Source organism: Pseudomonas migulae NBRC 103157, from assembly GCF_002091715.1.
Lineage (GTDB): Bacteria > Pseudomonadota > Gammaproteobacteria > Pseudomonadales > Pseudomonadaceae > Aquipseudomonas > Aquipseudomonas migulae_A.
In genome coordinates this window covers 55933-112825 of record NZ_BDAG01000013.1, presented here as the reverse complement: position 1 = coordinate 112825, position 56893 = coordinate 55933, and the positions used below count along the sequence as shown (strand labels likewise).

General features: G+C 59.4%; 52 protein-coding genes and 1 other RNA gene (2 of these 53 running past the window's edge). 17 read left to right on the top strand and 36 right to left on the bottom strand.

Going from position 1 to position 56893, the window contains the following annotated elements:
• The 8 genes from PMI01S_RS12660 to PMI01S_RS12625 form a co-directional block, all read right to left on the bottom strand.
• A protein-coding gene (locus PMI01S_RS12660) for an ABC transporter permease subunit (protein ID WP_084320360.1) crosses the window boundary here: on the bottom strand, positions 1–242 show its start. Its footprint begins 652 nt before the window's first position; the window shows 242 of its 894 coding nt (coding positions 1–242); its start codon is at positions 240–242; its stop codon lies off the left edge, out of view.
• Entirely contained in the window at positions 239–1120 is an 882-nt protein-coding gene (locus tag PMI01S_RS12655) for an ABC transporter permease subunit (protein WP_174602664.1), read from the bottom strand. The genes PMI01S_RS12660 and PMI01S_RS12655 overlap by 4 nt, the downstream gene beginning before the upstream one ends.
• Before the next feature lie 35 nt (positions 1121–1155).
• Positions 1156–2298 carry an ABC transporter ATP-binding protein gene (locus tag PMI01S_RS12650; RefSeq protein ID WP_084320357.1) on the bottom strand — a complete coding sequence of 381 codons (1143 nt, stop codon included), beginning with the start codon at positions 2296–2298 and terminating at the stop codon, positions 1156–1158.
• A gap of 73 nt (positions 2299–2371) precedes the next feature.
• Complete coding sequence (locus PMI01S_RS12645) at positions 2372–3469, bottom strand: polyamine ABC transporter substrate-binding protein (RefSeq protein ID WP_084320356.1); 1098 nt, start codon at positions 3467–3469, stop codon at positions 2372–2374.
• Between the two features lie 236 nt (positions 3470–3705).
• Positions 3706–4818 carry a polyamine ABC transporter substrate-binding protein gene (locus tag PMI01S_RS12640; protein ID WP_084320354.1) on the bottom strand — a complete coding sequence of 371 codons (1113 nt, stop codon included), beginning with the start codon at positions 4816–4818 and terminating at the stop codon, positions 3706–3708.
• 169 nt (positions 4819–4987) lie between these two features.
• On the bottom strand, positions 4988–6352 hold the full coding sequence (locus PMI01S_RS12635) for an aspartate aminotransferase family protein (protein WP_084320353.1): 1365 nt from the start codon (positions 6350–6352) through the stop codon (positions 4988–4990).
• 58 nt (positions 6353–6410) lie between these two features.
• Positions 6411–7769 carry a glutamine synthetase family protein gene (locus PMI01S_RS12630; protein WP_084320351.1) on the bottom strand — a complete coding sequence of 453 codons (1359 nt, stop codon included), beginning with the start codon at positions 7767–7769 and terminating at the stop codon, positions 6411–6413.
• 37 nt (positions 7770–7806) lie between these two features.
• Complete coding sequence (locus PMI01S_RS12625; RefSeq protein ID WP_084320349.1) at positions 7807–8187, bottom strand: gamma-glutamyl-gamma-aminobutyrate hydrolase family protein; 381 nt, start codon at positions 8185–8187, stop codon at positions 7807–7809.
• A 278-nt stretch (positions 8188–8465) separates the two neighbouring features.
• On the opposite strand from PMI01S_RS12625, the gene PMI01S_RS12620 reads away from it, so the two are divergent.
• The gene (locus tag PMI01S_RS12620; protein ID WP_017341358.1) at positions 8466–9842 is read left to right on the top strand and encodes a glutamine synthetase family protein; all 1377 of its coding nucleotides are present in this window, start codon (positions 8466–8468) and stop codon (positions 9840–9842) included.
• A gap of 138 nt (positions 9843–9980) precedes the next feature.
• Positions 9981–10619 (top strand): TetR/AcrR family transcriptional regulator, encoded by a 639-nt coding sequence (locus PMI01S_RS12615; protein ID WP_084320347.1) that lies wholly within the window; start codon positions 9981–9983, stop codon positions 10617–10619.
• A gap of 202 nt (positions 10620–10821) precedes the next feature.
• On the opposite strand, the gene PMI01S_RS12610 is transcribed toward PMI01S_RS12615, so the two are convergent.
• From PMI01S_RS12610 to PMI01S_RS12570, 9 genes are all read right to left on the bottom strand, one after another.
• Positions 10822–11037, bottom strand: a complete 216-nt coding sequence (locus tag PMI01S_RS12610) for a TOBE domain-containing protein (protein ID WP_003229256.1) — start codon at positions 11035–11037, stop codon at positions 10822–10824.
• Positions 11038–11070: 33 nt separating this feature from the next.
• The gene (ssuB, locus tag PMI01S_RS12605; protein ID WP_084320345.1) at positions 11071–11877 is read right to left on the bottom strand and encodes an aliphatic sulfonates ABC transporter ATP-binding protein; all 807 of its coding nucleotides are present in this window, start codon (positions 11875–11877) and stop codon (positions 11071–11073) included.
• Entirely contained in the window at positions 11874–12656 is a 783-nt protein-coding gene (ssuC, locus tag PMI01S_RS12600; RefSeq protein ID WP_084320344.1) for an aliphatic sulfonate ABC transporter permease SsuC, read from the bottom strand. The genes ssuB and ssuC overlap by 4 nt, the downstream gene beginning before the upstream one ends.
• A gap of 8 nt (positions 12657–12664) precedes the next feature.
• Complete coding sequence (ssuD, locus tag PMI01S_RS12595) at positions 12665–13813, bottom strand: FMNH2-dependent alkanesulfonate monooxygenase (RefSeq protein ID WP_084320343.1); 1149 nt, start codon at positions 13811–13813, stop codon at positions 12665–12667.
• Positions 13814–13838: 25 nt separating this feature from the next.
• Positions 13839–14804, bottom strand: a complete 966-nt coding sequence (locus PMI01S_RS12590; RefSeq protein ID WP_084320341.1) for a sulfonate ABC transporter substrate-binding protein — start codon at positions 14802–14804, stop codon at positions 13839–13841.
• A gap of 90 nt (positions 14805–14894) precedes the next feature.
• Positions 14895–15488 carry an NADPH-dependent FMN reductase gene (ssuE, locus tag PMI01S_RS12585; protein ID WP_084320340.1) on the bottom strand — a complete coding sequence of 198 codons (594 nt, stop codon included), beginning with the start codon at positions 15486–15488 and terminating at the stop codon, positions 14895–14897.
• A gap of 541 nt (positions 15489–16029) precedes the next feature.
• Positions 16030–16668, bottom strand: coding sequence for a peroxiredoxin (locus PMI01S_RS12580; protein ID WP_084320339.1), 639 nt, complete (start codon positions 16666–16668; stop codon positions 16030–16032).
• Between the two features lie 291 nt (positions 16669–16959).
• Positions 16960–18339, bottom strand: a complete 1380-nt coding sequence (locus PMI01S_RS12575; RefSeq protein ID WP_084320338.1) for an OprD family porin — start codon at positions 18337–18339, stop codon at positions 16960–16962.
• A gap of 373 nt (positions 18340–18712) precedes the next feature.
• Positions 18713–20053: an OprD family porin gene (locus PMI01S_RS12570; protein WP_084320337.1), complete on the bottom strand. Its 1341-nt coding sequence runs from the start codon at positions 20051–20053 to the stop codon at positions 18713–18715.
• A 335-nt stretch (positions 20054–20388) separates the two neighbouring features.
• Between PMI01S_RS12570 and tauA the strand changes: the two genes are divergently transcribed.
• Positions 20389–21378 (top strand): taurine ABC transporter substrate-binding protein, encoded by a 990-nt coding sequence (tauA, locus tag PMI01S_RS12565; protein WP_084320336.1) that lies wholly within the window; start codon positions 20389–20391, stop codon positions 21376–21378.
• A 101-nt stretch (positions 21379–21479) separates the two neighbouring features.
• Here tauA and argA read toward each other — a convergent pair whose 3' ends face one another.
• Entirely contained in the window at positions 21480–22778 is a 1299-nt protein-coding gene (gene argA, locus PMI01S_RS12560; protein ID WP_084320335.1) for an amino-acid N-acetyltransferase, read from the bottom strand.
• 237 nt (positions 22779–23015) lie between these two features.
• The gene (gene argE, locus PMI01S_RS12555; RefSeq protein WP_084320334.1) at positions 23016–24170 is read right to left on the bottom strand and encodes an acetylornithine deacetylase; all 1155 of its coding nucleotides are present in this window, start codon (positions 24168–24170) and stop codon (positions 23016–23018) included.
• Between the two features lie 317 nt (positions 24171–24487).
• Here argE and PMI01S_RS12550 point away from each other — a divergent pair, with 317 nt between their 5' ends.
• Entirely contained in the window at positions 24488–25855 is a 1368-nt protein-coding gene (locus tag PMI01S_RS12550) for a CYTH domain-containing protein (RefSeq protein WP_084320333.1), read from the top strand.
• A 125-nt stretch (positions 25856–25980) separates the two neighbouring features.
• On the opposite strand, the gene PMI01S_RS12545 is transcribed toward PMI01S_RS12550, so the two are convergent.
• Complete coding sequence (locus PMI01S_RS12545; protein ID WP_008024235.1) at positions 25981–26445, bottom strand: Lrp/AsnC family transcriptional regulator; 465 nt, start codon at positions 26443–26445, stop codon at positions 25981–25983.
• A 126-nt stretch (positions 26446–26571) separates the two neighbouring features.
• Here PMI01S_RS12545 and PMI01S_RS12540 point away from each other — a divergent pair, with 126 nt between their 5' ends.
• The 3 genes from PMI01S_RS12540 (at position 26572) to PMI01S_RS12525 (ending at position 29564) form a co-directional block, all read left to right on the top strand.
• Positions 26572–26910, top strand: coding sequence for an ACT-like domain-containing protein (locus PMI01S_RS12540; RefSeq protein WP_084320332.1), 339 nt, complete (start codon positions 26572–26574; stop codon positions 26908–26910).
• 90 nt (positions 26911–27000) lie between these two features.
• On the top strand, positions 27001–28785 hold the full coding sequence (gene tfpB, locus PMI01S_RS12535; RefSeq protein WP_084320331.1) for a type IV pilus assembly ATPase TfpB: 1785 nt from the start codon (positions 27001–27003) through the stop codon (positions 28783–28785).
• 461 nt (positions 28786–29246) lie between these two features.
• Positions 29247–29564, top strand: a complete 318-nt coding sequence (locus PMI01S_RS12525) for a DUF2388 domain-containing protein (RefSeq protein ID WP_017341376.1) — start codon at positions 29247–29249, stop codon at positions 29562–29564.
• 184 nt (positions 29565–29748) lie between these two features.
• On the opposite strand, the gene gcvP is transcribed toward PMI01S_RS12525, so the two are convergent.
• The 10 genes from gcvP to PMI01S_RS12475 form a co-directional block, all read right to left on the bottom strand.
• Complete coding sequence (gene gcvP / locus PMI01S_RS12520; RefSeq protein WP_084320329.1) at positions 29749–32622, bottom strand: aminomethyl-transferring glycine dehydrogenase; 2874 nt, start codon at positions 32620–32622, stop codon at positions 29749–29751.
• 226 nt (positions 32623–32848) lie between these two features.
• Positions 32849–33232 (bottom strand): glycine cleavage system protein GcvH, encoded by a 384-nt coding sequence (gcvH, locus tag PMI01S_RS12515; RefSeq protein WP_084320327.1) that lies wholly within the window; start codon positions 33230–33232, stop codon positions 32849–32851.
• A gap of 50 nt (positions 33233–33282) precedes the next feature.
• Positions 33283–34365, bottom strand: coding sequence for a glycine cleavage system aminomethyltransferase GcvT (gene gcvT / locus PMI01S_RS12510; RefSeq protein ID WP_084320326.1), 1083 nt, complete (start codon positions 34363–34365; stop codon positions 33283–33285).
• 156 nt (positions 34366–34521) lie between these two features.
• Positions 34522–36138 carry an ABC transporter permease gene (locus PMI01S_RS12505; protein WP_084320324.1) on the bottom strand — a complete coding sequence of 539 codons (1617 nt, stop codon included), beginning with the start codon at positions 36136–36138 and terminating at the stop codon, positions 34522–34524.
• 141 nt (positions 36139–36279) lie between these two features.
• Complete coding sequence (locus PMI01S_RS12500; protein WP_084320322.1) at positions 36280–37284, bottom strand: extracellular solute-binding protein; 1005 nt, start codon at positions 37282–37284, stop codon at positions 36280–36282.
• Between the two features lie 249 nt (positions 37285–37533).
• Positions 37534–38751 carry a 2-octaprenyl-3-methyl-6-methoxy-1,4-benzoquinol hydroxylase gene (locus PMI01S_RS12495; protein ID WP_167362974.1) on the bottom strand — a complete coding sequence of 406 codons (1218 nt, stop codon included), beginning with the start codon at positions 38749–38751 and terminating at the stop codon, positions 37534–37536.
• A 9-nt stretch (positions 38752–38760) separates the two neighbouring features.
• Positions 38761–39246 (bottom strand): DUF4442 domain-containing protein, encoded by a 486-nt coding sequence (locus PMI01S_RS12490; protein ID WP_084320318.1) that lies wholly within the window; start codon positions 39244–39246, stop codon positions 38761–38763.
• A complete protein-coding gene (gene ubiH, locus PMI01S_RS12485; protein ID WP_084320316.1) occupies positions 39239–40426 on the bottom strand; it encodes a 2-octaprenyl-6-methoxyphenyl hydroxylase in 1188 nt (395 codons plus the stop codon). Before ubiH ends, PMI01S_RS12490 begins: the two co-directional genes overlap by 8 nt.
• Complete coding sequence (gene pepP, locus PMI01S_RS12480) at positions 40423–41757, bottom strand: Xaa-Pro aminopeptidase (protein ID WP_084320315.1); 1335 nt, start codon at positions 41755–41757, stop codon at positions 40423–40425. The genes ubiH and pepP overlap by 4 nt, the downstream gene beginning before the upstream one ends.
• A 27-nt stretch (positions 41758–41784) precedes the next feature.
• Complete coding sequence (locus PMI01S_RS12475) at positions 41785–42345, bottom strand: YecA/YgfB family protein (RefSeq protein WP_084320313.1); 561 nt, start codon at positions 42343–42345, stop codon at positions 41785–41787.
• 197 nt (positions 42346–42542) lie between these two features.
• Between PMI01S_RS12475 and PMI01S_RS12470 the strand changes: the two genes are divergently transcribed.
• The 4 genes from PMI01S_RS12470 (at position 42543) to PMI01S_RS12455 (ending at position 43967) form a co-directional block, all read left to right on the top strand.
• Positions 42543–42752, top strand: a complete 210-nt coding sequence (locus tag PMI01S_RS12470; protein ID WP_003213954.1) for a TIGR02449 family protein — start codon at positions 42543–42545, stop codon at positions 42750–42752.
• Entirely contained in the window at positions 42749–43066 is a 318-nt protein-coding gene (locus PMI01S_RS12465) for a cell division protein ZapA (protein ID WP_017341388.1), read from the top strand. The genes PMI01S_RS12470 and PMI01S_RS12465 overlap by 4 nt, the downstream gene beginning before the upstream one ends.
• Positions 43067–43096: 30 nt before the next feature.
• Positions 43097–43275: non-coding RNA, 6S RNA (ssrS, locus tag PMI01S_RS12460), on the top strand.
• 86 nt (positions 43276–43361) lie between these two features.
• Positions 43362–43967 carry a 5-formyltetrahydrofolate cyclo-ligase gene (locus PMI01S_RS12455; protein WP_084320311.1) on the top strand — a complete coding sequence of 202 codons (606 nt, stop codon included), beginning with the start codon at positions 43362–43364 and terminating at the stop codon, positions 43965–43967.
• Between the two features lie 34 nt (positions 43968–44001).
• Here PMI01S_RS12455 and PMI01S_RS31060 read toward each other — a convergent pair whose 3' ends face one another.
• Positions 44002–44154 carry a hypothetical protein gene (locus tag PMI01S_RS31060; protein ID WP_090473954.1) on the bottom strand — a complete coding sequence of 51 codons (153 nt, stop codon included), beginning with the start codon at positions 44152–44154 and terminating at the stop codon, positions 44002–44004.
• Positions 44155–44355: 201 nt separating this feature from the next.
• On the opposite strand from PMI01S_RS31060, the gene PMI01S_RS12450 reads away from it, so the two are divergent.
• The 4 genes from PMI01S_RS12450 (at position 44356) to PMI01S_RS12435 (ending at position 49747) form a co-directional block, all read left to right on the top strand.
• On the top strand, positions 44356–44805 hold the full coding sequence (locus tag PMI01S_RS12450; RefSeq protein WP_084320309.1) for an EVE domain-containing protein: 450 nt from the start codon (positions 44356–44358) through the stop codon (positions 44803–44805).
• A gap of 129 nt (positions 44806–44934) precedes the next feature.
• The gene (locus tag PMI01S_RS12445; protein WP_084320307.1) at positions 44935–45900 is read left to right on the top strand and encodes an HlyD family secretion protein; all 966 of its coding nucleotides are present in this window, start codon (positions 44935–44937) and stop codon (positions 45898–45900) included.
• The gene (gene rbbA / locus PMI01S_RS12440) at positions 45897–48629 is read left to right on the top strand and encodes a ribosome-associated ATPase/putative transporter RbbA (RefSeq protein WP_084320305.1); all 2733 of its coding nucleotides are present in this window, start codon (positions 45897–45899) and stop codon (positions 48627–48629) included. Before PMI01S_RS12445 ends, rbbA begins: the two co-directional genes overlap by 4 nt.
• Positions 48629–49747: an ABC transporter permease gene (locus PMI01S_RS12435; RefSeq protein ID WP_084320304.1), complete on the top strand. Its 1119-nt coding sequence runs from the start codon at positions 48629–48631 to the stop codon at positions 49745–49747. The genes rbbA and PMI01S_RS12435 overlap by 1 nt, the downstream gene beginning before the upstream one ends.
• A 62-nt stretch (positions 49748–49809) precedes the next feature.
• Here the strand turns inward: PMI01S_RS12435 and PMI01S_RS12430 are convergent, their stop codons facing one another.
• Complete coding sequence (locus PMI01S_RS12430; RefSeq protein WP_084320302.1) at positions 49810–50217, bottom strand: flagellar basal body-associated protein FliL; 408 nt, start codon at positions 50215–50217, stop codon at positions 49810–49812.
• A gap of 150 nt (positions 50218–50367) precedes the next feature.
• Here PMI01S_RS12430 and PMI01S_RS12425 point away from each other — a divergent pair, with 150 nt between their 5' ends.
• Complete coding sequence (locus PMI01S_RS12425; protein WP_084320300.1) at positions 50368–51345, top strand: NADPH:quinone oxidoreductase family protein; 978 nt, start codon at positions 50368–50370, stop codon at positions 51343–51345.
• A 96-nt stretch (positions 51346–51441) separates the two neighbouring features.
• Here PMI01S_RS12425 and PMI01S_RS12420 read toward each other — a convergent pair whose 3' ends face one another.
• Positions 51442–52059, bottom strand: coding sequence for an energy transducer TonB (locus tag PMI01S_RS12420; protein WP_084320298.1), 618 nt, complete (start codon positions 52057–52059; stop codon positions 51442–51444).
• A 330-nt stretch (positions 52060–52389) separates the two neighbouring features.
• Here PMI01S_RS12420 and glpT point away from each other — a divergent pair, with 330 nt between their 5' ends.
• On the top strand, positions 52390–53739 hold the full coding sequence (gene glpT / locus PMI01S_RS12415; protein WP_008024279.1) for a glycerol-3-phosphate transporter: 1350 nt from the start codon (positions 52390–52392) through the stop codon (positions 53737–53739).
• Here glpT and PMI01S_RS12410 read toward each other — a convergent pair.
• From PMI01S_RS12410 to ubiD, 3 genes are all read right to left on the bottom strand, one after another.
• Positions 53715–54383 carry a gamma-glutamylcyclotransferase gene (locus PMI01S_RS12410; RefSeq protein WP_084320296.1) on the bottom strand — a complete coding sequence of 223 codons (669 nt, stop codon included), beginning with the start codon at positions 54381–54383 and terminating at the stop codon, positions 53715–53717. The genes glpT and PMI01S_RS12410 overlap by 25 nt on opposite strands.
• Before the next feature lie 229 nt (positions 54384–54612).
• Positions 54613–55581 carry a CDP-6-deoxy-delta-3,4-glucoseen reductase gene (locus PMI01S_RS12405; RefSeq protein ID WP_084320294.1) on the bottom strand — a complete coding sequence of 323 codons (969 nt, stop codon included), beginning with the start codon at positions 55579–55581 and terminating at the stop codon, positions 54613–54615.
• A protein-coding gene (ubiD, locus tag PMI01S_RS12400) for a 4-hydroxy-3-polyprenylbenzoate decarboxylase (protein WP_084320292.1) crosses the window boundary here: on the bottom strand, positions 55581–56893 show its 3' portion. It continues 154 nt past the right edge of the window; 1313 of the gene's 1467 nt are visible here — the last part of the coding sequence; the start codon falls outside the window, past its right edge; it ends in the stop codon at positions 55581–55583. Before ubiD ends, PMI01S_RS12405 begins: the two co-directional genes overlap by 1 nt.

Genomic DNA, 56893 nt, shown 5'->3' with positions numbered 1-56893 from the left:
GCCAACGTACCCAGCGCCACCGCCGCCACCGCCGTGTAGCAGGCGATTTCCAGCGAGCGCACCACCGAGCCCATCAGTTGCGTGTTGTCCATCAACCCGACGTACCACTTGATCGACCAGCCGCCCCACACCGTCACCAGTTTCGAGGCGTTGAACGAGTAGATCACCAGGATCAGCATCGGCGCGTAGATGAACAGCAAACCGGCTACAAGCATGAAACTCGAGAAACGGAAGCGCTTCATTCCTTGCCCTCCATTTCTTTGGCCTGGCTACGGTTGAACAGGATGATCGGCACGATCAGGATCGCCAGCATCACCACCGCCAGGGCAGATGCCACCGGCCAGTCACGGTTGTTGAAGAATTCTTGCCACAGCACTTTACCGATCATCAACGTCTCAGGACCGCCGAGCAGTTCCGGAATCACGAACTCGCCCACCACCGGAATGAACACCAGCATGCAGCCAGCGATGATGCCGTTCTTGGACAGCGGAATGGTGATCTTCCAGAAGCTGTTGAAGGTGCTCGAACCGAGGTCGGACGCGGCTTCCAGCAGGCTGTTGTCGTGCTTCACCAGGTTGGCGTAGAGCGGCAGGATCATGAACGGCAGGTACGAATAAACCACGCCGATATAAACCGCCAGGTTGGTGTTGAGGATCTGCAGCGGTTCGTCGATCCAGCCCATGGTCATCAGGAAACCATTGAGCAGGCCGTTGTTGCTGAGGATGCCCATCCACGCGTAGACGCGGATCAGGATTGCGGTCCAGGTCGGCATCATGATCAGCAGCACCAGCACCGTTTGCAGCTCTTTACGGGCACTGGCGATGGCGTAGGCCATCGGGTAGCCGATCAGCAGGCAGAGGATGGTGCTGAACAACGCCATCTTCAGCGAGCCAAGGTAGGCTGCGATGTACAACTCATCGTCGCCGAGCATCGCGTAGTTGCCGAGGTTGAGCAGCACCTGGAGCTTCTGGTCGATGAAGCTGTAGATCTCGGTGTACGGCGGAATGGCCACGTCGGCTTCGGCGAAGCTGATCTTCAGGACAATGAAGAACGGCAGCATGAAGAACAGGAACAGCCAGATGAACGGAACCCCGATGACCAGCTGACGGCCACCGGGAATTATTCGGTTGAGGCGGCGTTTGAATTTGCGCATGTTCATGAGCGAAGTACCACGCCGCTGTCGTCTTCCCACCACACGTAAACCTGGTCACCCCAGGTTGGGCGCTGGCCACGGCGCTCGGCGTTGGCGACAAACGACTGGACGATCTTGCCGCTCGGCAATTCGACGTAGAACACCGAGTGACCGCCGAGGTAGGCGATGTCATGCACCTTGCCGCTGGACCAGTTGTATTCGCAGGTCGGCATGGTCGGGGTCACCAGCAGTTTTTCCGGACGGATCGCGTAAGTCACGGACTTGTCCTGCACCGAGGTGCTGATGCCATGACCCACGTAAATCTGACGATCCAGGTCCTTGCAGGTGATGGTGGCGTGACCTTCGGCGTCGTCGATCACTTCACCGTCGAAGATGTTGACGTTGCCGATGAACTCGCAGACCAGGCGGCTGGTCGGGGTTTCGTAGATATCGATCGGGCTGCCGATCTGGGCGATCCAGCCCAGGTGCATGATCGCGATGCGCTCGGCCATGGTCATGGCCTCTTCCTGGTCGTGGGTCACCATGACGCAGGTTACGCCGACGCGCTCGATGATCTCGACCAGCTCCAGCTGCATTTGCGAACGCAGCTTCTTGTCCAGCGCACCCATCGGCTCGTCGAGCAGCAACAGCTTCGGTCGCTTGGCCAGCGAACGCGCCAGGGCCACACGCTGACGCTGGCCACCGGACAACTGATGCGGTTTGCGCTTGGCGTACTGGGTCATCTGCACCAGCTTGAGCATGTCGGCCACGCGGGCATCGACTTCAGCCGCGGGAAGCTTGTCTTGCTTGAGGCCGAAGGCGATGTTCTGCGCCACGGTCATGTGCGGGAACAAGGCGTACGACTGGAACATCATGTTGATCGGCCGCTCGTACGGCGGCATGTCGGTGATGTCTACGCCATCGAGGAAAATACGCCCCTCCGTGGGCCGTTCGAAGCCGGCGAGCATCCGCAGCAACGTGGATTTGCCCGATCCCGAACCGCCGAGCAGGGCGAAGATCTCGCCTTTCTTGATTTCCAGGGACACATCGTCCACGGCAATCGTCTCGTCGAACTTCTTCGTGACCCGGTCGATTTTGACCAGCACCTGTTTAGGTGACTGGTCGCCCTCGAGGGCTTTCTTATAGGCGCCGGAGGCAACTGCCATTTACGAAACTCCCAGAAAAAAAGAGTGCAGTTCGCTCAAGGTGAGCCAACCTTGGATAGTTTGAGCCTTGAAGCTATTTGCCCGACTTGACCTTGGTCCAGCTGCGGGTCATCAAACGTTGAATGTTGGGTGGTAACTCGATCGACACGTAAGTCTTGTCGAGGACTGCTTGCGGTGGATAAACCGCTTCGTCGGTGCGAATGGACTGTTCCATCAGTGTGTCCGACCCCGGGTTGGGGTTGGCATAGCCGACGTAATCGCTGACCTGGGCGATCACCTCAGGTTTCAGCAAATAGTTGATGAAGGCGTGGGCTTCTTTGACGTTGGCCGAATCCTTTGGAATCGCCAGCATGTCGAACCACAGTGCACCGCCTTCCTTTGGAATCGAGTAGGCGATGTTCACGCCTTTCTTCGCTTCAGCCGCACGGTTGCGGGCCTGGAACATGTCGCCGGAAAAACCGATGGCGATACAGATGTCGCCGTTGGCCAGGTCGGCGATGTATTTGGAGGAGTGGAAGTAGGTCACGTAAGGCCGCACCGCCAGCAATTTGGCTTCGGCCTTTTTGTAGTCTTCGGGGTTGGTGCTGTTGGCGTTGAGGCCCATGTAATTGAGGACGGTGGGCATCATTTCATCGGCGGAATCGAGGAACGCCACGCCGCAACTCTGCAGCTTCTTGATGTTCTCCGGCTCGAACACCGCAGCCCAGGAATCGATCTTGTCGACACCCAGTACAGCCTTGATCTTGTCGACGTTGTAACCGATGCCGTTAGTGCCCCACAGGTATGGCACGGCGTACAGGTTGCCCGGATCGTTCTGTTCCAGACGCTTGAGCAATACTGGGTCGAGGTTCGAGTAGTTCGGCAACTTCGACTTGTCGAGTTTCTGGAAAGCACCGGCCTTGATCTGCTTGCCAAGGAAGTGGTTGGACGGCACGACCACGTCATAACCGGTGCGCCCGGCGAGCAACTTGCCTTCCAGGGTTTCGTTGGAGTCGAACACGTCATAAACCGGCTTGATGCCGGTCTCTTTCTGGAAGTCCGCCAGGGTGGTCTCGCCGATGTAATCCGACCAGTTATAAATATGCACCGTACCGGCGGCCTGGGCACTGACAGCGAATGTCAGCCCAGCGCCGACCAGCAGGGCATTGCGCAGCAAAGAAGAAATAGGCAAGTGGAGGTCCTCTAAAATTAGTTGGGCCCAAGTTGCCCCGCGTTACATGACAGTCATCGCTGCCCAGCAACAAAACCGGCGCGCAACTTACCCTCGAAAAACCGTTCCAGCAAACTTTATGAAGATCCGAGTAGGAGCGAGCTAGCTCGCGATGGTCGTCAACGATAACGCTGGGTGCCTGACACCCAGCGGTGCTCTCTGGTTCATCGCGAGCAAGCTCGCTCCTACAGGGTGTATTACTTACCGGATTTGATCTTGGTCCAGCTGCGAGTCAGGATCCGCTGGGTCGCGGCCGGCAAGTCGGCAATCGCGTACAGCTTGGCCAGCACGTCGGCCGGCGGATAAATGCCCGGGTCGCTGGTGATGTCTTTATCGACCAATGCGGTTGCAGCCGCGTTACCGTTCGGGAAGCGCACGGCGTTGGTGATTTCAGCCATGATTTCCGGCTTCTGCAGGAAGGTCATGAACTTGTAGGCGCCTTCGACGTTTTCGGCATCTTTAGGGATGGCGACCATGTCATAGAAGCTGCCCGCACCTTCTTTCGGGATGTTGTAGCTGACTTTCACCTTGTCACCGGCTTCAGCCGCGCGGGACTTGGCCTGGTAGATGTCACCCGAGTAACCGACGGCTACGCAGATGTTGCCGTTGGCCAGGTCGGAGATGTACTTGGACGAGTGGAAATAGGCGATCGAAGGACGGACCTTCATGATCAGCGCTTCAGCCTTGTCGATGTCTTCTTTCTTCTGGCTGTCGGTTGGCAGGCCCAGGTAGTGCAACGCCACCGGGATCATCTCGGTTGGCGAATCGAGCAAGCTGATACCGCACGACTTCAACTTGGCCGCGTTCTCCGGTTTGAAGATCAGGTCCCACGAATCGGTCGGGGCATCGGCGCCCAGTGCAGCCTTGACCTTCTCGGCGTTGAAGCCGATACCGATCGAACCCCACATGTACGGGAAAGCGTGTTCGTTGCCCGGGTCGCTCACCGATACCGCTTTGAGCAGGTCAGGGTTCAGGTTCTTCCAGTTAGGCAGCTTGGACTTGTCCAGCTTCTGGTAAACGCCGGCCTTGATCTGCTTGGCCAGGAAGTTGTTCGACGGCACGACGATGTCGTAACCGGATTTGCCTGCCAGCAACTTGGCTTCCAGGGTTTCGTTACTGTCGAAAACGTCGTACACGACTTTGATGCCGGACTCGGTTTCGAACTTCTTGATGGTGTCCGGAGCGATGTAGTCGGACCAGTTATAGACGTGCAACACCTTGTCGTCCGCCTGAACCGCACCCGCCATTATGCCCATCAGGGACATGGCGAGGAGTGTCTTGCCAGCAAGCTTTTTTCCTAATGCCTTCATGCGTAATGCTCCAAATTTTTTCTTTTTTGAACCACTTTGTTCAGCGGCCGAACCCGGACAACTGGAACCGCGGCTAGTCTGGCAAGATCCGAGGCGGTCTTTCAAGGAAAGGCCATCCTTTGGAACTGCTCTGAGCGAAAGTTTCATACTCCCGCTCAGAGCCTAGCACTTAGCCCTGCAACGCACTCAGGGTCAGGTCCAGACACTTGCGAGCCTTGGTCACCAGCTCATCGATTTCAGCCTTGGTAATCACCAGCGGCGGAGCAATGATCATGGTGTCGCCGACGGCGCGCATGATCAGGCCGTTGTCGAAGCAGAACGTGCGGCAGATCATGCCCACACCCTTGCCTTCGTAACGTTTGCGCGTAGCCTTGTCCTGAACCAGCTCGATGGCCCCCAGCAGACCCACCCCACGAACTTCGCCCACCAGTGGGTGATCGTTCAGTTCCCGCAGACGCTTTTGCAAATAGGGTGCCGTTTCGGCATGAACGCGCTCGATAATTTTTTCTTCGCGCAGGATGCGGATGTTTTCCAGCGCTACCGCAGCCGCTACCGGGTGACCGGAGTAGGTGAAGCCGTGGTTGAAGTCCCCGCCTTCGTTGAGCACTGCCACCACTTCATCACGCACGATCAGGCCACCCATCGGGATGTAGCCGGACGTCAGGCCTTTGGCGATGGTCATCATGTCCGGCTTGAGGCCGTAGAAATCGGTACCAAACCACTCACCGGTGCGGCCGAAACCACAGATCACTTCGTCCGCCACGAACAGGATGTCGTACTTGGCGAGGATTTCCTTGATGCGCGGCCAGTAGGTCTCTGGCGGAATGATCACGCCGCCGGCACCCTGAATCGGCTCGGCAATAAAGGCACCGACGTTGTCCACGCCGATTTCCAGAATCTTCTCTTCCAGCTGGTTGGCCGCCCACACACCGAACTCTTCCGGTGTCATGTCGCCGCCTTCACCGAACCAGTACGGCTGGGCGATGTGGACGATGCCCGGGATCGGCAAGTCGCCCTGTTCGTGCATGTAGGTCATGCCACCCAGGCTCGCGCCGGCCACGGTGGAACCGTGATAACCGTTCTTGCGGCTGATGATGACTTTCTTTTTCGGCTGGCCCTTGATCGCCCAGTAGTGGCGGACCATGCGCAGCATGGTGTCGTTGCCTTCGGAGCCGGAACCGGTGAAGAACACGTGGTTCATGCCTTCCGGCGCGATGTCGGCGATGGCCTTGGCCAGCTCGAGCACCGGTGGGTGCGCGGTCTGGAAGAACAGGTTGTAGTAAGGCAATTCGCGCATTTGCTTGCTGGCGGCATCGGCCAGTTCATCGCGACCGTAGCCGATCGCTACGCACCACAGGCCGGCCATGCCGTCGAGGATCTTGTTGCCTTCGCTGTCCCACAGGTAAACGCCCTTGGCGTTGGTGATGATCCGCGGGCCTTTCTCTTTCAACTGTTTGAAGTCGCTGAACGGGGCCAGGTGGTGATCGTTGCTCAGGGTTTGCCATTCACGGGTTTGCGGATTGTTGCTGGTCATACGAATCTCCTAAAAAATCAGGTGAAAGCGCCGCCCGATAACGGCGGCGCCCGGCGCATCAGACGGCGAAGAGCAGGAATTCCCGCTCCCACGAACTGATCACGCGCTTGAAGTTTTCATGCTCGGCCCGCTTGACCGCGACGTAGCCAGTGATGAATTTCTTGCCCAGGTATTTCTCGATAGTCGCGCTGTTTTCCATGCGTTCCAGCGCGTCTTCGATGGTCAGTGGCAGGCGCAGGTTGCGGCGTTCATAGCCACGCCCTACCACCGGCGCACTCGGGTTCAGGCCTTCGACCATGCCGATGTAACCGCAGAGCAGGCTCGCGGCAATCGCCAGGTACGGGTTGGCGTCGGCGCCCGGCAGGCGGTTTTCCACCCGACGGTTTTGTGGCCCGGCATCCGGAACCCGCAGGCCCACGGTGCGGTTCTCTTCGCCCCATTCCACGTTCACCGGCGCCGACGTATCCGGCAGGAAGCGGCGGAACGAGTTCACGTTGGGCGCGAAGAGCGGCAACAGCTCGGGGATCAGTTTCTGCAAGCCACCAATGTGATGCAGGAACAGCTGGCTCATGGTCCCGTCTTCATTGGAGAAGACATTCTTGCCGGTTTCGATGTCGATGATGCTCTGGTGCAAGTGCATCGCGCTGCCCGGCTCGCCGGTCATGGGCTTGGCCATGAACGTGGCGGCAACGTCGTGCTTGAGCGCGGCTTCGCGCATGGTGCGCTTGAACACCAGGATCTGGTCGGCCAGGGACAAGGCATCGCCGTGACGGAAGTTGATCTCCATCTGCGCCGTGCCGTCCTCGTGGATCAGCGTGTCGAGGTCCAGTTCCTGCAATTCGCACCAGTCGTAGACGTCTTCGAACAGCGGATCGAATTCGTTCGCCGCTTCAATCGAGAACGACTGACGACCGATTTCCGGACGCCCCGAACGACCGATTGGCGGTTGCAGCGGGTAGTCAGGGTCGTCACTGCGCTTGGTCAGGTAAAACTCCATTTCCGGCGCCACAATCGGCTGCCAGCCCTTGTCGGAATAGAGCTTCAGAACCTTTTTAAGCACATTGCGCGGCGACAGTTCGATCGGGTTGCCTTGCTTGTCATAAGTATCGTGGATCACCTGGGCGGTCGGTTCGATGGCCCATGGCACCAGGAACACTGCATTCGAGTCGGGGCGACAGATCATGTCGATGTCGGCCGGGTCGAGCAGTTCGTAATAGATGTCGTCTTCGACATAGTCGCCGGTCACGGTCTGCAACAGAACGCTCTCGGGCAGGCGCATGCCTTTTTCAGCAATGAACTTGTTGGTCGGCGAAATCTTGCCCCGGGTGATCCCGGTCAAGTCGGCGATCATGCATTCGACTTCTGTGATCTTGTGGTCTTTCAACCAATCGGTGAGCTGGTCGAGGTTGTTACTCATAAATGCCTCTTAGGCTGAGTTTCCTGACTCTTATAAGTCAGGCGTTGTTTGACGCACGGGCGTCGCTTGGTACAGATTGCCACTGCAATTGCCGCGCACAAACACCCACTCGGGTAATGGCGGGAGTCAGCGAGAGAAGAACATTGCGTGCAGAATCATGAGCAGCCGCCGACACGTTGGTCGGGCCGCCAAGGTAAAACGGTTCTATATTGAAAGGACAACCCGTAAAGAGAATGTCGCGCGAACCGTCCAGAATATCGGACGGAGCCAGCCGGTTCGCCGGGGAAAGAAGAGTCGACGGCACACCTTTGGCAACACGGGCCTTGGCGTGGACGTAACGATCGCCACTGATGTGATAAGCATGCAGACCGATCTGCCTGGAGCAGATGGCGACGCCGATTAACGGCAGGCGAGACATGAAGCACCCCGGTATTATTGCTGTTATGGGTTTGAATCGAGCTTAGCCTTGTTCATTTTTTTACACAACACCCCCGTAAAAAATACAACACGGCCCGCTCAAGCCCGCGGACGGCAAAGCACTCAAAGGCATAAAAACGCCCCAAAGTGCCTCAAAAAAGCCTCACGGGCGCTTTTTTAGGGCAAAAAAGGCCTCGCTTGACTTCGGCATGCCGTTCGGGTTGACTGAAACCCGAAGAGATCAATGATTGATATTTTTAACAACAAAGGTGTTGCATCATGTCGGTACCCCCGCGTGCCGTTCAGCTTAACGAAGCGAACGCGTTCCTTAAGGAACATCCTGAGGTTCTGTACGTTGACCTTCTGATTGCGGATATGAATGGTGTGGTGCGCGGCAAGCGCATTGAACGCACCAGTCTCCACAAGGTTTACGAGAAAGGCATCAACCTGCCGGCCTCCCTATTTGCTCTGGATATCAATGGCTCGACGGTGGAAAGCACCGGCCTGGGCCTGGACATCGGCGATGCTGACCGAATCTGCTATCCAATCCCTGACACCCTGTGCAATGAGCCCTGGCAGAAGCGCCCTACCGCGCAACTGTTGATGACCATGCACGAACTCGAAGGTGACCCTTTCTTCGCCGATCCTCGCGAAGTCCTGCGCCAGGTCGTGACCAAGTTCGACGAGATGGGCCTGACCATCTGCGCCGCCTTTGAACTTGAGTTCTACCTGATCGACCAGGAAAACGTGAACGGTCGTCCGCAACCTCCACGTTCGCCGATTTCCGGCAAACGCCCGCATTCGACCCAGGTCTACCTGATCGACGACCTCGACGAATATGTCGACTGCCTCCAGGACATTCTGGAAGGTGCGAAAGAGCAAGGCATCCCTGCCGACGCGATCGTCAAGGAAAGTGCCCCGGCGCAGTTCGAAGTGAACCTGCACCACGTGGCCGACCCGATCAAGGCCTGCGACTACGCGGTCCTGCTCAAGCGTCTGATCAAGAACATCGCCTACGACCATGAGATGGACACCACCTTCATGGCCAAGCCTTACCCGGGCCAGGCGGGCAACGGTCTGCACGTACACATTTCGATTCTTGATAAAGATGGCAAAAACATTTTTGCCAGCGAGGATCCCGAGCAGAACGCCGCACTGCGTCACGCGATCGGCGGTGTGCTCGAGACCCTGCCGGCGCAGATGGCTTTCCTCTGCCCGAACGTCAACTCCTACCGTCGTTTCGGCGCACAGTTCTACGTGCCGAACTCGCCGTGCTGGGGCCTGGACAACCGCACCGTAGCGATCCGCGTGCCGACCGGTTCTTCCGATGCCGTGCGTATCGAACACCGCGTTGCGGGCGCCGATGCCAACCCGTATCTGCTGATGGCTTCGGTCCTGGCAGGCGTGCACCACGGTCTGACCAACAAGATCGAGCCGGGCGCACCCGTGGAAGGCAACTCCTACGAGCAGAACGAGCAAAGCCTGCCGAACAACCTGCGCGATGCATTGCGCGAGCTGGACGACAGCGAAGTCATGGCCAAGTACATCGATCCGAAATACATCGATATCTTCGTGGCCTGCAAGGAAAGCGAGCTGGAGGAGTTCGAACACTCCATCTCCGACCTTGAGTACAACTGGTATCTGCATACCGTGTAAGCGGTTGCAGCAAAACAACGCCGCCGGCTGTTAAAAGCCTGCGGCGTTTTTTTATGGCTGAACACAAACCCTGTGGCGAGGGATATGGAACATCTGCCCGCTCTGCGTACAATGCCCGCTGCCCCGCAGGAGACTCCAATGACGCGCACCGCCACCGTTCGCAAACCCCGCGCCCGCAGCCAGGCCCGGATCGATTCGATACTCGATGCCGCCCGCACGTTGCTGGCAGCCGAAGGTGTGGCCAGTCTGTCGATCTACAGCGTCGCCGAACGCGCGGAGATCCCGCCCTCCTCCGTCTACCACTTCTTTGCCAGCGTCCCGGCACTGCTCGAAGCCCTGACGGCCGACGTCCACGCCGCGTTCCGCGCGTGCCTGCAAGCGCCCATCGACCACGACGCCCTCGACGGCTGGCGCGACCTGTCGCGGCTGGTGGAACAACGCATGCTCGAGATCTACGACGAAGACGCCGCCGCCCGACAGCTCATTCTTGCCCAGCACGGCCTGACCGAAGTCACCCAGGCTGACCGTCAGCACGACATCGAACTCGGCGACCTGATGCACAAACTGTTCGATCATCACTTCGAATTGCCGAAGCTGCCGACGGACGTTGATGTGTTTGCGCTGGCGATGGAGTTGGGTGATCGGGTGTATGCGCGCTCGGTGCAACAACACGGACAGATCACGCCACGCATGGCCGAGGAAGGAATGCGGGTGTTTGATGCCTACCTGGGACTGTATTTGCCGCCCTATCTGCCCAAGCGTGTTTTGCCAGGCTGATTCCTTGCTGGCTTCGCTGGTCCCTTCGCGAGCAAGCCCGCTCCCACATTTGATTCTCAGTGAACACAGCATTTGTGTACGGCGCAGATCAACTGTGGGAGCGGGCTTGCTCGCGATGGCCACGCCGCCGACCCGGCTGATTCACACGCATAAAAAACCCCGAAGGGCTCACGCCCTTCAGGGTTGTGTGCACTGCACGCGATCACAACTTGGCGATCGACACCTCGGTGGATTTCACAAACGCAATCACTTCGCTGCCGACCACCAGTTCCAGCTCCTTAACCGAACGGGTGGTGATCACCGAAGTGACGATGCCGGAAGCGGTCTGAACGTCGATCTCCGACAGCACGTCGCCCAATACGATTTCCTTGATCGAGCCTTTGAACTGGTTACGAACGTTGATGGCCTTGATAGTCATGATGTTGATTCCTGTCGTTGGATGAGGCTTGAGTTATTGAGCCCAACGCAATTGCGTAGGCAATGGTGAAACAGGTTCCGGTGCCGGCGGTTCGCCGGGCAGCGCGAGGACGCGATTGAGGACTTCGGTTTCCAGCGCCGCCAGCCGATGCGAACCCCGAACCCGAGGACGCGGCAGTTCCACGTGCAGGTCGAGGCCGACTTCGCCCTCTTCGATCAGGATCACCCGATCGGCAATCGCCACCGCTTCGCTGACATCGTGGGTCACCAGCAACACGGTAAAACCGTGCTGCTGCCAGAGCCGCTCGATCAGCTGCTGCATTTCAATTCGGGTCAGGGCATCCAGTGCGCCCAGCGGTTCGTCGAGCAACAGCAAGCGCGGTTGATGGATCAGCGCGCGGGCCAGCGCCACCCGTTGCTTCTGGCCACCGGACAGTGCCGCGGGCCATTCATTGGCGCGGTCTGCCAGGCCGACTGACTCCAGCGCTTCCAAGGCTTGCGGACGCCAGTTGCCCTTGAGCCCGAGGCCGACGTTGTCGATGACCTTTTTCCATGGCAGCAAACGCGCTTCCTGGAACATCAGCCGGGTGTCTTCCCGTGCATCGCTCAGCGGTGCGGAACCGGCGAGCAATTCACCCCCCGTGGGTTTGTCGAGACCGGCGAGCAAGCGCAGCAAGGTACTTTTACCGCAACCGCTGCGCCCCACCACGGCGACGAATTGGCCGGCCGGAATGTGCAGATCGATCTCACGCAGCACCCGCCGCGCCCCGAAGGTTTTTTGCAGCTTGCGCACCACCAGCGGAATCCCGCGCAGCAGGCGTGGAGGTTGTTGAGCCGTCATGCGACACCTCCCTTGGCAACCTGATACGCCGGATGCCAGCGCAGCCACACACGTTCAAGTCCACGGGCCGCGAGGTCGGCGAGTTTGCCGAGCACCGCGTACATCAGGATCGCCAGCACCACCACGTCGGTCTGCAAAAACTCCCGGGCATTCATCGCCAGGTAGCCGATGCCGGAGCTGGCGGAAATGGTTTCCGCCACGATCAGCGTCAACCACATAAAGCCCAGTGCGAAGCGCACGCCGACCAGAATCGAAGGCAACGCCCCCGGCAGGATCACCTGACGGAACAGGCTGAAACCGGACAGGCCATAACTGCGCGCCATCTCCACCAGCGCCGGGTCGACGTTGCGAATGCCGTGGTAAGTGTTGAGGTAGATCGGGAACAAGGTGCCCAACGCCACCAGAAAAATCTTCGCCGACTCGTCGATGCCGAACCACAGGATCACCAGCGGAATCAGCGCCAGGTGCGGCACGTTACGGATCATCTGCACCGAACTGTCGAGCAGGCGTTCACCCCATTTCGACAGGCCGGTGATGAAGCCCAAAGCCAGGCCGATACCACCACCGATGATGAAGCCGAGCGCTGCGCGCCAGCCGCTGATCGCCAGGTGAGTCCAGATTTCACCGCTGCGCACCAGGCTCACGCCGGCTTCGATCACCGCGATCGGCGCCGGCAGAATCCGCGTCGACAACCAGCCCGCCGACACCGACAACTGCCACACCGCCACCAGCAAAATCGGCAACGCCCAGGGCGCAAGGTTATGGATGATTCTGTTCATGGTGCGCCTCAGCTCTGGGACGCGGCTTTGGGAAGAATGTCGTTGGCGACCATCTCGCCGAACGGACTGACGTAATTCGCACCTTTGGGCAGTTCCGGCCGTTCGATGTCGAGGTGCGGGAACAGCAATTCCGCGACTCGGTAGGACTCTTCGAGATGCGGATAACCAGAGAAGATGAAGGTGTCGATGCCCAGGTCCGCGTATTCCTTCACACGGGCGGCCACGGTCGGACCATCGCCAACCAGTGCAGTGCCGGCACCGCCACGCACCAGACCGACGCCGGCCCACAGGTTTGGGCTGACTTCGAGGTTGTCGCGGCTGCCGCCATGCAATGCCGCCATGCGTTGCTGGCCGACAGAATCGAAACGCGCCAGAGAAGCCTGGGCGCGAGCGATGGTGTCGTCGTCCAGGTGCGAGATCAGACGGTCTGCCGCGGCCCAGGCCTCAGCATTGGTTTCACGAACGATCACATGCAGACGAATCCCGAAGCGCACCGTGCGGCCGAGCTTCGCGGCCTTGGCTCGAACCTGTTCGATTTTTTCAGCGACAGCAGCTGGTGGCTCGCCCCAGGTCAGGACCATTTCCACTTGCTCTGCCGCAAGGTCTTGCGCCGCGTCCGAAGAGCCGCCGAAGTACAGCGGCGGACGCGGTTGCTGGATCGGCGGATAGAGCAATTTGGCGCCCTTCACGCTGATGTGCTGACCGTCGTAATCAACGGTTTCGCCTTCCAGCACACGCCGCCAGATGCGGGTGAACTCCACCGAGGCTTGATAGCGTTCTTCGTGCGTCAGGAACAAACCGTCGCCGGCCAATTCTTCAGGGTCACCGCCCGTCACCAGGTTGAACAACGCACGACCGCCGGACAGACGATCCAGCGTGGCGGCCTGACGCGCTGCCACCGTCGGGGAAATGATCCCGGGGCGCAGGGCGACGAGGAATTTCAGACGCTGGGTCACCGGGATCAGCGACGCGGCCACCAGCCACGAGTCTTCGCACGAACGGCCGGTGGGAATCAGCACCCCGCCGAAGCCCAGGCGATCCGCCGCTTGCGCGACTTGTTGCAGGTAACCGTGGTCGACGGCGCGAGCGCCTTCGGCGGTGCCAAGGTAATGGCCGTCGCCGTGGGTAGGCAGGAACCAGAAGATATTGAGGCTCATGGAGTGGTCTCCTTGGGGAATCGAATTACTGCGCTTTGGCAACGGCTGCCGGTGGCGTCCAGATCACGTCTTTGATGCTCAGCTGTTTCGGAATCAGCTTGAGCTGGAAGAAGCTGTCGGCAATTTTCTGCTGGGCGGCGACCACTTCAGGGGTCAGGAACAGTGCGCCGTAGCCCTGGCGTTTCACCGAGGTCAGGGTGATGTCCGCCGGCAGGCCGAGCAGTGGCGAAACCTGTTTGGTCACGTCTTCCGGGTTGGCCTTGGACCACTCGCCGACGGCACGCACTTCTTCCACGAGGGTCTTGATCACCTCAGGATTTTTCTGTGCGTAAGGTTTGGTCGCCAGGTAGAACTGGTGGTTGTCGACGATGCCCTGGCCATCGCGCAGGGTGTGCGCTTGCAACTGCTGTTCGGCGGCTGCCTGGTACGGATCCCAGATCACCCAGGCATCGACACTGCCACGTTCGAACGCGGCGCGGGCATCGGCCGGCGGCAGGAAAACGGTCTGGATGTCGGTGTATTTGAGGCCGGCGTCTTCGAGCGCGCGGACCAGCAGGTAGTGAACGTTGGAGCCTTTGTTGAGCACGACTTTCTTGCCCTTGAGGTCCTTCACCGATTTGATCGGCGAGTCCTTCGGCACCAGGATCGCTTCGCTGTGCGGCGCTGGCGGTTCGTAGGCGACGTAGAGCAGATCGGCGCCCGCCGCTTGGGCAAATACCGGAGGCGTTTCACCGGTGACACCGAAATCGATGGAGCCGACGTTCAAACCTTCGAGCAGCTGCGGGCCGCCGGGGAATTCAGTCCATTGCACGTCCACGCCTTGGTCGGCGAGGCGTTTTTCCAGGGTGCCTTTGGCTTTGAGCAGCACCAGCGTGCCGTACTTCTGATAACCGATTCGAAGGGTCTCGGCTTGAGCTTGAGTAATGGCGCCGAAGGACACAGCCGCAGCAAACAGAGCGACCAGACCACGACGCAAAATGACAGTGCGCATAGCGCTCTCCTTTTTGCAGTTGGGTTTTGGCTGCACCTGCTTGGCCGTTGACGGCTGAGTAAGGTGAGTACTTCAGAATTCAGGTGTGGCTTAAATGCTCCAGCGAGCACTCAACAGACGTTCGTTCAACAGGTTCGGATCGAGCGGCTTCGGCCGTCGGGCCATGGCGCTGAAAAACAGCTCCAGGGATTCGTTCAGTCGTTCTTCAAGTTCTGGCGCCAGTTGCGCTTGCGCGCTGCCTTCGCCGTAAGCGATCTGGCTGTCCACAGCGAAAATTCCGTGGAGCATTTCCTGGGCCTTCAACGCCGACAACACCGGCTTGAGCGCGTAATCCACCGCCAGCATGTGAGCGATGCTGCCGCCGGTGGCCATCGGCAAAACCACTTTGTGCGCCAGGGCGCGTTCGGGCAGCAGGTCCAGCACGGTTTTCAGTGCGCCGGAGAACGACGCCTTGTAAACCGGCGTGGCGATCAGCAGGCCATCGGCGTTTTCAATTTGTTGCAGCAGGTCGATCACCTTCGGGCTATCGAATCGCGCGTGCAGCAAGTCTTCAGCCGGGAAGTCCCGCACCTGATAACTCACCACTTCCACACCCTGCTCCTGCAACCAGCGCTGGGAGCGCTCCAGCAGCACCCCGGAACGGGAGCGTTGGCTGGGACTGCCACCAAGTGAGACGACCAACATTCAGACGATTCCTTGAGCGGTATTGGCGATTCGCCGTGTGCGATCTCGCTTCGATGGAGAGACCTTAACAGATGATTTATATATCTTTAAATCATATTTATTCATTTGGTTATGCATTTAAGAGATATGCAAAACCCTTTCTTCCGGGCAAAAAAACAGGCCATGAAAACGGCCTGAAATTCCCCTGCTTTATGGACGCTGTTGGGTCTGAATCGTGTGGTGTCTGATAAGCCGTCTTCGCGAGCAAGCCCGCTCCCACATCAGATCGCGGTCAACCTTTGGGAGCGGGCTTGCTCGCGAAGGCGATTTCAGCCACACCCGAAAACTATCGGGTCACTTGTTCGGCTGCGGCGTCAAACGCAGGTAAGGCTTCACCGCGCGATTCAAATTCCCTGCTTTATGGATGCTGTTGGATCTGAATCGTGTGGTGTCTGATAAGCCGTCTTCGCGAGCAAGCCCGCTCCCACATCAGAACGCGGTCAACCTGTGGGAGCGGGCTCGCTCGCGAAGGCGATTTCAGCCACACCCGAAAACTATCGGGTCACTTGTTCGGCTGCGGCGTCAAACGCAGGTAAGGCTTCACCGCGCGATAACCTTTTGGAAAGCGTTTCTTGATTTCCTCCGGGTCCTGCAGCGACGGCACGATCACTACTTCTTCACCGTCCTTCCAGTTGGCCGGGGTGGCCACCTTGTAGTTGTCGGTGAGTTGCAGCGAGTCGATCACCCGCAGGATTTCATGGAAATTACGGCCCGTGCTCGCCGGGTAGGTGATGGTCAGCCGAACCTTTTTGTTCGGGTCGATCACGAACAGCGAGCGCACGGTCAGGGTGTCGTTGGCGTTGGGGTGGATCAGGTCGTACAGGTCCGAGACCTTGCGGTCAGCGTCGGCCAGGATCGGGAAGTTGACGACGGTGTTCTGGGTTTCGTTGATGTCCTCGATCCACTTGTGGTGCGAGTCCACCGGGTCTACGGACAGCGCGATGGCCTTGACGCCGCGCTGGGTGAATTCGTCCTTGAGCTTGGCGGTGAAGCCCAGCTCGGTGGTGCACACCGGGGTGAAGTCTGCCGGGTGGGAGAACAGCACGCCCCAGCTGTCGCCCAGCCATTCATGGAAACGGATGGTGCCGGCGCTGGAATCCTGCTCGAAATCGGGGGCGATGTCGCCGAGTCTGATGCTCATGGTGGGCTCCTGATGAGTGTGTTGTAGAACTCAACTGTAGCTCGTGTTTGGGATTCTATAAAAAGAATAAATATCACGATTATTAGATCTTAAAAGAATATTAAAGATCTGTTCACTGGACCTTCAAAGCCATCGCGACGACTATCACTTCCAAGGTTCGAGAAGGCCTTGAGTCGCTGCAAAAGGGCGTTCCAGGACGGGATTACGGGGGTGACCCCGCCCTGGAAACGCAAAAGCCCCGCCCGGCGTGATGCCGGGCGGGGCTTTTTTTCAGCGGTTACGCGAGCGCTATTACAACAGCGGGATCGAGTAGCTGACGATCAGGCGGTTTTCGTCCTGGTCGCGTTGACCTGGAACATCGTTACGCCACGAAGCGTTTTTCCACATCAGGCCCAGGTTCTTCAGCGGGCCTTCCGGTACGACGTAACCGATGGTCAGGTCGCGTTCCCACTCGGAACGGCCACTGCCCGACTCAGGGTAAGGACGAGTTCCAGAAACGGTGTCGATGTTGTCGCCACGCAGGTAAACCACACCGGCGGTCAGGCCAGGTACACCGACTTTGGCAAAGTCGTACGAGTAGCGAGCTTGCCAGGTGCGTTCACCGGCACGGGCGAACTTGGCAATCTGCATGTCGGTAGTGAGGTAAGCCGACGAGCCGTCACCCTGGTTCAACCAAGGGAAGTCGCTACTACCGTTGCTGACCTGGTAACCGCCACCGAAGGTGTGACCGGCAACGGTGTACAGGAACAGGCCACTGTACAGGTTGTTGTCGACTTTACCTTTACCACTTGCCACACCGCTGTAGTTACCCGAAGTGTAGTAGTTCAAGTCGTGGCCATTGGCGCCATCATCACGGCTGTTGAAGTAACGGAAGTCAGACTTCAACACGCCCGGACCGATTGCCCAGTTGTGCACCAGACCCAGGAAGTGCTGCTTGTAGAAATCTTCCAGATTGCCGTAGTAGTACTGGGCAGTCAGGTCTTTGGTGATTTTGTAATCACCACCACCATAGATGAACTTGTTGCTGTCACGACCGGCTGCGGTGTGAGCGTTGGCACCCGCAATCGACAACTCTTCGTTGTTGCTGGAGTTACGGCCCTTGGCGTGCTCGATCTGACCACCGACCAGTGTCAGGTCCTTGATGTCGTTCGAAGTGATCTGGCCACCCTGGAAGGTTTGCGGCAGCAAACGACCGTCGTTGGTCACGATAACCGGCAGTTTTGGCTGCAGGGTACCCAGCTTCAGTTCGGTCTGGGAGATCTTGGCTTTGGCAGTCAGGCCCAGGCTGGAGAAGTTATCAACCGCTTCACCGTTGGATTTGCTTGGGAAAACGGTGCCGCCGTACGAAGTTGCAGTTGCGCCGTTAGTACCGCCGCCGGAATCCAGACGCACGCCCAGCAGGCCGATAGCGTCGATACCGAAACCGACAGTGCCTTGGGTGTAGCCGGAGGTGAAGCGCAGATCGAAGCCTTGGCCCCATTCTTCGTTTTTGCTCTGAACGCCATTGCGCTTGTTGGCAGCGGTGTTGGCATCGTGGTCACGGTTATCCGTGTTGATATAGAAGTTACGCAGCCCCAAGGTAGCCTTGCTGTCTTCGATGAAACCGGCGGCGCTTGCCTGCTGCGCCAAAACCCCTACGGCCACAGCCATGGCCAAGGTGGACTTGTTCATTGTTTCGCTCCTCTCTTTTCTAATTTTTTCGGTCCTGAGTCGAATGCCCTGGATCCTGAAATGTGCGTGTACCGCTGACCGCTATCCGCGCGCCGCTCGACCGATGCGTCTAAATCAAGGGTCGACGGCGGCGAATGGGCCGGCATGGTAAACGTAAAAAAATCAGCTCATTCTTTTTTCATGCGGTTCTGGAATAAAAAACAGCATTTTAATTGCTACGGGACACAAGGTATCGGCCCCGGCGGGATGCACTTTAGGGCTTTATTTTAAAAGCTAAAAAGAATAATAAATTACTAAGCAATACCCAATTAGCATATGGAAAAAATGCAAAAAAAAAGCCCCGCCAACCGGCGAGGCTTTCTTGCGAAGCTTGTTACATGAAGCTGTAGGTGTAGTTGAAGATCAGACGGGTCTGGTCCTGGGCGTTAATGTTGGGAGTGTCACCACGGTAAGTGCCGTGACGCAGCGTTGTCCCGAATCCTTTCAAGGCGCCCGTTTGAATCACGTAATCCACACGCAGGTCGCGTTCCCACTCGGTCTGGTCTTTACCAATGCCGTTGGCCGCTTTGATGTTCTCGCCGCGCAGATAGGCAGCCGAGGCCTTCAAGCCCGGAACCCCCAGAGAGGCGAAGTCATAAGTGTATTGACCGAAAGTGGTGTTCTCGCCAGCACGCACGAAGCCGTTGATCATCGCGTCGGTGAACAGATAGAAGCTCGTGCCGCCAGCCCCTTCATTGCGGCCGTTGCCGTCGACTACGTTGCCCTGGTTCAGATAAACGAAACCGCCGTCATCGCTGACACGCTGGTGACCGACCAGGAAGGCATTGCCACCCAGGGTGTAGGTGAACATGGCGCTCCAGGTCGTGTTATCAACCTCGCCCGGTGTCTTGGCATAACCACCGTTGTTGTTGAAGCGATAACCCGCATCACCATTTTTGCCGTCGGAACTGCTGTCGAAGTAGCGCAGGTCGGTCTTGAAAGACTGGTTGTTGCTGATCGGGAAGACGTGCACCAGGCCGAAGAAGTTTTGCTTGTAATAGTCTTCCAGATTCGCGTGGTAATACTGCAGCGTCAGGTCTTTGGTGACCTTCCAGTCAGCACCGGCGTAACGGAATTTGTTACTTTCTTCGGTACCGCCAGCGACGGCCAGCCCGGTGGTGTTCGACGACGCGCGGCCTGCTGCGTGCTCGAATTGACCGACGTTAAGGGTAACGTTGTCGATTTCCTTCGAGGAGATGGTGCCACCTTCGAAGGTCTGTGGGAGCAAGCGGCTGTCGTTCGCTACCAGCACCGGCATGTTGGGCTGAAGAGCGCCACCCAGGTGGGCCTCGGTTTTCGAGAAACGCGCTTTGACGTTACCCCCTACGCGACTCCATGGGTCGGATGCCGAGCCGTCGCTGTCACTGGGGAAGAACGTGTTGTTATCCGGGTGATGACCGCGACCACCGTCCAGATGGATGCCCACCAGCGCCTGGGCGTCAAAACCAAAGCCCACCACGCCCTGGGTGAAACCGGACAGGTAATCGAACTTGAAGCCCTGTGCTGTTTCCCGCTGGTTGTTTGCAGGAGTGGAAGGACCTTCGCGGGAATCAGCGTTGTAATACATCGTGCGAGAACTGACGGAAGCCTTGCTGTCTTCGATGAAACCGGCGGCGCCTGCCTGCTGCGCCAAAACCCCTACGGCCACGGCCAAGGCCAAGGTGGACTTGTTCATTGTTAAGCTCCTCTCGTTTCTAATTCTTGTAGTCCTGGCCCCGAGTCAAACGCCCGGGATCCTAGGATTGGCGATTAGCGCCAGACCGTGACCCACAAGTCAATCGTAACTATGTGTGTCTACGACCATGGTCTAACCCCCGCCAATTCGGTCCATGCAGGTTTACGAGCGCGTCATAAACCTAAAAAGAAGTGTTCGTTTCTTTTTCATACCCTTTGGGAATTGGCTCATTGAAAAAACGCTTCATAAGCTAATTCCCAAAAGGTATTTATTTGTATTTTTTTAGATCGATTAGATTTAAAGCATCCGCATTCAATCTCATCGAAGGCAACGCCATGACGACCAAGCGCGCACTATCCAAGTCAATTGTTACAGTTTGTGTATCGGTATTATTTTCTTTTTCTGCCCATGCCGCGAACCTCACCGTGGGTTATCAAACCGGCATAGACCCCAGCAAAGTCCCGCAAGCCGATGGCCTCTACGAGAAAACCATCGGCCAGAAAATCGACTGGCGCCGTTTCAACAGTGGCCCGGAAGTGGTGACGGCGATTGCCTCGGGTGATGTGCAGATCGGCAACCTCGGTTCAAGTCCGCTGGCTGCGGCCGCTTCGCGCAATTTGCCAATCGTCGCGTTCATCGTTTCTGCCCAGATCAACGCTGCTGAAGCCCTGGTGGTGCGCAATGGCAGCGGCATCGATAAACCGGAAGATCTGATCGGCAAGACCATCGCCACGCCGTTCGTTTCAACCTCTCACTACAGCTTGCTCGGTGCCTTGAAGCACTGGGGCCTGGACGCCTCGAAAGTCAAAGTGGTGAACCTGCAACCGGCGGAAATTGCAGCCGCCTGGAAGCGCGGCGATATTGATGGCGCGTTCGTCTGGTCGCCTGCGCTGGGGGAAATTCGCAAGACAGGCAAGACCTTGACCGACGCCGCCCAAGTCGGCCAATGGGGCGCACCGACCTTCGAAGTCTGGGTTGCGCGCAAGGATTACGCCGAGAAGCATCCGGACGTCGTGGCCAAATTCGCCAAGGTTACCCTGGACTCCTTCGCCGATTACGCCGCGCATAAAGACAGCTGGACCGCTGATTCGGTACCGGTGCAGAAAATCGCCAAACTGACCGGTGCCAATGCCGCCGATGTGCCGGAACTGCTGGCCGGCTCGGCCTTCCCGGACGCCAAGGCACAACAGACCACCGCGCTGCTGGACGGCGGCACGGCGAAGGCAATTGGTGAGACGGCGAAGTTCTTGAAGGAGCAAGGCAAGGTAGAGACGGTGCTGCCGGATTATTCGCCGTATGTCAGCGCGAAGTTCGTCACCGAGTAATTTGGGCGGTTGCTTTGCAACCGATCGCCAGCAAGCCGGCGCCTATAAGGAATCACCTGAATCCTGTAGGAGCCGGCTTGCTGGCGATGGGCGCGACACGGTTACAGGGCTTTTTCGAAGATCTTCGAATTACGCTGATAGTTGTACAGCGACGCCCGCGCCGATGGCAGACGCTCGACGCTGCTCGGCACGAAACCACGCTCACGGAACCAGTGGGCAGTCCGGGTGGTGAGGACGAACAGAGTCTTCAACCCCTGAGCCCGGGCGCGGGTTTCGATCCGCTCAAGCAGCTCATCCCCACGACCACCATGGCGGTACTCCGGGTTCACCGCGAGGCACGCCAGCTCCCCCGCATCCGAATCGGCAATCTGATACAGCGCCGCGCACGCGATGATCATGCCTTCGCGCTCGACCACGCTGAACTGCTCGATCTCGCGCTCCAGCACTTCGCGCGAACGACGCACCAGAATTCCCTGCTCTTCCAGCGGGCTGATCAGGTCCAGCAAACCGCCGACGTCTTCAATCGCGGCCTCGCGCACTACCTCGAATTGCTCCTGCGCCACCAGCGTACCGCCACCGTCACGGGTGAACAGCTCGGTCAGCAGTGCACCGTCTTCGACGTAACTGACGATATGACTGCGCGCCACGCCGCCACGGCAAGCTTCAGCCGCGGCATCCAGCAATTCGCCCTGATAGTTATTGCCCAGACGCTGCAAATGCGCCGGCACTTGCTGCGGACGCAGTTCACGAACCAGACGACCGTTTTCATCGATCAACCCCAGGTCGGCGCCGAACAGCAGCAGTTTATCGGCCCCCAGGTCGATGGCCGCACGGGTCGCCACGTCTTCACACGCGAGGTTGAAAATCTCACCCGTCGGCGAGTAGCCCAACGGCGACAACAGCACGATGGAGCGCTCGTCCAGCAGGCGATTGATGCCTTTGCGGTCAACCCGGCGCACTTCGCCGGTGTGGTGATAGTCGACGCCTTCGAGTACGCCGATCGGCCGTGCGGTCACCAGATTGCCGCTGGCCACCCGCAGGCGCGAGCCCTGCATCGGCGACGAGGCCATGTCCATCGACAGCCGCGCTTCGATGGCAATGCGCAGCTGGCCGACCGCATCGATCACACACTCGAGGGTCGCCGCATCGGTGATGCGCATCCCATGGTGGTAATGCGGGGTCAGGCCGCGCGCGGCCAGGCGGGTTTCGATCTGCGGACGGGAACCGTGAACCAGCACCAGTCGCACGCCGAGGCTGTGCAGCAGCACCAGATCGTGAACGATGTTGCCGAAGTTCTGATGTTCCACGCCGTCACCGGGCAGCATGACGACGAAGGTGCAATCACGGTGGGCGTTGATGTAAGGCGAAGCGTGACGAAGCCAATTAACGTATTCGGGCATGAACCTGGGCCTGTAATAAATAGCAGCCAAAAAATGGGCGAAGCAGAAAACGCACAGCGGGCTGATGGTTATCGTCGGAACAGGCTTGGCGACACGCGAGCTCTCCTCATGAATACGGGTTTGGACATCGGTTATTTACGTAACCTGTAGGAGCCGGCTTGCTGGCGATCCAGACGCTGCGGTCCATCAGGTGAATCGCGTTATCGTTCATCGCCAGCAAGCCGGCTCCTACACAGGTCACATTTTGGCCGGTGTCAGGCAGTAATGTTCAATCAACTGCCTTAATAGATGCACGGTAGGCTGCAAACGTGACATTTCGAGGTATTCCCCGGGTTGGTGCGCGCAGGCAATGTCGCCCGGGCCCAACACCACTGTTTCGCAACCAAGACGCTGAAGATAAGGCGCTTCGGTGCCAAACGCCACTGCTTCGGCGCGATGACCGGTGAGCTTTTCCGCAATGCGGACCAACTCGGCATCTTCGTCCTGCTCGAAGGGCGGCACTTCGGGGAACAGTGGCGCGTAATCGATCTTTACCTGATGGCGCTCGGCGATCGGGTCGAGCTTCTTCAGAATCTCCGCACGCAGCACCTTGGGGTCCATGCCCGGCAGCGGACGCAGATCGAATTCCAGCGAGCACTGACCGCAGATGCGGTTGGGGTTATCCCCGCCATGGATGCAGCCGAAGTTCATGGTCGGCGTCGGTACGCCGAACTGCGGATTACGGTATTCGCGTTGCCACAGCAGACGCAATCCACGCAATTCGCCGATGGCATCGTGCATGGCTTCGAGGGCGCTATGACCGAGGCGCGGGTCCGAGGAGTGGCCGCTCTGACCGAGGATGTCGATGCGTTCCATCATGATGCCTTTGTGCATGCGGATCGGCTTCAACCCGGTCGGCTCGCCGATCACCGCCGCCCGACCCAATGGACGTCCTGCTTCGGCCAAGGCACGAGCCCCGGACATCGAACTTTCTTCATCGCAGGTGGCAAGAATCAGCAACGGCTGCTTGAACGGCCGGTCGAGCAAGGGCAGGACGGCTTCGATGGCCAGGGCGAAAAAACCTTTCATGTCGCAACTGCCCAAACCGACCCAGCGGCCATCGACCTCGGTCAGCTTCAGCGGATCGGTCTGCCACAACGCGCCATCGAACGGCACAGTATCGCTATGCCCCGCCAGCACCAAACCACCGGGGCCGGAACCAAAACTGGCCAGCAGATTGAATTTTCCGGGGCTGACCTGCTGGATATCGCAGGCAAAACCGAGGTCGCCAAGCCACGTCGCCAGCAAATCAATCACCGGACGGTTGGATTGATCGAGGCTGGCCTGGGTACAACTGACCGACGGCGCGGCAATCAGCGCAGCGAACTGATCTTTCATGGACGGCAAAGACATCGCTGACTCCAACTCGCGAATTGAAGTCCATCATAGAACCATCCGGCGACAGGAATAAACCGTCGCGGCGCGGGTAGGGTCTGTTGACGCTTGGTGATGAGCCGCGACGAGCCCCCCTTGGTGCAGGGCAAGGCGCGAGGAACGTGGTTTGGTTGTCCCAAATGAGTTCCGAGCAACGCAGCCCTGCGCCAAGGGGGGCCCGTCGCGGCTCGTCACCGAGCGTCAAAAGACCCTATCTCGGGTCAGTCCTGTACACTGCACGACCTTGGCAGCCACACATTCCCCCGGCTGCGCTCCCGATCCTGGATTTTCCGGCCATGCAGAAAGAAACCGAAATCAAACTCCGCGTCAGCCGCGAAACCCTCGCCGCCCTGCGCGAGCACCCGCTACTGAAAAAACGCAACAAAAGTGGCTGGGAACGCCGTGAACTGATGAACCAGTACTTCGACACGCCTGAGCGTGACCTGGCCCGTGCCAAGGTTGCCCTGCGCCTGCGCCGCGATGGCGAAGAAGTGATCCAGACGCTCAAGACCCGTGGCCAGAGCGTTGCCGGTTTGTCCGAGCGTAACGAATACGACTGGAACCTGCCCAAAGCCAAGCTCGACGTGAAGAAACTCGACGGCGAATGCTGGCCTGAAGAGTTGGCCGAGCTGGACAAGAAAACCCTCAAGCCGATTTTCACCACCGACTTCGTGCGTGAACGCGCCGAAATCGCCTGGGGCCGTGGCAAGACCAAAGTGGTGATAGAAGCCGCGCTGGACCTGGGCCACGTTGTCGTCGGCAAACAGAAAGAAGAAATCTGCGAACTGGAGCTGGAGCTTCGCGAAGGCGAACCGGCCGCGCTGCTGGAACTGGCCGCCGAACTGGCTGCAACCCTGGCCCTGATGCCCTGTGACATCAGCAAGGCCGAGCGCGGTTATCGTTTGTATGACGCCAACAGCTACTCGCTGAGCCTGGCGGCGCCGCAAATCACTGCCGAAACACCGCTGGACGACGCGTTCGCCGCGCTGAGCTGGCACTTGCTGAGCAGCAGCCAGCGCCTGGCCGAGCAATATCGCTTCAATGGCCATTGGCGCCTGTTGCAGGACTGGGTCGAAAACCTCGCTGAATTGCGCGCGTTGCTGAGCAGCCTGGGCCAGGCCGCCCCGCGTCAGTCGACACACGACCTGCGCCTCGCGCTGGATGCGTTGCTCGAAGACTGGCGCCCACTGGTGCAAGCCGGTCAGGACGACGAAGACGTGCGTAAAGCCGCGCCGGAGCAGTTCCTCGAAGAACTCGAAGACCCGCGCTGGGGCCAGTTCTCGCTGAACACTTCGCGCTGGTTGCTGGCCCGCACCTGGGCGGCCGATCGCAATGTTCGCGGCAATCGCCAGGGCGCTGCGCAGTTGGGCAGCTGGTTGCCACGCCTGTTGGGTGAAGAAGCCACATCACTGCAATTGCAGCGTTACCAGCAGCAGCCGGAAGATCTGGCCGAGCAACTGCCGCGCATCGAGCGCATCCAGTCTTGGCTGCACCACGCCCGCCACGTGCTGGAGATCCCGGAAATGGATCGCCTGTACGGCGAGTTGAAGCAGCTTGCTCTGTTAGCGAACGAGCCGATCACCGATGAGTCGCTGGATGCACGCAAGCAGCAGGCGATTGCGGTTTATCAGAATCGTGCCTGGAAGATGTTGCTGCGCATGTAATACCGCTTTCGCGAGCAAGCCCGCTCCCACATTTGACTTCGTCGTACACAGAGATTGTGTTCACTGAAAATCAAATGTGGGAGCGGGCTTGCTCGCGAAGAGGCCCGCACACTCACCACGAAACCCTAGACCGGCAAACTGGTGGTCGACTTGATCTCCGACAACGCCACAATCGAGTTCACCTCCTGAATCCCCGGCACCATCGACAGCTTCTCGAAGAAAAACCGCTCATACGCCTCGATGTCCGCTGTCACAATCCGCAGCAAGAAATCCACCGACCCCATCAGCACATAACACTCCAGCACCTCGGGAAAGCCGCGAATCGCCTCGGTGAATTCGGTGAAGTTCGAGCGTCCATGGGCGTTGAGTTTGACCTCGGCAAAAATCTGCGTGTTAAGCCCGATCTTCTTCCGGTCCAGCAGCGTCACCTGCCCACGAATGATCCCCTCCTCCTTCATCCGCTGAATCCGCCGCCAGCAGGGCGATTGCGAAAGCCCAACCTGTTCGGCGATCTGTGCGCTGGAGAGCGAAGCGTCCTCTTGCAGCAACGCGAGAATCTTGCGGTCGTAGCCATCCAGCTCGCTTTGCATAAAAAAACCTGTAATTTATATTTTGTTGAATCACACGATTCGATAGATCGCCAATAACCCCCATCATAGATAAGAAATACCCGGCATCGAATGTAAAAATTCCTCCACTGATTTTGGAGACCGATCATGCCGCATCTCGAAGCCGTGAACACCCCGCCCACCCGCGCCGATGTCTGGAACGTCAGCAATGTCCACTGCGGCGTCCACTATCAAGTGCTGGCCGAGGCCGAACCGGATCTGCTGTGCCGTGCGCTCAACCTGTTCGCGTTGCAATGCCTGACGCCGCAACAGGTCAACGTGCAGCGCATGGACGATTTGCTGTCGATCGACATCGTTATCGACGGGCTGAGCTGGCACCGTGCGCAAGTGATTGCGGAAAAATTACGTAACCTGATCAGTGTCTGTTCGGTTGAACTGCAAGCGGCTGATTCTGTGTGGGTTGACGCGACTCAGGCGACAGGCTGAAAAAAGCCGATACGGCTTCGTCGGGTAGTGGCCCAACGGTCAGCGGGTCCACGACTATCCTTTGCGAACTGTTGTTCACGAGGAGCCCGCATGTCCGTTCAACTTGCCATTCAGGACCGCTGGCTGGATCTCAATGATTTGCTGCGCGAACTGGTCGCCCAGGGCTTTATCAGCCAGGACTCGGCCGAGCACGCGCTCAACGCCCGCCGTCGTCACGCCACCCATGGCCAGATGCACCCGCTGGAGTTCATCGCCAGCCAGCAGCTGGACGATCTCAGTCGTCCCGGTAAACACCTTGACCTGGAAAGCCTGACCCTGTGGCTGTCGCAGCAGGCCGGCCAGCCCTACTTGCGCATCGATCCGCTGAAAATCAACGTCGCGGCCATTACGCCGCTGATGTCCTACGCCTTCGCCCAGCGCCACAAGATTCTCGCGGTGTCCATTGATCGCGACGCGGTGACCGTGGCCAGCGCCCAGCCTTACGTCAAAGCCTGGGAAGCCGACCTGACCCACGTTCTGAAGCTGCCCATCAAGCGCGTGGTGGCCAACCCGATAGACATTCAGCGCTTCAGCGTGGAGTTTTTCCGTCTGGCCAAATCGGTCAGCGGCGCGACCAACAACGATCAACAGACCAGCACCCTGGGCAACTTCGAACAACTGCTCAACCTCGGCGCCAGCGACCAGGAGCCGGACGCCAACGACGCGCACATCGTCAACATCGTCGACTGGTTGTTCCAATACGCCTTCCAGCAGCGCGCCAGCGATATCCACATAGAACCCCGTCGCGAGCAAGGCACGGTGCGCTTTCGCATCGACGGTGTGTTGCACAACGTCTATCAATTCCCGCCGCAGGTGACCATGGCCATCGTCAGTCGCCTGAAGAGCCTGGGACGGATGAATGTCGCGGAAAAACGCAAACCCCAGGATGGCCGGGTGAAAACCAAAACCCCGGACGGTGGCGAAGTCGAGCTGCGACTGTCGACGTTGCCAACGGCGTTTGGCGAAAAAATGGTCATGCGGATCTTCGACCCGGAAGTGCTGCTCAAGAACTTCGATCAGCTGGGCTTTTCCGCCGATGATTTGCGCCGCTGGCAGGACATGACGACTCAGCCCAACGGCATCATTCTGGTGACCGGGCCGACCGGTTCGGGCAAGACCACCACGCTCTACACCACCCTGAAAAAACTGGCGACGCCGGAGGTCAACCTCTGCACCATCGAAGACCCGATCGAGATGGTCGAGCCAGCGTTCAACCAGATGCAGGTCCAGCACAACATCGACCTGACCTTCGCCGCCGGTGTGCGCGCACTGATGCGACAAGACCCGGACATCATCATGATCGGCGAGATCCGTGATCTCGAAACCGCTGAAATGGCAATCCAGGCCGCGCTCACCGGTCACCTGGTGCTCTCGACGTTGCACACCAACGACGCGCCCAGCGCCATCAGCCGCCTGCTGGAACTCGGCGTGCCGCATTACCTGATCAAGGCGACGGTGCTTGGCGTCATGGCGCAGCGACTGGTCCGTACGTTGTGCCCGCACTGCAAGGCACCACTGACACTGAGTGAAGAAGACTGGCAAACCCTGACCAAACCCTGGCAGGCACCGCTACCGGGCAACGCCCAGCGCGCCATCGGTTGCCTGGAATGCCGCGACACCGGTTATCGCGGCCGCGCCGGGGTCTACGAAATCATGCAACTGACGGATGGCCTCAAAGCACTGATCAACCCTGACACCGATCTGCTGGCGATCCGGCGTCAGGCGTTCAAGGAAGGCATGCGCAGCCTGCGACTGTCGGGCGCGCAGAAAGTCGCCGCGGGGCTGACGACGATCGAGGAGGTGCTGCGGGTGACACCGCAGAGTGAGCAGAAGTAGCTACGCGGCGCGGTGTATTTATCGATGTGAGGCCCAACCACCCAGCCGCACGAAACGTGCGATCCGCGCAGCAGCGCAATTTACACACTCCGGTAAACGGTGAAGCCAACCACCAGGAGACACGCCAGCCCCAATGCACCAAAACGCCAAGGCTGGCGCAACATCCGCCGACGCCAGCCGGGAATGCATAGCCCAATCAATAGCGTGGGGAGGCCAATGAACATAAGGAGCAAAATGTTCATTACGGTGACGTAAAGCAGTGCGCCAATAGACAAGGGAAGCATCCGTGCATCGAAAACAATCAGCCATGGTGCCAAACAAAACCTGCTGGCTCCAACGTGTTCAGCAAGTCACCGGCAAGGGACAGTTGTGCGAGCGACAGGGCTGACGATCCATCCGGGAACTCCATTGGGTAATTGGCAATCAAAGCCCACGTAGTTAACCCAGTGGAGTCACCCATCATGCGTTTCAAACTTGCTGTCGCTACCATCGCCGTGTTGTCCCTTCCAGTCGGTTCGGCGATGGCCGACAGCTTTTGGCGTAACGTCATCTCGTCCGGTGCAACCACCGGTTCGACTTACCTGACGTTCAAGGATCACAAGCTGATCATTGCCGCACAGGACGATGCCGGCAGCTTTGTTGCCAGTGACGGCGGCATCCGCGGCCCGTATCTGGAAGCCGCGATGCAAAAGGTCCGCGCCGACAATCCTGGCCTGCAGGCCACGGACATGGAGCTGGCGAATGCGATCCTGGCGAAGAATGCCGTCGCTTCCGAGTAAGCTTTTCAGCTGAACAAAAATGCCGCTCATATGAGCGGCATTTTTTTGTGAACCCGATTTAATGCGGGAGCGGGCTTGCTCGCGAAAGCGGTGTACCAGTCGACATCATTTTTGAATGTCAAACCGCTTTCGCGAGCAAGTCGAATCGTCGCACCGCCGCTCCCACATTTGATCGGCGTCGCCCTCAGCGGTAATCGTCCACGGGCACGCACGCGCAAAACAGGTTCCGATCCCCGTAAACGTTATCCACCCGATTCACCACCGGCCAATACTTGTGCGCCTTGGTGTGCGCGTCCGGTGTCACCGCTTGTTCGATACTGTACGGCCGCTCCCAAACCCCGGTGATGTCGGCCAGCGTGTGCGGTGACCGTTTCAGCGGGTTGTCCTCGACAGGCCAGTTGCCGTTCTGCACCTCGGTGATTTCTGCGCGAATGCTCAGCATCGCCCCGATAAAGCGGTCGAGCTCAGCTTTCGACTCACTTTCGGTCGGCTCGACCATCAAGGTCCCCGGCACCGGAAACGACATGGTCGGCGCATGGAAGCCATAGTCCATCAGACGCTTGGCCACGTCCTCTTCGCTGATGCCGGTCAGTGCCTTGAGTGGCCGCAGGTCGAGAATGCATTCGTGAGCCACCCGCTCGTTGCGCCCGGTGTAGAGCACCGGGAATGCACCGGACAAATGTTGCGCCAGGTAATTCGCAGCGAGGATCGCCACCTCGCTGGCATCTGCCAGTTGCGGTCCCATCATGGCGATGTACATCCAGCTGATCGGCAGTATGCTCGCGCTGCCCCAGGGCGCCGCGCTGACTGCGCCGTTCTGCGGCAGCGGCCCTTCAATCGCCACCACCGGGTGATTGGCCACGAACGGCGCCAGATGCGCCCGCACACCAATCGGCCCCATCCCCGGCCCGCCACCACCATGGGGAATGCAAAAAGTCTTGTGCAGGTTCATGTGGGAAACGTCTGCACCAATGTCTGCCGGCCGCGCCAACCCGACTTGCGCATTGAGGTTGGCGCCATCCATGTACACCTGGCCGCCATGGCTGTGGATAACTTCACAGATCTCACTGATGCCTTCCTCGTAAACGCCGTGGGTCGATGGGTACGTCGCCATCAGGCAGGCAAGTTTATCGCCCGCCTCGGCAGCCTTGCCTTTCAGGTCGTCCAGATCGACGTTGCCTGCCTCGTCACACTCGACGATAACCACGCGCATTCCAGCCATTTGCGCCGAGGCCGGGTTGGTGCCGTGGGCTGATGACGGAATCAGGCAGATATCTCGCGCACCCTGATGACGACTCTCGTGATATTTGCGGATCGCCAGCAACCCGGCGTATTCCCCTTGGGCGCCGGAATTGGGCTGCATGCAGATCGCATCGAAACCGGTGATCGCGCAGAGCCAGCGCTCCAGCTCTTCGATCATCAGCGCATAACCGGTCGCCTGCTCTTTCGGCACGAACGGGTGCAGGTTGGCGAATTGCGGCCAGGTGATGGGGATCATCTCGCTGGTGGCATTGAGCTTCATGGTGCAGGAGCCCAGCGGGATCATGGACTGGTTGAGGGCCAGGTCCTTGTTTTCGAGCTGCTTGAGGTAACGCAGCATCTCGGTTTCGCTGTGATGTGCGCTGAACACCGGGTGACGCAGGTAAGGCGAGGATCGTTGCAGTCCGTCGGGGATGCCGGAAGGAAGCGTTTCAGCGTCGAGGTCGTCGACATTCAGTCCATGATCGGCGCCGAGGAATACATCGAACAGCTTCGCCACAGTGCTTTCGTCAGAGGTTTCGTCGAGGCTCAGCCCCAACTGACCGCGTCCGAGAATGCGCAAATTGATTTGCGCGGCCTGGGCGCTTTCGATGATCGCCGTCTGGGTGCCGCCCACCTCCAGCGTCAAAGTGTCGAAAAAGTGCGTGTTGAGGCGCGGAATGCCGTGGCGCTCCAACCCTGCAGCGAGGATGCACGTCAGTCGATGAACCCGCTGGGCGATGCGTTTCAGCCCTTCCGGCCCGTGATAGACCGCATAGAAACTGGCAATGTTGGCCAGCAGCACCTGGGCGGTGCAAATGTTCGAATTGGCCTTCTCCCGGCGAATGTGTTGCTCACGGGTTTGCAGGGCCATACGCAAAGCCGTGTTGCCGCGAGCATCTTTGGATACGCCGATGATCCGCCCGGGAATCGCCCGCTTGTATTCATCACGACTGGCAAAAAAAGCCGCGTGCGGTCCGCCGTAGCCCATGGGCACGCCGAATCGCTGGGATGAGCCGAACACCACGTCGGCGCCCAACTCTCCTGGCGGCGTCAGCAACAACAGGCTCAACAGATCGGTCGCGACGCAGGCCAGTGCTTGTTGGGCATGCAGGTGATCGATCAACGGACGCAGGTTGCGAATCTCGCCGTGGGTGTCGGGGTATTGCAGCAGCGCGCCGAACACCTGGTGCTGTTTCAAGTTATCCACAGCGTCGATGATAAGCTCGAAACCGAAACCTTCGGCACGGGTCTGCACCACGGAAATGGTTTGCGGATGACAATTCTCATCCACAAAAAACAGATTGCTCCTGGACTTGGCGACCCGCTTGGCCAGGGCCATGGCTTCTGCCGCCGCCGTGGCTTCATCCAGCAGCGAGGCGTTGGCCAGCTCCAGGCCAGTCAGATCGATAGTCAATTGCTGGAAATTCAGCAACGCTTCGAGTCGGCCTTGGGCAATTTCCGGTTGATACGGCGTGTAAGCGGTGTACCAACCGGGATTTTCCAACACGTTGCGCAGGATAACGGCGGGCGTGATCGTCCCGTGGTAACCCATGCCGATCAGGCTGGTCCAGACCTGGTTCTGCTCGGCGTAACCACGCAGTTTGGCCAGCGCGGCTTCTTCGTCGAGGGCGGGCGGCAGGTCGAGCGCCCGGTTCAGGCGAATCCCCGGCGGCACCGTCTGCTCGATCAGCTCGACGCGGCTGCCGACGCCTAGGCTGTCGAGCATCGCCTGCTGCTCGGCGGCATCGGGCCCGAGGTGGCGGCGAAGGAAGGCATTGGGGTCGCGTAACTGGCTCAGGGACGGCAACTGGGACATGACGGGCTCTCTCTTGACTGGCGCTCAACGTCGATGCAACACGGTCAAACCAGCATAGCAGCCGCTGTCACGGAGCCCTTGAAGATCTAAAGAACGCAGCCTTCGGCAGCTCCTACATTGGAATGCGTACTTCTGTAGGAGCTGCCGAAGGCTGCGATCTTTTGATATTGACCTGTCAGGTAACAAAAAGCCCCGACTAGTCGGGGCTTTGGGTGACGCTGAAGGCTTACTCGCCGATGGCGGCCTTGTAGCCCGCTGCATCGAGCAGCTTGTCCAGATCGCCAGCGTTGCTTGGCTTCAGTTTGAAGATCCAGGCACCGTACGGGTCGGAGTTGAGCAGTTCCGGATTAGCGCTCAGTTCTTCGTTGATCGCAATCACTTCACCGGCAACCGGGGAGTAGATGTCGGACGCGGCTTTGACCGACTCAACCACGCCGGATTGACCACCGGCAGCGAAGACGGTTCCGACTTCGGTCAACTCAACGAATACCACATCGCCCAAGGCTTCCTGAGCGTGATCGCTGATGCCCACGGTGACGGTGCCATCGGCTTCCAGACGGGCCCATTCGTGACTTTCGGCAAAACGCAGGTCGGCAGGGATATCGCTCATATTCTGTGTCCTCAAGAAAATTGTCAGCGGTCGTTGCCCGCCAGAAAAGGTTAGATCAAGGTTTTGCCATGGCGTACGAAGGTCGGTTTGACCACTCGGACCGGGTACCATTTGCCACGGATTTCCACTTCTGCGCGGTCGGCAGTCGCCATCGGCACGCGCGCCAGTGCAATCGACTTGCTAAGCGTAGGAGAGAAACTACCACTGGTGATCTCCCCTTCGCCAACATTGGCGATGCGGACCACTTGATGAGCGCGCAAAACCCCGCGCTCTTCAAGGACCAGACCGACCAGTTTGTGCTTCACGCCGCCCGCCCGTTCAGCTTCGAGTGCATCGCGGCCGATGAACTGACGCGACGCCGGCTCCCAGGCGATGCTCCAGGCCATGTTCGAGGCCAGCGGTGAAACGTCCTGATGAATGTCCTGACCGTACAGGTTCATGCCGGCTTCGACACGCAGCGTATCCCGTGCCCCGAGGCCAATTGGCGAGATGCCTGCACCCACCAGATCGTTGAAAAAACCCGGGGCCTGATTGGCTGGCAGAATGATTTCCAGGCCGTCTTCGCCGGTATACCCCGTGCGTGCGATGAACCAGTCACCGTCGGGCTGGCCTTCGAACGGCTTGAGCGACTGGATCAGGTTGCCGCGAGACTGGGTGACCAGCTCGGAAATTTTGTGTCGGGCATGGGGGCCTTGAATGGCCAGCATCGCCATCTCGGCGCGCTCGTTGAGCTGCACATCGAAGCCGGCGAGGTGCGCCTGCATCCAGGCCAGGTCCTGATCACGCGTGGAGGCGTTGACCACCAGGCGATAACCGTCGTCGAGGCGATAGACGATCATGTCGTCGACGATGCCGCCATGCTCGTTGAGCATGGTGCTGTACAAGGCACGGCCGGAGCTGTGCAGACGCTCGACGTCATTGGCCAGCAAATGCTGAAGCCAGGCTTTGGCCTGAGCGCCGCTGACATCGATCACGGTCATGTGGGATACATCGAAAACCCCGCAGTCGCGGCGCACCTGATGGTGTTCCTCGACCTGCGAGCCGTAATGCAGAGGCATATCCCAACCGCCAAAATCGACCATCTTCGCGCCGAGGGCGAGATGAAGGTCATACAGAGGCGTACGCTGTCCCATGGGTTTCTCCTTCCGGGCGTGGCGAGGGTGCGGGCCGATGCTGCACGGGGTGAAAGCCTTGAAATAGAAGGCTTTCAGCCGATTTCAGCGAACGGGTCTGTAGGACGGACCGCACCGAATGCCGCGCATTGTAGCCTCAAGGTGTAGGACTGACACCTAGGTGTTTCGATGCGCCGAACGTCGAATCAATCCGATGACCGGTAATAACCCGACCAGAACCAGCGTCAACGCCGGCAACGATGCCCTCGCCCACTCGCCTTCGCTGGTCATTTCAAAGATGCGCACGGCCAGCGTGTCCCAGCCAAACGGGCGCATCAGCAGGGTTGCGGGCATTTCCTTGAGCACATCGACAAACACCAGCAGCGCAGCACTCAACGTGCCGGGCAGCAATAACGGCAGATACACTTTGAAAAACAGTCGTGGCCCACTGACCCCAAGGCTACGTGCCGCTTCGGGCAAAGATGGCCGTATTCGCGCCAAACTACTTTCCAGCGGCCCATAAGCTACCGCGATGAAACGCACCAGATAGGCCAGCAACAAGGCCGACAGACTGCCCAACAGCAACGGTTTTCCGGCTCCGCCCAACCATCCCGACAGCGGAATCACCAGCTCGCGATCCAGATAACTGAAGGCCAGCATGATCGACACCGCCAGCACCGAACCCGGCAACGCATAGCCGAGGTTGGCCAGGCTGACACTGGAACTAATCGCCCGGGTTGGCGCCAGGCGCCGGGCAAACGCCAGCACCAGCGCCACGCTGACAGTGATCAACGCCGCCATGCCGCCCAGATACAGCGTATGGACAATGAGCCCGGTGTACCGCTCATCCAGGTCGAAACGGCCGCGCTGCCAGAACCACACCACCAGTTGCAGCACCGGAATGACGAAGGCGCAGGCAAACACCAGCCCGCACCAACTCATCGCCGCCAACGCCTTGAAGCCACGCAGGTGATACAACGCCTTGACCCGCGGCCGCTCATTGCTCGCTCGATTGGCGCCACGGGCACGGCGCTCGCCGTACAGCACGACCATCACCACCAGCAGCAACAAACTGGCCAGTTGCGCGGCGGTGGAGAGGCTGAAGAATCCGTACCAGGTCTTGTAGATAGCGGTCGTGAAGGTGTCGAAATTGAACACCGACACGGCCCCGAAATCCGCCAGGGTTTCCATCAGCGCCAGCGCAACGCCAGCACCGATGGCCGGCCGCGCCATCGGCAAGGCGACTCGCCAGAACGCTTGCCACGGCGATTGCCCCAGGACTCGCGCCGCTTCCATCAGGCCTTTGCCCTGCGCCAGGAACGCGGTGCGGGCCAACAGGTAAACGTAGGGATAAAAGACCAGCACCAGAACGAGGATGACACCGCCCGTGGAGCGCACTCGCGGCAACCGCAGGCCAGTGCCGAACCATTCGCGCATCAGGGTTTGCACGGGGCCGGCGAAATCCAGCAGGCCGACGAAAACGAAAGCCAGCACGTAGGCGGGAATGGCGAACGGCAGCATCAACGCCCAATCCAGCCAGCGTCGACCGGGAAATTCACAGAGGCTGGTGAGCCAGGCGAGACTGACGCCCAACAGCGTTACACCGGCACCGACGCCGAGTACCAGGGTCAGCGTGTTGCCCAGCAGCCGCGGCAACTGGGTGTCCCAGAGGTGGGACCATATTTGATGATCGATGGTTTGCCAGGACATCAGCAAAACGCTGAGGGGCAGCAGGACCAGCGCAGCAATGACGAAGACCAGGGGATACCAGCGGCGTTGGGCGGGGTGGGCCAAGGACGGTCTCTCGCAGGGAAATCGTGAAGTGTAGGGAAAACGCAAAAAGATCGCAGCCTTCGGCAGCTCCTACATTGGGATGGTGTACACCCGGTAGGAACTGCCGAAAGCTGCGACCTTTTGCTCTTTAAAGCAGCAGACTCAGTTCCAGCCAGCTCGATCCATCAAGCGAATCGCTTCGGCCTGACGTTTACCGGCGACTTCCACAGGCAACGTATCGGCGACGAACTTGCCCCAGGCGGCGACTTCCGCGGACGGCGTCACCGCAGGGTTGGCCGGGAACTCCTGGTTCACGTCGGCAAAGATCTTCTGCGCCTCAGGCGTGGTCATCCACTCCACCAGAGCCTTGGCGGCTTCCGGGTGCGGCGCGTACTTGGTCAGGCCGATGCCCGACAGGTTCACATGCACGCCACGATCAGCCTGGTTAGGCCAGAACAGCTTCACCGCCAGGTCAGGTTTCTGCTTGTGCAGACGGCCGTAGTAGTAAGTGTTGACGATGCCGACATCGCATTGGCCGGCGTTGATGGCTTCCAATACCGCGACATCATCGGAGAATACGTCGGTGGACAGGTTGTTGACCCAACCCTTGAGGATCTTCTCGGTTTTGTCGGCGCCATGCACTTCGATCATGGTGGCAGTCAGGGACTGGTTGTAGACCTTCTTCGCCGTACGCAGGCACAGGCGGCCTTCCCAGTTCTTGTCGGCCAGACCTTCGTAAGTGGTCAACTCGCCCGGCTTCACCCGGTCCGTGGAGTAAGCGATGGTTCGCGCCCGCAGGCTCAGGCCGGTCCAGGCATGAGAAGCCGCGCGGTATTGCAGCGGGATGTTGGCGTCGATGGTTTTCGAAGTGAAGGGTTGCAGGATGCCCATCTGCTCGGCTTGCCACAGGTTGCCGGCATCGACGGTCAGCAGCAGGTCGGCGGTGGCATTCTCGCCCTCGGCCTTGATGCGCTGCATCAGCGGCGCTTCCTTGTCGGTGATGAACTTCACCTGCACGCCGGTTTTCGCGGTGTAGGCATCAAACACCGGTTTGATCAGCTCGTCGATACGCGAGGAGTAAACCACCACTTCGGCAGCGGCCTGGGCGGCAGTGCTGCCAATCAGAGTCAGAGCGAGTGCGGTCAGTAGACGCTTCGGTGCCAACATGGGAGCGATCTCTCGATTTGAAAAGTGAGGGCAAATGATAAGGACTCACATTTACGTTCTCAATCGATCAGTTTGCGGAGGCGTTACCAGATGTTGCATGGCATGAGACATGGGATAGTTTTACCGGCCTCATCGCGGGCAAGCCCGCTCCCACAGGGATCTCCAGTGTTCACACATAAAGTGTGTCCACCGGAAATTCTTGTGGGAGCGGGCTTGCCCGCGATGAGGCCATCAGCCGCAGTGAAAATCTCAAGCCTTGGCAAGCGCCGGCAGATCCCCGATCAACCCCAACGCCTCACGCACAAACAACGCTTTGGCCTCCGGCATCTGATCAACCATCTTCAACCCGGCATTACGCAACCAGCGCACCGGCAACGGATCGGCCTGGAACAATCGCTCAAAGCCTTCCATCGCCGCCATCAACGCCAAATTGTGCGGCATGCGCCGACGCTCGTAGCGGCTCAACACTTTCACCTCCGACAACCGCTCACCCCGTTCAGCCGCTTGCAGCAGCACTTCGGCGAGCACGGCGGCATCGAGGAAGCCGAGGTTCACGCCCTGCCCGGCCAATGGGTGAATGGTGTGCGCCGCATCGCCGATCAGCGCCAGGCCCTCAGCCACATAGCGCTTTGCATGGCGCTGCCGCAGCGGCACGCAAAGACGCGGATCGGCGCTCAGCACCGAACCCAAACGGCCTTCAAAGGCTTGCTCCAACTCGCGACAGAAGTCTTCATCATCCAGCGCCATCAAGCGTTCGGCCTCACTCGGCGTGGTCGACCAGACGATCGAACACCAATCCTGGCGACCGTCCCGCTCCAGCGGCAGAAACGCCAATGGGCCGTGATCGGTGAACCGCTGCCAGGCCGTCATTTGATGAGGTTGTGAGCTGCGCACGCTGGTGACGATTGCGTGGTGCATATAATCCCACTCGCGCGTGGCCACGCCGGTCAGGCGCCGCACCGCCGAGTTGGCACCGTCCGCCGCGATCACCAACGGCGCACGCAAGGTGCGGCCATCGGCGAGGGTCAGCAGCCAGTCGTCGCCGGAGCGGCGCATCTGCTCCAGACGCGCATTGGCCAGCATTCCCAGGTCGCAGTCGTGCAAGCGGTCGAGCAAGGCGTCCTGAACCACGCGGTTCTCGACGATATGCCCGAGCACATCGGCGTGAACGCTGGTGGCCGAGAAGTGGATCTGCCCGGTGCCGCTGCCGTCCCAGACGTGCATGTCGGTGTAAGGACTGCTGCGCCGGCTGGCGATGCCATCCCAGACTCCCAGCCGCTCGAGAATTCGCTGACTGGCGGCCGACAAGGCGCTCACTCGCGGTTCGAACGGCGCCTGCCCGTCGAAGGGTTTGACGCTCATCGGGCTGCCGTCCAGCAGCAGGACTTCCAGCCCGCTGTCCTGTAACGCCAACGCCAGGGCGCTGCCGACCATTCCGGCCCCGACAATCAGCAGATCTGCGCGCATTTCCATGCTTTAAGCCTGTCTCGCTTGCGGCTTGAGCCGCACGTAAAGGGTTTTCTGGACCCGCGCCACCAAGGTGCCGGCGCCGTCGTGGATATCGACCTGCAATTGCGGCAGGTATTTTTCGCCGTTCGCCGTTTGCTGGCGGATCTCGTCGAGCAAGGCTTCATCGATCCTGAAGCTGGCGAACACCGGGCCTTTGCCCGGCGAGATGAAATCGATGTCCGCGGATTTGTCCCAGACGATGAACCGACGGCCGAGGTTTTCCATCAGCATCAACATATAGAACGGATCAACCATCGAATACAGGCTGCCACCGAACTGCGTGCCGACGTAGTTGCGGTTGTACCAACCCAATCCCATGGACACCTTGATGTCCCGAAAATCATCACTGATGTGCCGCACGCGAACCCCGGCGCCAAGGTACGGCGGGTAGAACGTCATGAACCAGCGCATCAAACGTGCTTTGCCGAACGTGCTCGTCAGCCACTTAAGCATCGGGACGCGTACCCAGGCCCATGGCCTGTCGGGCGAACCAACGCTTGGCCGGCGGCAGCAGATCGAGGCCGAGCAGGCCAATGTTTCGACCTAGCGAGACCAGTGGTTGAGTACTGCCGAACAATCGCGTGACCTGATCGGAAAAGCCCACGGTCAGGTTCTGATCCAGGCGCTGGCGCTCGCGGTAAGCCTGCAAGGTCGCAAAGTCGCCGGGGGCTTTCTCGCTCGCCAGCAGCGCGTCCGCCAACGCCTGCGCATCACGCAGGGACAGGTTGAAACCCTGGCCGGCAATCGGATGCAGGCTGTGGGCGGCATTGCCGAGAACCGCCAGATGCGGACGCACCTGCTCCTCGGCTTCAATCAGTGTCAGCGGATAAAGATGCCGCGCGCCGACCTGCTTCAAGGTGCCGAGGCGATAACCGAACACGCCCTGCAATTCGCTGAGAAAGCTGCGTTCATCGAGGGCGGCCAACCGTTGTGCGTCCATGCCCAGACGGGTCCAGACCAGGGCGCAGCGGTTTTCCGGCAGCGGCAACAACGCCATCGGGCCTTCGTCGGTGAAACGTTCGAAAGCCATGCCGTTGTGCGCTTCGCTCGGGGTGATGTTGGCGATCAGCGCGCTCTGGTTGTACGGGCGTTTTTTGATACCAATCCCCAGTTGCTCGCGCAGGCCGGAGCGGCCGCCATCCGCCAGCACGGCGAGGTCGCATTCCAGGGTGGTTTCATCATTGAGGGTCAGGCGATAGCCATCGGTCAGCGGCTCCATGCGCGTGACTTCCGCCGGGCAGCGCCAGGTGACCACGTCCTTGTCCAGACCTTGCCAGAGGCATTGGCCGAGCCAGGCGTTTTCCACCACATAGCCCAGCGCCGGCACGCCCTCTTCCATCGCCGACAATCGCGCGGTGGAGAAACGACCACGGTCGGAGACGTGAATCTGCTTGATCGGCTCGGCGCGGCGGGAGATTTCCTGCCACACGCCCAACCGTTGATAAATCTGCTTGGCGCCATAGGACAGCGCCGAAGAACGGGCGTCGTAGCTCGGTTGGTAAGTGTGGCCGGGGGCGAACGGTTCGATCAGCACGATCTTCCAGCCGCGAGCCTTGGCTCCCGCCTGCAACGCCAACGCCAGGCTCGCGCCAACCAGGCCGCCGCCGATGATTGCCAGATTGACTCGACTCATGCCGCTTTTGTCCGCGCTTCAGCCATCAAGGCCTCGATCTCGGCGACCGTTTTCGGTACGCCGCTGGTCAGGATTTCACAGCCGGTTTTGGTCACCACGACGTCGTCCTCGATGCGCACGCCAATGCCGCGCCATTTCTTCGCTACGTTCTGGTTGTCCGGGGCAATGTAGATCCCCGGTTCCACGGTCAGCGCCATGCCGACTTCCAGCACGCGCCATTCGCCGCCGACCTTGTACTCGCCGACGTCATGCACATCCATGCCCAGCCAGTGGCCGGCGCGGTGCATGTAAAACGCTTTATAGGCTTCGCTGGCGATCAGCTCGTCGACGTCGCCCTGCAACAAGCCCAGTTTCACCAGCCCGGCAGTGATGACTTTAACCGTGGCTTCGTGCGCCTGGTTCCAGTGTTTGTTCGGGGCGATTTCGGCGAATGCCGCTTCTTGCGAAGCCAGCACCAGCTCGTAGATCGCCTTCTGTTCCGCGGAATACTTGCCATTGACCGGCCAGGTGCGGGTGATGTCGCTGGCGTAGCAGTCGATCTCGCAACCGGCGTCGATCAGCACCAGATCGCCGTCCTTGAGCACGGCGTCGTTCTGCTGGTAATGCAGGATGCAGCTGTTGCGCCCCGCCGCGACGATCGAACCATAGGCCGGCATCTTCGCCCCGCCCTTGCGAAACTCGTAATCGAGCTCCGCTTCCAGGCTGAACTCATGCAACCCGGCCCGGCTGGCCTGCATCGCTCGGATATGCGCCTGAGCGGAAATCCGCGCGGCTTCGCGCATCACCTTCACTTCTGCCGCCGATTTATACAGACGCATGTCGTGCAGCAGATGATCCAGCGCAACGAATTCGTTCGGCGGCTGGGCGCCGAGGTGCGCCTTGGAGCGGATCACGTTGATCCAGTCCATCAGGTGTCGATCGAACTCCGGGTTGCTGCCCATGGCCGAATACACCCGGTCGCGGCCTTCAATCAGGCCCGGCAGGATGTCGTCGATGTCGGTAATGGGGAAAGCGTCGTCAGCACCGAAGTCGCGGATCGCGCCTTCCTGACCGGCACGCAGGCCGTCCCAGAGTTCTCGCTCGGCGTTGCGTTCACGGCAGAACAGCAGGTATTCGCCATGTTCACGGCCCGGCATCAGCACGATAACGGCTTGTGGCTCAGGGAAACCGCTGAGGTACTGGAAATCGCTGTCCTGGCGGTAAACGTGCTCGACATCACGATTGCGGATGGCGACCGCGGCGGCGGGCAAAATGGCGATGCTGTTGGGTTCCATCTGCGCCATCAAGGCCTTGCGGCGACGGCTGTATTCCGATTTCGGGATATGAATCATGGGCAGATGGCTTTTCCTGGCTCGCGATTAATGCAACGACGGTTTGGCGGCAGCCGATGCGTCCGGCTTTTTGGTTTCGGAGAACAGCAGCAGCGGCGCGACACGCAGGTATTCCATGACTTCCATGTAGTCGCTTTCGCCGTCATCGGACTCTTCCAGCGCGTCCTGTACCTGGGCGATGGCCGCCAGATCCTGCAACACTTCGGTAGCCTCGGTGCTCAGCATGCTGCTGTCACGGCAGTTCAGGCCGAAACCGCTGAGGAAGCCCTGGCACCATTGGCCCAGTGCAGCGGCGCGATCAGCCAGCGGTTCGTCATCGGTCGGCAGCAGCAGAACGACGGTCACGTCGTCGCCGGTGAGCTCGCCCTTGACCATCTCTTGCAGGCCGATCAAGGCATTGCGAACGTTGTCTTGCGGCTCGCCTTCGAGCAGCTCGGCGGCATCGACCAGCCAGCCTTCGGCATCGAAGCCGGCACCGGCGCAACTGCGCCCGAGCAGCAAGCCATGCAGTTCGGCAGGCGAGACGTTATGACCGCTGGAAGTCAGCAGGGTGGCGAAGGCTTGGTACGGAGAATTCTGAATGGGCATGGGCAGCTAGGCGCCAGACGGCGCTATGTCTAGAATGAAGGCCTTGTATCCTACATCGACTCCTCTGCAGGAGCGAGCTTGCTCGCGATGAAGCCCAGAACGCCGCGGGTGTCAGGGACCCAGCGTTATCGTTGGAGACCATCGCGAGCAAGCTCGCCCTGCAGTTCAACACCCATCAGACATTTTCAGTGGACACAATGGAAGACACCGACCTGCAAGCGCTGATGGCCAGACTCGAACTGCTTATTAATCGGGTCGAGCAACTTAAGAGTCAAAACGGACTCCTATTAGCTCAGGAAAAGACCTGGCGCGAGGAACGCGCGCACCTCATTGAAAAAAACGAAATCGCGCGGCGTAAGGTCGAATCGATGATTTCGCGCCTCAAGGCCCTGGAGCAAGACTCATGAGTTCAAGCAATAGCGTTACCGTGCAGATCCTCGACAAAGAATATTCGATCATCTGCCCCCAGGAAGAACGCAGCAATCTGGTGAGTGCTGCCCGCTACCTGGACGGCAAGATGCGCGAAATCCGCAGCAGCGGCAAAGTCATTGGCGCCGATCGCATCGCCGTGATGGCCGCGCTGAACATCACGCACGACCTTCTGCACAAGCAAGAAAGTCCGGATGTGCAGGTCAGCGGCTCGACCCGTGAGCAGGTGCGCGACCTGCTGGATCGCGTCGATCTGGTGCTCGCCACCGATCCGGACGTCACCAAGGGCTGATTCGTCGAACCGCTTGGGTTATACTCGCAGCACTCCCTGGGGTGCTTGCCAGTTGACCACGTCCCTGAGCCGATTCGCACTACCCTGGAAGTTGCACGTTGGGCTGGTGTGCATGTCCGCTAGACGGAAAGCCTTAAAGCCTACTGCATCTTCCACCTTGAACTTTCGGGTTCAAGGGCTAAGTCAGCAGCGGTTCATCCGGGGAGCCTGATTCCAGTCCGATGCCGGTTTAAATACCGGCATCGGCTTTTTTACGGGTACGCTTTGTGTACCCGCACTGCCGAAGCCCGAACCCATGACCGAACCTGCGCTGCTGCCCCGCCCGCAACTTCGACGCATGCTGCGCAAGGCCCGCCGCGCACTGACCGCCAGTCAGCAGCGCCAGGCCGCTCGCGGGCTGTACAAGCAATTGGCCCAGCAGCCATTGTTCCGCCGCGCAAAACATATCTCCCTGTACCTGCCCACCGACGGTGAAATCGACCCGCGCCTGTTGCTGCGCGCCGCTCAACGGCGAGGCAAGGCGACTTACCTTCCAGTGCTCAGCGCCTGGCCACGCACCAAAATGGTGTTCCAACGGATTCGTCCAGGCGAAAAACTCAGACCCAACCGTTTTCGCATTCTCGAGCCCAGGCATAACCTCGCCAGGCAACGCAAAGTCTGGGCGCTCGACCTGGTACTGTTGCCCTTGGTGGGATTCGATGATGTTGGCGGCCGACTTGGCATGGGCGGCGGCTTCTACGATCGAAGCCTGGCGTACCTGGCGCGACGCAAAAACTGGCGCAAACCGACGCTGTTGGGGCTGGCCCATGAATGTCAGAAGGTCGAACGCTTGGCTCAAGCGAGCTGGGATGTGCCGTTGCAAGGAACGGTGACGGACAAGGCCTGGTATTACGCAGGCTAGACGCCACTGGAGTCAGCGGCGTCGAAAAGCAGGCTCAGCGTTTGAAGGCTGACGGCTGTTGTTGCTGCGCGATTTCAACCGGCGCATCGGTCTTGTTGCTCCACAGGCTTTGGGCATAGCCAGTGGTCACGACGCCAAGGCCGAACAAAATAACCAATATCCATAGTAAATCCGGTTTGCGTTTCATCGATTGCCCCCCAAAGGCACATCAACACGATGACAGCAGCGGTTTCCGTTGTAGGTGTAGGCCGTGCAGCAGCGTCAAGCTTAGAAGGCCGGCATTTTGCGACAACGTGAACCGACACGCAAACGCTGGCGTCAACCGACTGTCGGTTTGTCATAAAATTGCCTGACAACATGTCCACCTGACTCGCAAGGAGCAAAAACCATGGCCTATTGGCTGATGAAATCCGAGCCCGACGAGCTCTCGATCAAAGGTCTGGAGCAGCTTGGCACCGCTCGCTGGGACGGGGTTCGCAACTATCAGGCGCGGAATTTTCTGAGGGCCATGGCGGTCGGCGACGAGTTCTTCTTTTATCATTCCAGCTGCCCCGAGCCCGGAATTGCCGGCATCGGGAAAATAGTCAAAGCCGCGTACCCCGACCCGACAGCGCTGGAGCCGGAGAGTCATTACTACGACCCGAAGGCCACCGTCGAGAAAAACGCCTGGAGCGCGATTGATGTGGCCCACGTCGAAACGTTCGCGAACGTCCTGAAACTCGACTACCTGAAACAACAAACAGCGCTGGCCGAGATGCCCTTGGTGCAGAAAGGTTCGCGGCTGTCAGTGATGCCGGTAACCGCCGGGCAATGGGCGGCGGTCCTCGATTTACGTTAAATACAGCAGAACTACCGGTCATTCTCTTTCCCCCTCAATAGGGTTAGGTTTGACCCTCAGTTGACTGGCATCAAATCGCCTTGGCGTTTGATCAGTCAGACTAGTACGTAACATACGCAGGATGCTCGCATGTCTACGCACAGCCGCTCTTCGATTTTTTTCGCCAGCTCTTTAATGGTTCTGCTGCTGGCCGCCGGCGGTTTTGGCTACTGGAAATCGATGCATGACCGTCTGCCCGAAGGGTTGTATGTCGGCAACGGCCGCCTCGAAGCCACCGAAGTGCAGATCGCCAGCAAAACACCAGGGCGACTGGCCGAGGTGCTGGTCGATGAAGGCGACAAAGTCACCAAGGGCCAACTGCTGGCCCGGATGGACACTCGCACCCTAGAAGCCCAACGCAGCCAGGCGGAAGCAGAAGTATTACGCGCCCGGGAAAACCTCGCCGCCGCACAAGCCAACGTGCAATTGCGCCTGAGCGAGCAACTGCTCGCTCAACAGGAACTCAATCGCTCCCAGGCGCTGTTCAAGCATGGTTTCGTCAGCGGTCAGATCATCGATCAACAGCAGGCGCGTATCGGCACGGGCAATGCCGCCGTCACTGCCGCTCGCGCGCAAGTGTCCGCGGTGGGTGCGGCGATTGGCGCCGCTCAGGCACAAGTCGCACAGTTGACCAGCGAAATCGATGACAGCAGTTTGCGAGCCCCTATCGACGGGGTGATCCAGCTGCGCATGGCCGAGCCCGGCGAAGTGTTGGGTGCCGGCGGGCGCGTATTGCTGCTGATCGACCCGAACGATCAATACATGAACCTCTACCTCCCGGCCTCCGTAACCGGACGCTTGGCAGTGGGCGACGAAGCGCGGGTTATGCTCGATGCCCTGCCTGATCACCCATTGCCGGCAAAAATCAGCTTTGTGGCAGCCAAGTCGCAATTCACCCCTAAAGAAGTCGAGACTCGCGACGAGCGGCAAAAACTGGTATTCCGCGTCAAGTTACGCCTGACGGATCCCAGTGCCGTGCCCCAGGCCAAACCCGGCATGCCCGGCGCCGGCTATGTGCGCACCGCCCCTGTTGGCTGGCCGGCCAATCTGCAATGACTGGCCTGGCGGTTCAAGCGACCGGGATCAATCACCGCTACGGCAAACAACAGGCGCTGAGTGACATCGCGTTCAGCCTGCCCGCCGGGACCCGTTGCGGCTTGATCGGCCCCGATGGCGCCGGCAAATCGAGCCTGCTGGGGCTGATCGCCGGGGTGAAAACGCTGCAGCAAGGACAACTAGGGGTGCTCGGCGGCTCGATCCAGGATCGCCGCCATCGCAACACCCTCTATGCGCGCATCGCCTTCATGCCCCAAGGTTTGGGCGGCAACCTTTATCCCGAGTTGTCGATCAGCGAGAACATCCACTTTTTCGCCACCCTGTTTGGCCTGTCAAAAGCCGAATGCAATCAGCGCATGCGCAATTTGTTACTGGCCACCGACCTTCTGCGTTTTGCCGATCGCCCCGCGGGCAAACTGTCCGGCGGCATGAAACAGAAGCTGGGCCTGTGTTGTGCGTTGATCCATGAGCCGGACCTGCTGATCCTCGACGAACCGACCACCGGCGTCGACCCCTTGTCCCGCCGGCATTTCTGGGAGTTGATAGACGATGTGCGGCGTCAGCGGCCGCAACTGACACTGCTGGTCGCCACCGCGTACATGGAAGAGGCCGAGCAGTTCGAACATTGCCTGATGCTCGATGGCGGCAAGCTGATTGCCACGGGCTTGAGCAAGGAATTGGCGGCAGTCACCTCGAGCGGCAAACTCGATGAAGCCTTCACCCACTATCAGGGCGACAGCAGCCACGACAATCAGCCCCTGGTGATCCCTCCTCGCACCGGCACCACCTCCGACATTGCCATCGAAGCCCACGATCTGACCCTGCGTTTCGGCGACTTCACAGCGGTAGACAACGTCAGCTTTGCCATCGGTCGCGGCGAAATTTTCGGCTTCCTCGGCTCCAATGGCTGCGGCAAGACCACCACCATGAAAGTCCTCACCGGGCTGATGCCCGCCAGTGCAGGCAGTGCCACGTTGCTGGGCAACCCGGTGAATGCCAAGGACCTGGCCACCCGTAAACGGGTCGGGTTCATGTCCCAGAGTTTCTCGCTGTATGGCGAACTCAGCGTGCGGCAAAACCTGGATTTGCACGCACGGCTGTTCGATTTGCCAAAAACCGACAGCGCACAACGCATTGACGAGCTGATCCAGCGCTTCAATCTGGGCAGCGTTTGCGATCAGCCGTCCGGGGCGCTGCCTCTGGGCTTGCGCCAACGGCTGTCACTGGCGGTGGCGGTGCTGCATCGCCCGGAAGTGTTGATCCTCGACGAACCGACCTCCGGCGTCGATCCGGCGGCACGGGACGATTTTTGGCGACTGCTGATCGAGCTGTCGCGTGAGCAAGGCGTGACGATTTTCCTCTCCACCCATTTCATGAACGAAGCCCAGCGTTGCGATCGCATCTCGCTGATGCACGCGGGCAAAGTGCTTGCCTGCGATACGCCTACAGCGCTTCAACAGCAGTACAAGGGCGAGACGCTGGAAGCTGCATTCGTCACGTGCCTGGAACAGGCCCAGGAACCCCCCGAACCCTCAAAACCGTCAAAACCGTCAGAGCCTGCGAATACGCCCGCCATGCCGGTGGTGCCAACCAAGGAACGCGGCTTCAGCCCAGGACGCCTATTGGCGGTGGCGAGTCGTGAAGGCAAGGAACTCCTGCGCGATAAAGTGCGGATGGCCTTCGCCTTGCTTGGGGCCATTTTCATGATGGTGATCTTCGGCTACGGCATTTCTCTGGACGTAGAGAAACTCGCCTTCGCCGTCTATGACCAGGATCAGACGCCACAGAGCCGCGCCTATCTGGAAGCCTTTCGCGGCTCTCGGTACTTCGACGAACAGCCCCCCATCGGCGATGCCAAAGAGCTGCATCGCCGCCTTCAGCGCTCGGAAATCAAACTGGCGCTAGAGATACCGCCCGGTTTTGGCCGGGATCTGTACGCCGGGCGCCAACCGGCCGTGGCGGCCTGGCTCGATGGCGGCATGCCGTTTCGCGCCGAGACCAGCCGTAACTACGTCGAAGCCGTGCACCAGGCCAATATCGAACAATTGGCCGAACAGAGCAGCCCCGCGCTGAACCGGCCAGCTGCCGCCCGACTGGAAACCCGCTTCCGCTACAACCAGGACGTGGTCAGCGTCAACGCCATCGGCCCCGGGGTCATGGCGCTGATCCTGGCGTTCATCCCGGCCATGCTGACGGCGCTGGGCATCGTGCGCGAGAAGGAATTGGGGTCAATCACCAACTTCTATGCCACGCCGCTGACCCGGCTCGAGTTTCTGCTGGGCAAACAGGCACCGTATCTGGCTGTCAGCCTGATCAACCTCGCGGTACTGGTCGCGATGAACCGATGGCTGTTCGGGGTGCCGTTCAAGGGCAGCATCCTGACGCTGGCTTTCGGCGGGCTCCTGTATGTGCTGGCGACAACCAGCATGGGCCTGTTGATCTCGGCATTCACCCGAACCCAGATCGCCGCCATTCTCGGCACCATGATCATCACCAGCCTGCCGACCATCCAGTTTTCCGGACTGATCGTGCCACGTTCATCCCTCGAAGGTGCGGCGGCAGTGATGGGGATGCTGTTTCCAGCAGGTTACTTCCTCGACATCGCCGTCGGCACGTTTACCAAAGCGCTGGACCTGCGACAGTTATGGCTGCAATGCCTCGCATTGTTCGGGTTCTTTCTCGCATTCACCGGGCTCAGCCTGGTCATGCTGAAAAAGCAGGAGGCCTGATGTATAAGCTCGCGCACATCCTGCGCCTGGGCCTCAAGGAACTCACCAGCCTGCGGCATGACAGCGTGCTGCTACTGTTCCTCTTTTACGCCTTTACGGTAGCGATCTACATGCCGGCGGCGGGCTCGGTGATCGGCGTGCATAACGCCAGTGTGGCCATCGTCGACGAAGATCACAGCCTGCTGTCGCGACAACTGGCGCAGGCGCTGCAACCTCCGGAATTCCAACGCCCGGTCCCGCTGCCCTATGGGCAACTGGACCAGGTCATGGACAACGGCAAGTACACCTTTGTCATCAATGTACCGGCGAGTTTTCAGACGGATCTGCTGGCCGGTCGTCAGCCCGCCGTGCAAGTCAACGTCGACGCCACCGCCATGAGTCAGGCGTTCATGGGAGCAGGCTACATAGGACGAATTTTCCAGCGCGAACTGTTGAATTACAGCGGCCAGGGCGATATGGCGAGTAAAACACCGGCGCTGCTGACCACTCGCGCACTGTTTAACACCAATCTGGAAGGCGGCTGGTTTCTGGCGGTGATCCAGATCGTCAACAACATCACCATTCTCGCCATCATCCTGACCGGCACCGCACTGCTGCGAGAGCGCGAACACGGCACCCTCGACCATTTACTGGTGCTGCCGCTGACGGCACTTGAAATCATGCTGGCGAAAATCTGGAGCAACATGCTGGTGGTGGTGCTGTGCACCTGGCTGTCGCTGGAGGTCATTGTCAAAGGCGCGCTAGGCGTGCCGCTGGCCGGCTCCCTGAGCCTGTTTTTAATGGTGACCGCGGTTTATCTGTTCGCCAGCACGGCGCTGGGGATTTTTCTCGCGACCCTGGCTCGCTCGACGCCCCAATTCGGTCTGCTGGCGATTCCAGTGATCATTCCGATGTTGCTGCTGTCCGGTGGCAGCACGCCGCTGGACAGCATGCCGCAATGGCTGCAGTGGGTGATGCAGGGCTCGCCGTCGACGCATTTTGTCAGTCTTAGCGCTGCGATATTGTTTCGCGACGCCGGCATCACCGTCGTCTGGCCCGATTTGCTGGCGCTCACGGCCATCGGCCTGCTGTTTTTCGCGATTGCGCTGATGCGATTTCGCAAGAGCCTGGCGTCCTGAAAGACCGTGTCGCCCCTATGGCGAGATGGCTCGCGAAGGGGCCCACCCGGACAGCAAAGGCCTTACTGAATGATGAGGTTGTTGAACAACAAGTCCTCGACCACCGGCTTGCCGGTTTCATCGCTCATGATCTGCTGGGTCTGCTTCAAGGCTTCCTGACGCAGCTTTTCCTTGGCTTCGACGTTGTTCATCGCCTCGGTCGTCTGCTGCGCAAACAACGCCACCAACTGGTTGCGGATCAACGGCTCGTTGGCTTTCACCAGCTGCGTCGCTTCATCGCCAGTCACCCGCAGTGCCACATCAGCCTTATAGACCTTGAGCTTCTGCGAACCGTCCAGCCCGTAGTTACCCACAAACGGCGGGCTCAGGGTGATGTAGTTAACCTTCGGGGCAGCACCTTCTTTGGTTTCTTCAGCCACGGCTGCCACAGGCAGAGACAGGGCCAGCAACAACATGATCCACGCTTTCACAATTCACTCCTTATCCGGTTTGCGGCCTAGCATAACGACCCGCCGCGCAAGCACAAGCTTATGGCTGACTATCAGGGCGGGGCATGCTCGTTGACCCGTCGACTCACACACCTACACTTATCGGCCATCACTCCCAAAGGAATAGCCCTGATGAAAGCCGTGCTGTGCAAAGCCTTCGGCCCTGCCGAATCGCTGGTGCTGGAAGAGGTCGCCAGCCCTGTCGCGAAGAAGAATGAAATCCTGCTGGACGTGCACGCCGCCGGGGTGAATTTCCCGGACACGCTGATCATCGAGGGCAAATACCAGTTCAAGCCGCCCTTCCCGTTTTCCCCGGGCGGCGAAGCGGCCGGCGTCGTCAGCGCGGTTGGCGAGAAGGTCAGCCACCTGAAAGTCGGTGACCGGGTCATGGCCCTGACCGGCTGGGGGAGTTTCGCCGAGCAGGTCGCGGTCCCGGGCTACAACGTGCTGCCGATCCCGCCCTCCATGGACTTCAACACCGCTGCTGCTTTCAGCATGACGTACGGCACGTCGATGCACGCGCTCAAGCAACGGGGCAACCTGCAACCGGGTGAAACCCTGCTGGTGCTGGGTGCGTCTGGCGGTGTCGGCCTGGCCGCCGTGGAAATCGGCAAAGCCATGGGCGCCCGGGTGATCGCCGCCGCCAGCAGCGCCGAAAAACTGGCCGTGGCCAAGGCGGCCGGCGCCGACGAACTGATCAACTACACCGAAACCAGCCTCAAGGACGAAATCAAACGCCTGACCGATGGCCAGGGCGCGGACGTGATCTACGACCCGGTCGGCGGCGACCTGTTCGACCAGGCCATCCGCGCCATCGCCTGGAATGGCCGGTTGCTGGTGGTCGGCTTCGCCAGCGGACGCATTCCGGAGTTTCCTGTGAACCTCGCACTGCTCAAGGGCGCAGCGGTGGTTGGCGTGTTCTGGGGATCGTTTGCCCAGCGTCAACCTCAAGACAATGCGGCGAATTTCCAGCAGCTGTTTGGCTGGTTCGCCGAGGGCAAATTGAAGCCGCTGGTGTCGCAGGTGTATCCGCTGAGCAATGCGGCGCAGGCGATCAACGATCTTGGCCAGCGCAAGGCGGTCGGGAAAGTGGTGGTGCAGGTTCGCTGAGCCGTCGCTGGCACAAAAAAGGCCAGAACAACTGATGAGGTTGTTCTGGCCTTTTTGATACGCCACTGGAAAACACTCAGCGCTCCATGTTTGCAGTTAAAGCAACTCTCGAATTTCCTCTGGAAGAAAATGCACATAGCGCGACGCCGGATGCGAATTACAACGGCGAATAATTGAAGGGACACTTTTGTTGAGTTTTGCGATGAGAGCCAGTCGCTCCGCCTTCGGCAATTGCTCAGATGCAATCGAGTGGGTCAGATAACTGCGGGTGTACCTGAATACCACCATATCCAGCCAGAAATTATCTGCGAAGTGCCGTGCTTCCCTGCTGACGTCTCCACAAGTCAGTTGCTTCAGCTCTTCGTTAGCATCGATCGGCAAATTGCTGTCCAGCCTGAAGGACATTGGCAGAACAACCTCGATCTCTGCCGGTCTGTCGCCATTGACGTCCCATGGCTTGAATCGCCATCGGTTGACCGCCGTCAGAGAGGCTTCCACAAGCTCGGCGTGAGCATCTCCTGGGAAAGCCCTCACCTTGCTGACTGATCCATCGGCGCTGACGGTCAGGCCGACCCGAACGTCACCCGTGATACCTGTCAGGTAAAGCGCTCTGGGATACTTCGGCTTGGGATTATCCGCCGGAATGAGGATTACCGGGCCAGCGCTGACGCCGCTGGAAATCACACATAAAACCGCCAACACAAACCACCGCATAAACCCCACTCCCATCACCACTGAAAAGCCAGACCTGGCATCAGCACAAAGGTTAAGGCTCGATGGCTTTTTACATAACGCCGCGACTTCCCATTCAAACGAAGGACATTTCCCAAAGCCCTGCCTTACTCTGGACAGAACCGCGTCATCAAGGATCGCCAGGTAACAATTCCCACAGCGCCCTTCATTTATACCTGAGCGACATGTTCGTAAAAGAACATGCGATCTCCAAAATTTCCGCTGTTTTGTCGATGCGAACCGATGCTATTTTCGGTAATGAAACTGTAACATTCGCATCCGCAGTCAAAACAAGAAATCTGGAGCTCTTGAATGTTTGCTTTCTTTCGTCCTGCCGCACATCAGGCTCCATTGCCTGAAGAAAAAATAGACAGCGCTTACCGACGCCATCGCTGGCAGATCTTCGCCGGCATATTCATCGGGTACGCGGGTTATTACCTGCTGCGCAAAAACTTCTCGCTGGCCATGCCCTATCTGATCGAAGAGGGTTATACCCGCGGTGAGCTGGGTCTGGCGTTGTCGGCCATTGCTATCGCCTACGGCTTGTCCAAGTTCCTGATGGGCATTGTTTCCGATCGTTCCAACCCGCGCTTCTTCCTGCCATTCGGTTTGCTGGTTTCGGCCGGCGTCATGTTCATTTTCGGTTTCGCGCCCTGGGCCACGTCCAGCGTGACCATCATGTTCATCCTGCTGTTTATCAATGGCTGGGCGCAGGGCATGGGTTGGCCGCCGAGTGGGCGGACCATGGTGCATTGGTGGTCGCAGAAGGAACGCGGTGGCGTGGTGTCGTTGTGGAACGTGGCGCATAACGTGGGCGGTGGCCTGATCGGTCCGCTGTTCCTGCTGGGTATGGGCCTGTTCAATGACTGGCACGCAGCGTTCTATGTGCCGGCTGCTGTGGCCATGGCCGTCGCGGTGTTCGCTTTCGCCACCATGCGTGACACGCCACAATCGGTTGGCCTGCCGCCGATCGAGAAGTACAAGAACGATTACCCGGAAGGCTACGACGCCAGTCACGAAGAAGAATTCAGCGCCAAGGAAATCTTCGTCAAATACGTGCTGCGCAACAAAATGCTCTGGTACATCGCCATGGCTAACGTCTTTGTCTACCTGCTGCGTTACGGCGTGCTGGACTGGGCACCGACCTACCTCAAGGAAGCCAAGGGCTTCAGCGTGGATAAAACCTCGTGGGCGTATTTCCTCTACGAGTGGGCAGGTATTCCCGGAACACTGTTGTGCGGCTGGATGTCGGACAAGATCTTCCGTGGCAACCGTGGCCTGACCGGCATGGTGTTCATGGCGTTGGTGACTGTGGCGACGCTGGTCTATTGGCTCAACCCGGCCGGCAACCCGACGGTCGACATGATCGCGCTGATATCGATTGGTTTCCTGATCTACGGCCCGGTGATGCTGATCGGCTTGCAAGCGCTGGAACTGGCGCCGAAGAAAGCCGCCGGTACGGCAGCGGGTTTCACCGGTCTGTTCGGTTACCTGGGCGGTTCAGTCGCGGCCAGTGCAGCGATGGGCTACACCGTGGACCATTTCGGCTGGGACGGCGGTTTCGTCTTGCTGATCGGCGCATGCCTGCTGGCGATGGCGTTCCTTGCGCCAACCTTGTGGCACAAGCAAGTCGCCAGTCAGACCCGCGAAGCCATCGCCTGATCGGCTTTTGATTTGCAACGCTTGAGCCGCGCCTCCAGATTCCGGTCTGGCATGGCGTGGCTACGCAGGGCGTTGGCGGTCTGCTCGACATAATCGCGAGTGGTGCCGTAACGCCCGCAAGCGTTTTCGAACACATGGCTCAGCACGTGATCCGGCAAGTTGCCGGCATAGCTGGGCAGGTGTCGCTCCAACACGAATCCCAATGCCTGAACCTGGCTTCCGTCTTCGAGTCGGCAGTTGAGCCAGTGTGGGCGATAAGACGGAAATGGCATTTCGCGTTGCCACAGTGCGTAGAGGGACGCTTCGAGTTGTTCTTCGGGCAAACGATAGGCGAAGCCGCTGCAAGAGCCGCCGCGATCCAGACCAAACACCAGCCCCGGCACTTCCGGTGTACCGCGATGTTCGTGGGACCACAGATACAAACCGCGATGATAACCATGCACCCGGCCGCGAACGCGTTCGACTGCGGGGCATTCAGGGCGCCAGATCAGCGAACCATAAGCGAACAGCCAGACCGGCCCACCCTTGTGGCGCGCCATGGTCGACTGCATCGAGCTGAGCAATTGTTCGTGCGTAAGCTGCGGCCCCAGATCGAGCCGCGGAGGGTAAGCCAGATTCATAAAAGCAGATTCAATGGCGCTCATGGCGAATAGCGTTCAGCTCCCCGCGGGTAATGAATTACTTAATAGAACGCACCGCTGTAACAATAAGGCACATATGTTTTAAGGCAATTTAAGTGCCATGGCACAGTTTTAGATAATTGCCTGAATTAGATATAACTTACCGGTATTTATAGAAATGTATAAATACCGATCGGCTATATATGAAGTTATATGCCTGTAGGAGCGAGCTTGCTCCTACAGGGGGGCATCATCAGGATCTTGGCGCGTACGCAAACACATCCGCGCGCATCTGATGAGCATCCATCCCGGCTTCAACCAGCGCATCCAGCGTGCCATACACCATGGCAGGAGAGCCGCTGGCATACACGTGCAAGGACTTCAGGTCCGGGAAATCCTCACACACCGCTTCATGCAGCATGCCGCAACGCCCGGGCCAGCCACATTGATCGCTGACGACCTTATGCAGGAACAGATTGGGCAATTTCAGCCACTCGTCCCAATGTTCGATTTCATAAAAGTCTTCGGGACGACGCACCCCCCAATACAGATGCACCGGATGCTTGAAGCCCGAGGCCCGGCAATGTTCGATCAGGCTGTGGATCTGGCCCATGCCCGTACCCGCGGCGATCAGCACCAACGGACCGTCCGGCAGTTCCGCCAAATGGGTGTCGCCGAATGGCATTTCGATCCGCACCATCGGGTTGCGTTGCAGCTGTTCGATCAGGCTCAGCGCACTGCTTTCGCGCGCCAGCACATGGATTTCCAGATCACGCCCCGCATGGGGGGCCGAGGCCAGGGAAAAGGCGGACTTTTCGCCGTTTTCACGCTCGATCAACAGGTACTGACCGGCGTGATAACGCGGTGGCTTGCCGGCCGGTGCTCGCAGACGCACACGCCAGGTATCGCCGCCGACGTCCCCGCACTCAATGACCTGGCATGACAAGCTGCGCACCGGCAATTCTCCCAGCGCGAGCACGCCATCCCACAGCACGATGCAGTCTTCCAGCGGCTCTGCTATGCAAGTGTAGAACTCGCCATGGTCGCGCACACCGCCTTCCTGTTCGACCCGCCCTTCCACCAGCAGCGCGGCGCACACGTGGCAATTGCCGTTGCGGCAGCTTTGCGGGCATTCATAGCCCAGGCGCCGTGCGCCATCGAGAATCCGCTCGCCGGGCAGAATCTCAAGCACCGCTCCGGAGGGCTGCAAGGTTACACGCATCAATCTATTCCTAACTGATTCCAGATGGCATCGATCCGCTGGGTCACGGCATCATCCTTGACGATCACCCGGCCCCACTCGCGAGTGGTTTCGCCAGGCCATTTATGCGTGGCATCGAGCCCCATCTTTGAACCCAGGCCGGAGACCGGCGAGGCAAAGTCGAGGTAGTCGATCGGCGTGTTGTCGATCATCACCGTGTCGCGCTTGGGGTCCATGCGCGTGGTGATGGCCCAGATCACGTCGTTCCAGTCCCGTGCGTTGATATCGTCGTCCGTGACAATAACGAACTTGGTGTACATGAACTGTCGCAAAAACGACCAGACACCGAGCATTACCCGCTTGGCATGGCCGGGATACGACTTCTTCATGGTCACGATGGCCATGCGGTACGAGCAGCCTTCGGGCGGCAGGTAGAAGTCGGTGATCTCCGGGAACTGCTTCTGCAGGATCGGCACGAACACTTCGTTCAGTGCCACGCCGAGGATCGCCGGCTCATCCGGCGGACGGCCGGTGTAAGTGCTGTGGTAGATCGGTTTGATCCGATGGGTGATGCGCTCGACGGTGAACACCGGGAAACTGTCGACTTCGTTGTAGTAACCGGTGTGATCGCCGTATGGACCTTCGTCGGCCATTTCGCCCGGATGAATCACGCCTTCGAGGATGATTTCGGCGGTGGCCGGCACTTGCAGGTCATTGCCGCGGCACTTCACCAGTTCGGTGCGGTTACCGCGCAGAAGACCAGCGAAAGCGTATTCGGAAAGACTGTCCGGCACCGGCGTCACGGCGCCGAGGATAGTTGCCGGGTCAGCGCCGAGCGCCACGGACACCGGGAACGGCTGGCCGGGGTGTTTCTCGCACCACTCGCGGTAATCCAGCGCGCCGCCACGGTGGCTCAGCCAGCGCATGATGACCTTGTTGCGCCCGATCACTTGCTGGCGGTAGATGCCGAGGTTCTGGCGGTCCTTGTTCGGACCTTTGGTGACGGTCAGCCCCCAAGTGATCAGCGGGGCGACGTCGCCGGGCCAGCAGGTCTGCACCGGCAACATCGCGAGGTCGACGTCGTCGCCTTCGATGACCACTTCCTGGCACACCGCGTCTTTGACGACCTTGGGCGCCATGGCGATGATCTTGCGGAAGATCGGCAGCTTGGACCAGGCGTCTTTCAGGCCTTTCGGTGGCTCGGGTTCCTTGAGAAACGCCAGCAGCTTGCCGATCTCGCGCAGTTCGCTGACCGCTTCGGCGCCCATGCCCATGGCGACCCGCTCCGGGGTGCCGAACAGGTTGCCAAGCACCGGAATGTCATAGCCAGTGG

What these genes read in the sequence shown, in the direction of transcription:
- PMI01S_RS12650 (WP_084320357.1), bottom strand. Translation starts at nt 2,298, where the DNA reads ATGGCAGTTGCCTCCGGCGCCTATAAGAAAGCCCTCGAGGGCGACCAG.
- PMI01S_RS12640 (WP_084320354.1), bottom strand. Translation starts at nt 4,818, where the DNA reads ATGAAGGCATTAGGAAAAAAGCTTGCTGGCAAGACACTCCTCGCCATG.
- PMI01S_RS12635 (WP_084320353.1), bottom strand. Translation starts at nt 6,352, where the DNA reads ATGACCAGCAACAATCCGCAAACCCGTGAATGGCAAACCCTGAGCAAC.
- PMI01S_RS12630 (WP_084320351.1), bottom strand. Translation starts at nt 7,769, where the DNA reads ATGAGTAACAACCTCGACCAGCTCACCGATTGGTTGAAAGACCACAAG.
- PMI01S_RS12625 (WP_084320349.1), bottom strand. Translation starts at nt 8,187, where the DNA reads ATGTCTCGCCTGCCGTTAATCGGCGTCGCCATCTGCTCCAGGCAGATC.
- PMI01S_RS12620 (WP_017341358.1), top strand. Translation starts at nt 8,466, where the DNA reads ATGTCGGTACCCCCGCGTGCCGTTCAGCTTAACGAAGCGAACGCGTTC.
- PMI01S_RS12615 (WP_084320347.1), top strand. Translation starts at nt 9,981, where the DNA reads ATGACGCGCACCGCCACCGTTCGCAAACCCCGCGCCCGCAGCCAGGCC.
- PMI01S_RS12610 (WP_003229256.1), bottom strand. Translation starts at nt 11,037, where the DNA reads ATGACTATCAAGGCCATCAACGTTCGTAACCAGTTCAAAGGCTCGATC.
- ssuB (WP_084320345.1), bottom strand. Translation starts at nt 11,877, where the DNA reads ATGACGGCTCAACAACCTCCACGCCTGCTGCGCGGGATTCCGCTGGTG.
- ssuC (WP_084320344.1), bottom strand. Translation starts at nt 12,656, where the DNA reads ATGAACAGAATCATCCATAACCTTGCGCCCTGGGCGTTGCCGATTTTG.
- ssuD (WP_084320343.1), bottom strand. Translation starts at nt 13,813, where the DNA reads ATGAGCCTCAATATCTTCTGGTTCCTGCCTACCCACGGCGACGGCCAT.
- PMI01S_RS12590 (WP_084320341.1), bottom strand. Translation starts at nt 14,804, where the DNA reads ATGCGCACTGTCATTTTGCGTCGTGGTCTGGTCGCTCTGTTTGCTGCG.
- ssuE (WP_084320340.1), bottom strand. Translation starts at nt 15,488, where the DNA reads ATGTTGGTCGTCTCACTTGGTGGCAGTCCCAGCCAACGCTCCCGTTCC.
- PMI01S_RS12580 (WP_084320339.1), bottom strand. Translation starts at nt 16,668, where the DNA reads ATGAGCATCAGACTCGGCGACATCGCCCCCGATTTCGAGCAGGATTCC.
- PMI01S_RS12575 (WP_084320338.1), bottom strand. Translation starts at nt 18,339, where the DNA reads ATGAACAAGTCCACCTTGGCCATGGCTGTGGCCGTAGGGGTTTTGGCG.
- PMI01S_RS12570 (WP_084320337.1), bottom strand. Translation starts at nt 20,053, where the DNA reads ATGAACAAGTCCACCTTGGCCTTGGCCGTGGCCGTAGGGGTTTTGGCG.
- tauA (WP_084320336.1), top strand. Translation starts at nt 20,389, where the DNA reads ATGACGACCAAGCGCGCACTATCCAAGTCAATTGTTACAGTTTGTGTA.
- argA (WP_084320335.1), bottom strand. Translation starts at nt 22,778, where the DNA reads ATGCCCGAATACGTTAATTGGCTTCGTCACGCTTCGCCTTACATCAAC.
- argE (WP_084320334.1), bottom strand. Translation starts at nt 24,170, where the DNA reads ATGTCTTTGCCGTCCATGAAAGATCAGTTCGCTGCGCTGATTGCCGCG.
- PMI01S_RS12550 (WP_084320333.1), top strand. Translation starts at nt 24,488, where the DNA reads ATGCAGAAAGAAACCGAAATCAAACTCCGCGTCAGCCGCGAAACCCTC.
- PMI01S_RS12545 (WP_008024235.1), bottom strand. Translation starts at nt 26,445, where the DNA reads ATGCAAAGCGAGCTGGATGGCTACGACCGCAAGATTCTCGCGTTGCTG.
- PMI01S_RS12540 (WP_084320332.1), top strand. Translation starts at nt 26,572, where the DNA reads ATGCCGCATCTCGAAGCCGTGAACACCCCGCCCACCCGCGCCGATGTC.
- tfpB (WP_084320331.1), top strand. Translation starts at nt 27,001, where the DNA reads ATGTCCGTTCAACTTGCCATTCAGGACCGCTGGCTGGATCTCAATGAT.
- PMI01S_RS12525 (WP_017341376.1), top strand. Translation starts at nt 29,247, where the DNA reads ATGCGTTTCAAACTTGCTGTCGCTACCATCGCCGTGTTGTCCCTTCCA.
- gcvP (WP_084320329.1), bottom strand. Translation starts at nt 32,622, where the DNA reads ATGTCCCAGTTGCCGTCCCTGAGCCAGTTACGCGACCCCAATGCCTTC.
- gcvH (WP_084320327.1), bottom strand. Translation starts at nt 33,232, where the DNA reads ATGAGCGATATCCCTGCCGACCTGCGTTTTGCCGAAAGTCACGAATGG.
- gcvT (WP_084320326.1), bottom strand. Translation starts at nt 34,365, where the DNA reads ATGGGACAGCGTACGCCTCTGTATGACCTTCATCTCGCCCTCGGCGCG.
- PMI01S_RS12500 (WP_084320322.1), bottom strand. Translation starts at nt 37,284, where the DNA reads ATGTTGGCACCGAAGCGTCTACTGACCGCACTCGCTCTGACTCTGATT.
- PMI01S_RS12495 (WP_167362974.1), bottom strand. Translation starts at nt 38,751, where the DNA reads ATGCGCGCAGATCTGCTGATTGTCGGGGCCGGAATGGTCGGCAGCGCC.
- PMI01S_RS12490 (WP_084320318.1), bottom strand. Translation starts at nt 39,246, where the DNA reads ATGCTTAAGTGGCTGACGAGCACGTTCGGCAAAGCACGTTTGATGCGC.
- ubiH (WP_084320316.1), bottom strand. Translation starts at nt 40,426, where the DNA reads ATGAGTCGAGTCAATCTGGCAATCATCGGCGGCGGCCTGGTTGGCGCG.
- pepP (WP_084320315.1), bottom strand. Translation starts at nt 41,757, where the DNA reads ATGATTCATATCCCGAAATCGGAATACAGCCGTCGCCGCAAGGCCTTG.
- PMI01S_RS12475 (WP_084320313.1), bottom strand. Translation starts at nt 42,345, where the DNA reads ATGCCCATTCAGAATTCTCCGTACCAAGCCTTCGCCACCCTGCTGACT.
- PMI01S_RS12470 (WP_003213954.1), top strand. Translation starts at nt 42,543, where the DNA reads ATGGAAGACACCGACCTGCAAGCGCTGATGGCCAGACTCGAACTGCTT.
- PMI01S_RS12465 (WP_017341388.1), top strand. Translation starts at nt 42,749, where the DNA reads ATGAGTTCAAGCAATAGCGTTACCGTGCAGATCCTCGACAAAGAATAT.
- PMI01S_RS12455 (WP_084320311.1), top strand. Translation starts at nt 43,362, where the DNA reads ATGACCGAACCTGCGCTGCTGCCCCGCCCGCAACTTCGACGCATGCTG.
- PMI01S_RS31060 (WP_090473954.1), bottom strand. Translation starts at nt 44,154, where the DNA reads ATGAAACGCAAACCGGATTTACTATGGATATTGGTTATTTTGTTCGGC.
- PMI01S_RS12450 (WP_084320309.1), top strand. Translation starts at nt 44,356, where the DNA reads ATGGCCTATTGGCTGATGAAATCCGAGCCCGACGAGCTCTCGATCAAA.
- PMI01S_RS12445 (WP_084320307.1), top strand. Translation starts at nt 44,935, where the DNA reads ATGTCTACGCACAGCCGCTCTTCGATTTTTTTCGCCAGCTCTTTAATG.
- rbbA (WP_084320305.1), top strand. Translation starts at nt 45,897, where the DNA reads ATGACTGGCCTGGCGGTTCAAGCGACCGGGATCAATCACCGCTACGGC.
- PMI01S_RS12435 (WP_084320304.1), top strand. Translation starts at nt 48,629, where the DNA reads ATGTATAAGCTCGCGCACATCCTGCGCCTGGGCCTCAAGGAACTCACC.
- PMI01S_RS12425 (WP_084320300.1), top strand. Translation starts at nt 50,368, where the DNA reads ATGAAAGCCGTGCTGTGCAAAGCCTTCGGCCCTGCCGAATCGCTGGTG.
- PMI01S_RS12420 (WP_084320298.1), bottom strand. Translation starts at nt 52,059, where the DNA reads ATGCGGTGGTTTGTGTTGGCGGTTTTATGTGTGATTTCCAGCGGCGTC.
- glpT (WP_008024279.1), top strand. Translation starts at nt 52,390, where the DNA reads ATGTTTGCTTTCTTTCGTCCTGCCGCACATCAGGCTCCATTGCCTGAA.
- PMI01S_RS12410 (WP_084320296.1), bottom strand. Translation starts at nt 54,383, where the DNA reads ATGAGCGCCATTGAATCTGCTTTTATGAATCTGGCTTACCCTCCGCGG.
- PMI01S_RS12405 (WP_084320294.1), bottom strand. Translation starts at nt 55,581, where the DNA reads ATGCGTGTAACCTTGCAGCCCTCCGGAGCGGTGCTTGAGATTCTGCCC.